The sequence below is a fragment of the Streptomyces niveiscabiei genome, assembly GCF_033794345.1.
GTDB lineage: Bacteria > Actinomycetota > Actinomycetes > Streptomycetales > Streptomycetaceae > Streptomyces > Streptomyces niveiscabiei.
This window is the reverse complement of record NZ_JARAYJ010000030.1, coordinates 1-57,352: the sequence shown is the minus strand read 5'-3', so window position 1 is coordinate 57,352 and position 57,352 is coordinate 1. Positions and strand designations below refer to the sequence as shown.

General features: G+C 72.1%; 48 protein-coding genes (1 of these 48 cut by a window edge). 22 read left to right on the top strand and 26 right to left on the bottom strand.

Going from position 1 to position 57,352, the window contains the following annotated elements:
* The 3 genes in view from ehuD to ehuB are tightly spaced (at most 15 nt apart) and all read right to left on the bottom strand, a layout consistent with a single transcriptional unit that may run on beyond the window.
* Positions 1 to 440 carry the 5' portion of an ectoine/hydroxyectoine ABC transporter permease subunit EhuD gene (gene ehuD, locus PV682_RS32120; RefSeq protein WP_319735277.1) on the bottom strand. 205 nt of this gene lie to the left of the window's left edge, so only the first 440 of its 645 coding nucleotides appear in the window; it begins with the start codon at positions 438 to 440; its stop codon lies off the left edge, out of view.
* Entirely contained in the window at positions 437 to 1,132 is a 696-nt protein-coding gene (gene ehuC, locus PV682_RS32115) for an ectoine/hydroxyectoine ABC transporter permease subunit EhuC (RefSeq protein WP_319735276.1), read from the bottom strand. The genes ehuD and ehuC overlap by 4 nt, the downstream gene beginning before the upstream one ends.
* A gap of 15 nt (positions 1,133 to 1,147) precedes the next feature.
* On the bottom strand, positions 1,148 to 2,035 hold the full coding sequence (ehuB, locus tag PV682_RS32110) for an ectoine/hydroxyectoine ABC transporter substrate-binding protein EhuB (RefSeq protein WP_319735275.1): 888 nt from the start codon (positions 2,033 to 2,035) through the stop codon (positions 1,148 to 1,150).
* 327 nt (positions 2,036 to 2,362) lie between these two features.
* Between ehuB and PV682_RS32105 the strand changes: the two genes are divergently transcribed.
* Positions 2,363 to 2,758: a MerR family transcriptional regulator gene (locus PV682_RS32105; protein WP_055721500.1), complete on the top strand. Its 396-nt coding sequence runs from the start codon at positions 2,363 to 2,365 to the stop codon at positions 2,756 to 2,758.
* Positions 2,759 to 2,846: 88 nt separating this feature from the next.
* Positions 2,847 to 4,301 carry an MFS transporter gene (locus PV682_RS32100; protein WP_319735274.1) on the top strand — a complete coding sequence of 485 codons (1,455 nt, stop codon included), beginning with the start codon at positions 2,847 to 2,849 and terminating at the stop codon, positions 4,299 to 4,301.
* Positions 4,302 to 4,518: 217 nt separating this feature from the next.
* Here PV682_RS32100 and PV682_RS32095 read toward each other — a convergent pair whose 3' ends face one another.
* Positions 4,519 to 6,033: a hypothetical protein gene (locus PV682_RS32095; protein WP_319735273.1), complete on the bottom strand. Its 1,515-nt coding sequence runs from the start codon at positions 6,031 to 6,033 to the stop codon at positions 4,519 to 4,521.
* 84 nt (positions 6,034 to 6,117) lie between these two features.
* Between PV682_RS32095 and PV682_RS32090 the strand changes: the two genes are divergently transcribed.
* Positions 6,118 to 7,398, top strand: coding sequence for an NHL repeat-containing protein (locus PV682_RS32090; RefSeq protein WP_319735272.1), 1,281 nt, complete (start codon positions 6,118 to 6,120; stop codon positions 7,396 to 7,398).
* 111 nt (positions 7,399 to 7,509) lie between these two features.
* On the opposite strand, the gene PV682_RS32085 is transcribed toward PV682_RS32090, so the two are convergent.
* Positions 7,510 to 10,314: a helix-turn-helix transcriptional regulator gene (locus PV682_RS32085; protein ID WP_319735271.1), complete on the bottom strand. Its 2,805-nt coding sequence runs from the start codon at positions 10,312 to 10,314 to the stop codon at positions 7,510 to 7,512.
* Positions 10,315 to 11,327: 1,013 nt separating this feature from the next.
* Positions 11,328 to 11,915, bottom strand: a complete 588-nt coding sequence (locus tag PV682_RS32080; RefSeq protein ID WP_319735270.1) for a peptidase inhibitor family I36 protein — start codon at positions 11,913 to 11,915, stop codon at positions 11,328 to 11,330.
* Positions 11,916 to 12,216: 301 nt separating this feature from the next.
* Between PV682_RS32080 and PV682_RS32075 the strand changes: the two genes are divergently transcribed.
* Positions 12,217 to 12,414: a helix-turn-helix domain-containing protein gene (locus PV682_RS32075; RefSeq protein WP_319735269.1), complete on the top strand. Its 198-nt coding sequence runs from the start codon at positions 12,217 to 12,219 to the stop codon at positions 12,412 to 12,414.
* An 84-nt stretch (positions 12,415 to 12,498) separates the two neighbouring features.
* Positions 12,499 to 15,888: a WD40 repeat domain-containing protein gene (locus PV682_RS32070; RefSeq protein WP_319735268.1), complete on the top strand. Its 3,390-nt coding sequence runs from the start codon at positions 12,499 to 12,501 to the stop codon at positions 15,886 to 15,888.
* Here PV682_RS32070 and PV682_RS44410 read toward each other — a convergent pair.
* The 3 genes from PV682_RS44410 to PV682_RS32060 all read right to left on the bottom strand — a co-directional run bounded on the left by PV682_RS44410 (position 15,877) and on the right by PV682_RS32060 (position 17,539).
* Entirely contained in the window at positions 15,877 to 16,233 is a 357-nt protein-coding gene (locus PV682_RS44410; protein WP_407705777.1) for an IS3 family transposase, read from the bottom strand. The two genes, PV682_RS32070 and PV682_RS44410, sit on opposite strands and share 12 nt — an antisense overlap.
* Positions 16,234 to 16,707: 474 nt before the next feature.
* Positions 16,708 to 16,935: a hypothetical protein gene (locus tag PV682_RS32065; RefSeq protein ID WP_319735267.1), complete on the bottom strand. Its 228-nt coding sequence runs from the start codon at positions 16,933 to 16,935 to the stop codon at positions 16,708 to 16,710.
* A 211-nt stretch (positions 16,936 to 17,146) separates the two neighbouring features.
* Positions 17,147 to 17,539: a hypothetical protein gene (locus PV682_RS32060; RefSeq protein ID WP_319735266.1), complete on the bottom strand. Its 393-nt coding sequence runs from the start codon at positions 17,537 to 17,539 to the stop codon at positions 17,147 to 17,149.
* An 814-nt stretch (positions 17,540 to 18,353) separates the two neighbouring features.
* On the opposite strand from PV682_RS32060, the gene PV682_RS32055 reads away from it, so the two are divergent.
* From PV682_RS32055 to PV682_RS32035, 5 genes are all read left to right on the top strand, one after another.
* Positions 18,354 to 18,902, top strand: a complete 549-nt coding sequence (locus tag PV682_RS32055; protein WP_319735265.1) for a L,D-transpeptidase — start codon at positions 18,354 to 18,356, stop codon at positions 18,900 to 18,902.
* Between the two features lie 290 nt (positions 18,903 to 19,192).
* Positions 19,193 to 19,375 (top strand): hypothetical protein, encoded by a 183-nt coding sequence (locus PV682_RS32050; RefSeq protein ID WP_319735264.1) that lies wholly within the window; start codon positions 19,193 to 19,195, stop codon positions 19,373 to 19,375.
* 844 nt (positions 19,376 to 20,219) lie between these two features.
* Positions 20,220 to 21,890, top strand: coding sequence for a glutaminase A (gene glsA / locus PV682_RS32045; protein WP_319735263.1), 1,671 nt, complete (start codon positions 20,220 to 20,222; stop codon positions 21,888 to 21,890).
* 41 nt (positions 21,891 to 21,931) lie between these two features.
* The gene (locus PV682_RS32040; protein WP_319735262.1) at positions 21,932 to 22,273 is read left to right on the top strand and encodes a hypothetical protein; all 342 of its coding nucleotides are present in this window, start codon (positions 21,932 to 21,934) and stop codon (positions 22,271 to 22,273) included.
* 196 nt (positions 22,274 to 22,469) lie between these two features.
* Positions 22,470 to 23,408, top strand: a complete 939-nt coding sequence (locus tag PV682_RS32035) for a WS/DGAT/MGAT family O-acyltransferase (RefSeq protein WP_319735261.1) — start codon at positions 22,470 to 22,472, stop codon at positions 23,406 to 23,408.
* 170 nt (positions 23,409 to 23,578) lie between these two features.
* On the opposite strand, the gene PV682_RS32030 is transcribed toward PV682_RS32035, so the two are convergent.
* From PV682_RS32030 to PV682_RS32010, 5 genes are read right to left on the bottom strand one after another with little or no spacing between them, the layout of a single operon-like run.
* The gene (locus tag PV682_RS32030; protein ID WP_319735260.1) at positions 23,579 to 24,739 is read right to left on the bottom strand and encodes a cytochrome P450; all 1,161 of its coding nucleotides are present in this window, start codon (positions 24,737 to 24,739) and stop codon (positions 23,579 to 23,581) included.
* Positions 24,740 to 24,744: 5 nt separating this feature from the next.
* On the bottom strand, positions 24,745 to 25,833 hold the full coding sequence (locus PV682_RS32025; protein ID WP_319735259.1) for an alpha/beta hydrolase family protein: 1,089 nt from the start codon (positions 25,831 to 25,833) through the stop codon (positions 24,745 to 24,747).
* Positions 25,830 to 26,462, bottom strand: coding sequence for a hypothetical protein (locus PV682_RS32020; protein WP_319735258.1), 633 nt, complete (start codon positions 26,460 to 26,462; stop codon positions 25,830 to 25,832). Before PV682_RS32020 ends, PV682_RS32025 begins: the two co-directional genes overlap by 4 nt.
* Positions 26,459 to 26,725, bottom strand: a complete 267-nt coding sequence (locus PV682_RS32015; RefSeq protein ID WP_319735257.1) for a phosphopantetheine-binding protein — start codon at positions 26,723 to 26,725, stop codon at positions 26,459 to 26,461. The genes PV682_RS32020 and PV682_RS32015 overlap by 4 nt, the downstream gene beginning before the upstream one ends.
* Entirely contained in the window at positions 26,722 to 28,416 is a 1,695-nt protein-coding gene (locus tag PV682_RS32010) for an AMP-binding protein (protein WP_319735256.1), read from the bottom strand. The genes PV682_RS32015 and PV682_RS32010 overlap by 4 nt, the downstream gene beginning before the upstream one ends.
* Positions 28,417 to 28,545: 129 nt before the next feature.
* Here PV682_RS32010 and PV682_RS32005 point away from each other — a divergent pair, with 129 nt between their 5' ends.
* From PV682_RS32005 to PV682_RS31995, 3 genes are all read left to right on the top strand, one after another.
* A complete protein-coding gene (locus PV682_RS32005; RefSeq protein ID WP_319735255.1) occupies positions 28,546 to 28,677 on the top strand; it encodes a hypothetical protein in 132 nt (43 codons plus the stop codon).
* A gap of 61 nt (positions 28,678 to 28,738) precedes the next feature.
* The gene (locus tag PV682_RS32000; RefSeq protein WP_319735254.1) at positions 28,739 to 29,854 is read left to right on the top strand and encodes an oxygenase MpaB family protein; all 1,116 of its coding nucleotides are present in this window, start codon (positions 28,739 to 28,741) and stop codon (positions 29,852 to 29,854) included.
* Positions 29,851 to 31,137 carry a cyclopropane-fatty-acyl-phospholipid synthase family protein gene (locus PV682_RS31995; RefSeq protein ID WP_319735253.1) on the top strand — a complete coding sequence of 429 codons (1,287 nt, stop codon included), beginning with the start codon at positions 29,851 to 29,853 and terminating at the stop codon, positions 31,135 to 31,137. Before PV682_RS32000 ends, PV682_RS31995 begins: the two co-directional genes overlap by 4 nt.
* 105 nt (positions 31,138 to 31,242) lie before the next feature.
* Here the strand turns inward: PV682_RS31995 and PV682_RS31990 are convergent, their stop codons facing one another.
* A complete protein-coding gene (locus tag PV682_RS31990) occupies positions 31,243 to 31,929 on the bottom strand; it encodes a lysophospholipid acyltransferase family protein (protein ID WP_319735252.1) in 687 nt (228 codons plus the stop codon).
* 189 nt (positions 31,930 to 32,118) lie between these two features.
* Here PV682_RS31990 and PV682_RS31985 point away from each other — a divergent pair, with 189 nt between their 5' ends.
* Positions 32,119 to 32,385 (top strand): acyl carrier protein, encoded by a 267-nt coding sequence (locus PV682_RS31985; protein WP_319735251.1) that lies wholly within the window; start codon positions 32,119 to 32,121, stop codon positions 32,383 to 32,385.
* A complete protein-coding gene (locus tag PV682_RS31980) occupies positions 32,382 to 33,614 on the top strand; it encodes a beta-ketoacyl-[acyl-carrier-protein] synthase family protein (protein ID WP_319735250.1) in 1,233 nt (410 codons plus the stop codon). The genes PV682_RS31985 and PV682_RS31980 overlap by 4 nt, the downstream gene beginning before the upstream one ends.
* A gap of 41 nt (positions 33,615 to 33,655) precedes the next feature.
* Here the strand turns inward: PV682_RS31980 and PV682_RS31975 are convergent, their stop codons facing one another.
* Entirely contained in the window at positions 33,656 to 34,909 is a 1,254-nt protein-coding gene (locus tag PV682_RS31975; protein WP_319735249.1) for a wax ester/triacylglycerol synthase domain-containing protein, read from the bottom strand.
* Positions 34,910 to 35,228: 319 nt separating this feature from the next.
* On the opposite strand from PV682_RS31975, the gene PV682_RS31970 reads away from it, so the two are divergent.
* A complete protein-coding gene (locus tag PV682_RS31970; protein WP_319735248.1) occupies positions 35,229 to 36,458 on the top strand; it encodes an alkane 1-monooxygenase in 1,230 nt (409 codons plus the stop codon).
* Positions 36,459 to 36,606: 148 nt separating this feature from the next.
* Positions 36,607 to 37,854, top strand: a complete 1,248-nt coding sequence (locus tag PV682_RS31965; protein WP_319735247.1) for a beta-ketoacyl-[acyl-carrier-protein] synthase family protein — start codon at positions 36,607 to 36,609, stop codon at positions 37,852 to 37,854.
* Positions 37,855 to 38,027: 173 nt separating this feature from the next.
* Here PV682_RS31965 and PV682_RS31960 read toward each other — a convergent pair whose 3' ends face one another.
* From PV682_RS31960 to PV682_RS31950, 3 genes are all read right to left on the bottom strand, one after another.
* Complete coding sequence (locus tag PV682_RS31960; RefSeq protein ID WP_319735245.1) at positions 38,028 to 38,414, bottom strand: hypothetical protein; 387 nt, start codon at positions 38,412 to 38,414, stop codon at positions 38,028 to 38,030.
* A 342-nt stretch (positions 38,415 to 38,756) separates the two neighbouring features.
* Positions 38,757 to 39,353: a hypothetical protein gene (locus PV682_RS31955; RefSeq protein WP_319735244.1), complete on the bottom strand. Its 597-nt coding sequence runs from the start codon at positions 39,351 to 39,353 to the stop codon at positions 38,757 to 38,759.
* Complete coding sequence (locus tag PV682_RS31950) at positions 39,350 to 41,491, bottom strand: MMPL family transporter (protein WP_319735243.1); 2,142 nt, start codon at positions 41,489 to 41,491, stop codon at positions 39,350 to 39,352. The genes PV682_RS31955 and PV682_RS31950 overlap by 4 nt, the downstream gene beginning before the upstream one ends.
* Before the next feature lie 383 nt (positions 41,492 to 41,874).
* Here PV682_RS31950 and PV682_RS31945 point away from each other — a divergent pair, with 383 nt between their 5' ends.
* Positions 41,875 to 43,239, top strand: a complete 1,365-nt coding sequence (locus tag PV682_RS31945; protein ID WP_319735242.1) for a hypothetical protein — start codon at positions 41,875 to 41,877, stop codon at positions 43,237 to 43,239.
* A gap of 15 nt (positions 43,240 to 43,254) precedes the next feature.
* Here PV682_RS31945 and PV682_RS31940 read toward each other — a convergent pair whose 3' ends face one another.
* From PV682_RS31940 to PV682_RS31925, 4 genes are all read right to left on the bottom strand, one after another.
* Positions 43,255 to 45,078 (bottom strand): aminotransferase class I/II-fold pyridoxal phosphate-dependent enzyme, encoded by a 1,824-nt coding sequence (locus tag PV682_RS31940; RefSeq protein ID WP_319735241.1) that lies wholly within the window; start codon positions 45,076 to 45,078, stop codon positions 43,255 to 43,257.
* Positions 45,079 to 45,119: 41 nt separating this feature from the next.
* Positions 45,120 to 45,875 (bottom strand): bestrophin-like domain, encoded by a 756-nt coding sequence (locus PV682_RS31935; RefSeq protein ID WP_319735240.1) that lies wholly within the window; start codon positions 45,873 to 45,875, stop codon positions 45,120 to 45,122.
* 25 nt (positions 45,876 to 45,900) lie between these two features.
* Positions 45,901 to 47,214, bottom strand: coding sequence for a hypothetical protein (locus tag PV682_RS31930; protein WP_319735239.1), 1,314 nt, complete (start codon positions 47,212 to 47,214; stop codon positions 45,901 to 45,903).
* A gap of 64 nt (positions 47,215 to 47,278) precedes the next feature.
* Positions 47,279 to 47,485, bottom strand: a complete 207-nt coding sequence (locus PV682_RS31925) for a hypothetical protein (protein WP_319735238.1) — start codon at positions 47,483 to 47,485, stop codon at positions 47,279 to 47,281.
* A 180-nt stretch (positions 47,486 to 47,665) separates the two neighbouring features.
* On the opposite strand from PV682_RS31925, the gene PV682_RS31920 reads away from it, so the two are divergent.
* A complete protein-coding gene (locus PV682_RS31920) occupies positions 47,666 to 48,781 on the top strand; it encodes an oxygenase MpaB family protein (protein ID WP_319735237.1) in 1,116 nt (371 codons plus the stop codon).
* 159 nt (positions 48,782 to 48,940) lie between these two features.
* On the opposite strand, the gene PV682_RS31915 is transcribed toward PV682_RS31920, so the two are convergent.
* A complete protein-coding gene (locus PV682_RS31915) occupies positions 48,941 to 49,894 on the bottom strand; it encodes a hypothetical protein (protein ID WP_319735236.1) in 954 nt (317 codons plus the stop codon).
* Positions 49,895 to 50,192: 298 nt separating this feature from the next.
* On the opposite strand from PV682_RS31915, the gene PV682_RS31910 reads away from it, so the two are divergent.
* Positions 50,193 to 51,353, top strand: coding sequence for a cytochrome P450 (locus PV682_RS31910; RefSeq protein WP_319735235.1), 1,161 nt, complete (start codon positions 50,193 to 50,195; stop codon positions 51,351 to 51,353).
* Positions 51,354 to 51,398: 45 nt separating this feature from the next.
* Entirely contained in the window at positions 51,399 to 53,714 is a 2,316-nt protein-coding gene (locus tag PV682_RS31905) for an Orn/Lys/Arg family decarboxylase (protein ID WP_319735234.1), read from the top strand.
* A gap of 370 nt (positions 53,715 to 54,084) precedes the next feature.
* Here the strand turns inward: PV682_RS31905 and PV682_RS31900 are convergent, their stop codons facing one another.
* On the bottom strand, positions 54,085 to 55,053 hold the full coding sequence (locus PV682_RS31900; protein WP_319735233.1) for an Lrp/AsnC family transcriptional regulator: 969 nt from the start codon (positions 55,051 to 55,053) through the stop codon (positions 54,085 to 54,087).
* Between the two features lie 145 nt (positions 55,054 to 55,198).
* On the opposite strand from PV682_RS31900, the gene PV682_RS31895 reads away from it, so the two are divergent.
* Positions 55,199 to 56,830: an amidohydrolase gene (locus PV682_RS31895; RefSeq protein ID WP_319735232.1), complete on the top strand. Its 1,632-nt coding sequence runs from the start codon at positions 55,199 to 55,201 to the stop codon at positions 56,828 to 56,830.
* 261 nt (positions 56,831 to 57,091) lie between these two features.
* On the opposite strand, the gene PV682_RS31890 is transcribed toward PV682_RS31895, so the two are convergent.
* A partial coding sequence (locus tag PV682_RS31890; RefSeq protein ID WP_319735231.1) for a YybH family protein occupies positions 57,092 to 57,352 on the bottom strand: 261 nt, incomplete at its 5' end.

Genomic DNA, 57,352 nt, shown 5'->3' with positions numbered 1-57,352 from the left:
AGCGCGGGCAGCACCGTACGGACCGCCTGCGGCAGGACGACGTCCCGCCAGGTCCGCGACGGCGACAGCGACAGGGCGCGCGCGGCCTCCCACTGGCCCTTCGGTACGGCGTCGATGCCGGCGCGGTAGACCTCCGCGAGGTACGCCGAGTAGTGGATGCCGAGCACAGTCACGCCGATCGTCAGCGGTGAGACGGTGGTGAACACCGCGTACGCGCCCACGAGTTGGACCAGCAGCGGGGTGGAGCGCACGAACTCCAGCACCGCCTTGAGGGGGAACGTCACCCAGCGGCTCGGGGCACGCCCGCCGATCGCGAGCGCGAGCCCGAGGACGGCGGCGACCAGGGTGCCGAGCACCGTTGCCAACAGCGTGGTCTTAAAGCCTTCGAGCAGCAGGGGCAGCGCCTCGCGGGCGGCCTCCCAGTCCCATTGGTAGTTCACGAGCGACCCCCGCTCACAGCCATCGAGGTCCGGCCGAGGCGCGCGGCGGCGTGCCGCTCCAGCACCCGCATCCCCGCCGTCAGCAGCCACGCCAGCACGAAGTACAGGACCAGCAGCGTCAGATACGCGGGCACCGTCTCGCCGGTACGGTCACGCAGCGTCTGGACCACCGTCGTCAGATCCGCCACCGAGATCAGCCACAGCAGCGGCGTCGCCTTCAGCATCTGGATGAGGAGGTTCGTGAACGGCGGGATCATCTGCGGCCACGCCTGCGGCAGCACCACGCGGTAAAGGCGTTGCAGGGGAGTGAAGTTGAGCGCCACGGCGGCCTCGCGCTGCGGTGCGGGCACGGCGGCGAGCGCACCCCGCACGACCTCGGAGCCGTACGCCCCGTAGTTCAGGCCGAACGCGAGGACCCCGCAGACCAGCGGGCCGAACTCGTACCCCGTCAGCAGCGGGAACGCGTAGTACAGCCAGAAGAGCTGGATGTACAGGGACGTGCCCCGGAAGAACTCGACGACGATCCGCGACGTCCAGCGCGGGACGCGCGCCCGGGAGGTGGCGGCCAGGCCGCACGCGAACGCGACGGCGACGGCGAGCAGCGCGCCCAGCACGGTCGCCTCGACGGTCACCCACAACCCCGAGCCCACAGAGGGGAGTTCGGAGAAGAAGACGGACAGGAAGTCACCCATGGCCGTGCCTTTGCGTCACGCGGCGCACAGCTGCGCGGTCGTCAGGTTCGCGGGCGGGAGCTCGGCGGCGGTGAATCCGTACGGCGAGAGCAGCTTCACGTACCGGGCGCGGTCCGACGTGACCTTCTTCAGCTCGGTGTTGAAGGCGTCCCGCAGGGAGGTCGCGCTCTTGCGGAAGACGGCGCCGCCCGGGCTGTACTGCTTGACCCCGCCGACCATCGGCACGAACGGCTCGGTCACCAGGAGGCCCTTGTTGGTCTTCGCCAGCCAGCGCAGCGAGATGCCGGTGAGGACGAAGGCGTCGATCCGCCCGTTCTTCACCGCGTCGGCGCCGTCCTGCGGCTTCGTGAGCGTCTTGACCCTGCCGGACGAGATGCCCGCCGCCTCCACGTACCCCTTCTCGGCGGTCCCCGACATCACCCCGAGGGTCACGCCGGCCCGCTTCGCCGACTCCAGGTCGGTGAGCTTCCTGGGGTTGCCCGCCGGGACCATCATCGCGGTCGGCGAGATGAACTCCGGCTCGGAGAAGGCGGCCTTCTCGCAGCGGTCGGGCAGGATCGCCATGCCGGCGCTGATCACCTCGTACTTCCCCGCCAGCAGACCCGGGATCAGCCCGTCCCACTCCGAGAACACCGGCCGCAGCTCCGGCACGCCGAGCGCCTTGAACACCTCGGCGTGCAGCGCGGGCGCCTCCCCCTTGAGGGTGCCGCCCTCCTCGAATCCGTACGGCGCCTCGTTCGCGTAGGCGACCTTGACGTACCCCCGCTTCCTGAGGCTCGCGAGCAGATCCGCGTCGCTCGCGCCCCCGCTCTCGGTCTTGCTGCACGCGGCGACCCCCGCGAGGGCACCGGCCGAGGCAAGGCCGAGGAGCCGGCGGCGGGTCAGGACGGTCTGGCTGAGCATCAAGTGAAGTCCCCTGATCGAACAAACGCTTTCGTCGTGCCGGGGCGCCTGCCCGTACTCAGCGTTGTATGTCCGCCGACCTGCCAGTGTTATGGCCTCGTGTCTCGACCGTTCCGAGATCCTTAGCGGGGATCGGGTTTAGGACGCCGCCGACCCGCCCATGTGTGAATCGGCAGGTCGAAGCGGGGAGATGGGGTGAACCTTTCGGCCAACCGGGAATGCGCGCGGCGGCCGGTGCCCGCGGTGGCGGGAAATGAGCGGGCGGCGACCGCGACGCGCTATGAAAGAGCGCCGTACGGCACCGACACAGAGAAGGGCACACCCCGCGTGAGCAGCGAGCACATGCAGATCGGCGAGGTCGCCGCACGCACCGAACTGTCGCTGCGCACGATCCGCTCCTATGAGGACGCCGGCCTCGTCACCCCCTCCGCCCGCTCCCAGGGCGGCTTCCGCCTCTACACCGAGTCCGACGTGGCCCGCCTCATGGTCATCCGCCGCATGGCGCCCCTCGGCTTCACCCTCGACGAGACGCGGGCCCTCCTGGAGGCCATGGACCGCCTCGACTCCGGCGCCCACCTCCTGCCCCGCGAACGCGCCCGCCTCCTCGACCGCATCCGGGGCGTCGAACGGGCCGCCCAGCACCGCGTCGCCGACCTGCGCAGCCAGCTCGACCGCGCGCAGGAGTTCGCCGACACCCTCGCCGGACGGCTCGCCCGCAGATGAGTGCCGGCCCGTAGGAGCCGGACCCGGTGGGGCACTTCGCGCCGCGTGAGCCCGGGGGATCTGGGCACTCGGGGCGCGGGAGGATGCCATGAGCGTGGTCGAGGAGAGCGGAACGACGATCGTCACGGACATTCCCGCGCGGCTGGACCGGCTGCCCTGGTCGCGGTGGCACTGGACCGTCGTCATCGGCCTCGGGACCGTGTGGGTGCTCGACGGCCTGGAGGTCACCGTCGTCGGGAACATCGCCGGACGGCTCGCCGAGGACGGCAGCGGTCTCGCGATCACCTCCGGGCAGATCACGGGCCTCGCCGCCGCGCTGTACGTCGCCGGGGCGTGCTCCGGCGCGCTGTTCTGGGGGCGGCTCACGGACCGGTTCGGGCGGCGCAGGCTGTTCATGGTCACCCTGGCGGTGTACCTCGCGGCCACCGCGCTGACGGCGGTCGCCTGGGAGGCCTGGTGGTTCTTCCTGTTCCGGTTCCTCACCGGGTTCGGCATCGGGGGCGAGTACGCGGCGATCAACTCCGCGATCGACGAACTGATCCCGGCGGACTACCGGGGCCGGGTCGACCTCATGATCAACGGGAGTTTCTGGCTCGGCGCGGTCGGGGGTTCGCTACTGTCCGTCGTCGCCCTCGACACCGGGCTCCTGCCGAGGGACGTCGGCTGGCGGCTGACGTTCGCACTGGGCGCCGTCCTCGCGCTGGTGATCCTGCTCGTCCGGCGCCACGTCCCCGAGAGCCCCCGGTGGCTGCTGATCCACGGACGGGAGCGGGAGGCCGAGGAGATCGTCGCGGGGATCGAACGCCGGGTGGAGGCCGAGACGGGCACCGAACTACCCCCACCCGACAGCGAGTTGGAGATCCGTCAGCGAGACGCCGTGACATTCCTGGAGATCGCCCGAACCGTCTTCGGCCGCTACCGCAGGCGCGCCGTCCTCGGCTTCTCCCTCTTCATCGGCCAGGCGTTCCTCTACAACGCCATCACCTTCGGCTTCGGGGCCATCCTCACGACGTTCTACGACATCCCGGCCGACCACACCGGCTACTACTTCGCCGTGATCGCGGCCGGCAACTTCTGCGGGCCCCTGCTGCTGGGCCGGCTCTTCGACACCGTCGGCCGCCGGGCGATGATCTCCGGCACCTACCTCCTCTCGGGCGCCCTCCTCTTCGCGACAGCCTGGCTCTTCGGCCAAGGCGCCCTCGGCGCGGGCGAGTTGACCGCCTGCTGGTGCGCCGTCCTCTTCTTCGCCTCCGCCGGAGCCTCCAGCGCCTACCTCACCGTCTCCGAGATCTTCCCCATGGAGACCCGCGCCATGTCGATCGCCTTCTTCTACGCCCTCGGCACAGCGGCCGGCGGCATCAGCGGCCCCCTCCTCTTCGCGGACCTCACCGAGACGGGCCACGTGGCCGACACGGTCCTGGCCTTCTCGATCGGCGCGACCCTGATGTGCGCGGCGGGCCTGGTGGCCGCGGCCCTGGCGATCGCCGCCGAACGCCGGTCCCTGGAGGACGTCGCGCGGCCACTGTCGGCGCTGAAGAAGTGAGGCCGGGAAACCCGCTTGGGCGGAGGTGCGTACGGGATGCCCAGGGCCCTGCACCGCTGCTCGGGTCGGCGTGACACCCGCGCCCACCACCCCGACGTGCTCGCCGCCCGGCACAGGGCACGCGCCCGCGGCTGTGGAGAGAGGAGGCATCCGCCGGGGTGGACGCCCCCTCGCACCGGCAGCCTGATCACCCCCGCGAAGCTACGCGGTCACAGCGCTAGGTGCTCTCGGTGACGAGGAACTGCTGCGCGACGTTGTCCATCTGGCAGTAGGGCAGCTTCGGCCTGGGGTTGTCGGTCCAGCCGAGACACTGGCGATCCCTGACCCCGTCGGCCGGTCTGATCCGGAAGACGAACCCCGGCGAGTCGCCACGCTGATGGTGGGAGAACATCAAGTGCCAGGGCGTCGCCTTGGCGCAGTCGGCGTACTTGACTTCGAGTTCACCGCTCTGAAGGCACTCCGACAGACTGATGCGCCACGTGCCGTTGCCGGCCTTGGCGAGCCGCCACCTATCGGGCTTCTCGCCCTCCTTGAAGGCGGGAACCCAGACCCTGCCGTCCTTGACGTCCCCGAGCCACTGCTTGGGGAAGGCCACGGAACGCACCACGAGACTCTGGTTGCTGCTCCACCGGGGCGGCTCGAATCTCTCCTGCCGGCCCTGCAAGTCGTTGACGTTCGCCCAGAGCTTCGCGTCACAGAGGGCCTGGGGCTCCACCGGGCACTTCCCGTCGACCTTGGGGACGCGCCTCGTCTGCACATAGGCGCTGCCGGTACTGCCGTCCCGCAGGCCGGTGAGCGCGATGCAGGTGCCCCTGGGCGCGGCGGCGGCCTGCCGGAAGCGGGAGGGCTGTCCCGCGGTGCGGGTGTAGAGGTACGCCCCGCTGGTGTTGACGCTCACCGGGCAGGGGGCTTCCGCGGAAGTGGCGCGCTGCCGGCGCTCGGAGAGCAGACCCAGGCCCTTCGCCTTGAGGACGGAGGCGGGCGAGAAGTAGGCGGTCCGGTAGCACCCCTCGGTCTGAACCATGGCGAAGTGGGCGGCCGACTCCTCCGAGTCCCCGAGGTAGATGCGCTCCCCCTGCCGCAGCCACTCGCCGGTCCACGGCCGCTGCTGCACGACGTAGTAGTCCCGGGTGACGCCGTAGGCGTACTTCTGGATCTTGTCGTTCGTGGGGTTGTTGGCCGTGCTGCTCTCGCCTTTGGAGATCGTGATGCTCTGTTCGTACGTGTACCCGTGGGAGGTACCGAGCGAGAAGATGCCCCCGAAGGTCAGATCCGGCGCGAGCTCGTAGCTGTACTGCCAGCTCTCGGTCCGGTCCTCCGACGCGCTCACCTCGACCGAGCCCTTCGGCGGCACCTCGCGCGGGGTGCCGCTCGGGGTGAACTCGTCCACCTCACGCAGATAGGTGCGCCCTCGCAGGCTGTTCGCGTCGGGGTTCAGATAGTCGATCTCCTCCTTCGGCCAGCTCTCGACGATCTCGGTGCACTCCGCGGCCGTCTCCGCGTCGCGCAGGCGGTAGACCATCGCGAACAGGCCGACCTTGCCGACGGTGCCGTCCTCGAAGCCGTCGTAGATCTGGTCTCCGCCGTGCAGGTCCCCGGGAACCGACCAGGCGCCGGTCGCCAGGGAGGGTTCGGCGACTGCGGGCTGGTGGCCGGCGGAGGCGAGGGCGCCGGTGAGGAGCAGCACGCTCAGGGCGGCGCGCAGGGGCGGGCCCGTACGTGGTCGTGACATGGAGGTCCTTCCGGAAAGGCGGTCATGACACACGGAAAGTAACATAAAAATGACATAAAGTGACATTTCGGTCAGGAGTGCTCCATGCCCCCTCGAACGTCCCGTGCCGCTGCCGTGCCGGTCGCGCTGAGCTGCGGGCTTCTCGGCCTCACCACCCCCACGGCCCACTCCCTGGCCGCACCCCCTCCCCCGGGAGTGGTGCACCACCAGTTCCCCTCCGCCGCCTCGGCCGCCGCCGCGGACATCGCGGAGGACGGGTCCACCGTGGTCGCCGTCAACACGGACAACGGCATCACCCTCGTACGGTTCACACCGGCAGGGCGCTTCGACACCGACTTCGGCGAGAACGGATACGCCCGCCTCGCCGAGACTCCCGCGAGCGCCGCCGCCGTCGCCCTGTCCGAGGACGGCACGGTGACGGTCACCGGAACCGGCGGGAAGGGCATCCTGCTCGCCCGCTACGACCGCGATGGCGTCCCGGACGACCGTTTCGGCCTCGCCGGCATCGCGCACGGGACGGGCCTGCTCGCCGGAGCCGGAGCCGAGGCCGCCGCACTCGCCGTCCAGGAGGACGGACAGCCGGTGATCGCCGCCACCGCTCCCGTCCCCGGAGCGTCCGGCACCGGGACGGAGGACAAGCGCCGCCTGGTGGTGGCCCGCTACGGCCTCGACGGCACCCCTGACGCCGGCTTCGGCACCGCCGGTCTGCACGTCTCCCCGGCCGCGGTCCCCGAATCGGCGGCGGCGATCGCCCTCCAGGCGAACGAGAACGTGGTCGTAGCGGGCCAGAGCACCCTGCCCGAGGGGGACCGGCCCACTCTCTGGTCCCTGACCCCGGACGGCGAGCCGGCCCCCGGCTTCGGATCGCGAGGAAAGGTGCTGACCTCGCAGGACCTGGCGCGAGGCGTGAGCCGCAACATGGTGGTGGGCAGCTCCGACGAGATCGTCCTGGTCGGCAGCCTGCGCAACAGCTTCGCCGCCGCGCGCCACCTGCCCGACGGCAGCCCCGACCCCGCCTTCGGCACCACGGGCGTGACCGGCCTCCCCACCCAGGACCCGGCCGACGCCAACGTGGTGGACGTCGCCGAGGACGGCCGCGTGCTCGCTGCCGGCACCCTGGGCAGCCGGCTCGGCGTAGCCGCCTTCACCCCCTCCGGCACCCCCGACCGACACTTCGGCACCCACCAGGACGGCGTGGCCCGCCTGACCTTCGACGCCGGGAACCCACCCCAGAACCTGGCAGCGATCCTGCTCTCCGGCGCCGACGACATCACCCTCGTCGGCTCCTCAGCCAACCGCATCGCCCTGGCCCGCCTCACCGGCCGGGGGACGCCGGAGGAATCCTTCGGAGCCGGCGCACAGTGACCCCAGCGGTCCCCGGCCGCGCACTGGACGCGCGGCCACGGCGCGTACGTCATCGGCACCGGGCGGCGTCCTGCCCCTGTGTCCTCGAAGGTCTCCGGCGTCACGCAGGACTCAGCGGGCGCGCCGCAGTGCGGCGGACAGGGCCAGCCGGGAGGTGACGTCGAGTTTGCGGTAGACGTGGGCGAGGTGGGTCTCGATGGTGCGGGGGGAGAGGAAGAGGCGTTCGGCGATCTCGCGGGTGCGCAGGCCGGAGGCCGCGAGGTCGGCGACTTCGCGTTCGCGGTCGGTGAGGTGGGCCAGCGGGTCGGAGGCGGGGAGCTCGGCGCGCAGGCGGGCCGCCTCTTCGTGGACGAGGCGGGCGCCGTGGACGCGGGCGATGCCCTCCGCGAGTTCGAGGTGCCGTAGCGCCGCCGGGTGGCCCTCGGTCTCGGCCAGGGCGCGGGCCGCGGCCGTGAGCGTCCAGGCGTACTGGACCGGCATGTCCGCGCAGCGGAAGGCGTGGGCCGCGAGGTCGAACAGCTTGGCCGCCGCCTCGTACTCGCCGTCGGCCGCGTGCAGGCGCGCACGGGCCTCCTGGACGTACGCCTCCTGGACCGGCAGCCCGAGCCCGTCGGACGCCGACTCGGCGTGCCGCAGCAGCCGGTGGGCCCCGTCGCGGTCGCCGCACTCCAGGGTGGCGGCGGCGAGCAGCGCGAGGAGGAAGGGGCGCCAGAACGGCCGTACCAGCGGCAGGCGTTCACCGCCGACGCGGTCCAGCAGGGTGCGCCGGCAGCCGGCCGCGTCCCCCGTGAGGAACTGCGCCTGGGCCAGCAGCCCCGTCGCCGACACAGTCCACCAGCTCTGCCCGGGCCGGAGCGCCGCGGTCGTCTCCGCGAGCAGCGCGACCGCCTCGGCGGCCTCGCGCCGGCCCCGCGACCAGACGAGCGCCGTCGCCCGCATCGCCCGCGCGAGCGTGACCGCGTCCTGCGCGCCCAGGGAACGCGCGAGCGTCTCCGCCTCCCGGGCCCGCCGCTCGGACGCGTCGAGCCGGCCCGTCCACTGCTCGGCCATCGTCAGCGCCAGCAGCCGGTGCATCAGGACGGGAACGCGGGTCTCTGCCTCCCGGCCCAGGTGCCGGATCGCGTCCGTGAACCGCTCCAGGTACAGCTCCGCGCAGCCGAGCAGCGCGAGCGTCTCGGGGGTGCGGCCCGCGAACGGGTCCGGCATCGCGTCCAACACCCGCGCGCAGTGGGCGACTTCGGCCGTCGCCTCCGCGACGTCCCCCGCGTGGGTCGCACACAGGGCGGCCAGCACGCGCAGCGCGGTGCGGTCGGCCTCGTCCGCGTCGCCCGTCGCCCGCACGGCTTCCTCCAGCAGGCCGCGGGCCTCGTCGTGGGTGCCCCGTACGGCGTGGACGAGCCCGAACTCGATGGCCAGGCGCACCGCTTCGGGCGGCAGCGGCTCGGGCAGCGGGCGCGGGAGCAGGGCGAGCGCGGCGCCCACGACGGCCATGGCCTCCTGGTAGTGGCCGAGTTGACGCTCCGCGTCGGCGCAGACGGTGTACGCCTGGAGGGTCTCGCGCGGGGAGAGGTGCGCGGAGGGGGCCGCGAGGAGGGCGTGGGCGCGGGTGCGGGCCTCTTCGGGCTGCTCGGCGGCGACGAGGGCTCGGCAGCAGGCGAGTTCGAGGGCGGTCCGGGACGACGGGGCGGACATGTCGGCCATGGTGGCCGGCTCGGCCGCGCCGGGCAGCCTCGCCCCACTGACCGCCCCAGCTCCCGGGTCCGGCTCGGGCAGCCTTGCCCTGCCGACCGCTTCAGCTCCCGGGTCCGGCTCGGGCAGCCTCGTCCTGCCGACCGCTTCAGCTCCCGTGCCCAGTTCGGGCAGCGCCTCCAACGCCAGCCGCAGCCACCGCGCCGCAGTCCCCGGCTCCCGTGCGGCGACCTCGGTGGCCCCCTCGGACAGGGCGCGCACGGCGACGGCCGGGTCCGTCCCCAGCAGATGTTCCGCGTGCCGCGCCCGCTCGACCGCGTTCCCGGCGATGTCCAGCGCACGCCGGTGCGCCCGGAGCCGGAACGACAGCCCCGCGCGCGCGTGCACGACGTCACCGAGCACGGGGTGCCGGAAGCGCAGGCTCCCGCCGTGCGCGCGTATCAGGTCGGCCCGCTCCAGCTCGCCGAGCGCGTCGAGCGTCGCGTCGAGGTCCAGGCCGCAGACCCGGGCGACGTCCTGGGGCCGGAACGGCGAGCCCAGGACGGCCGCCGCCGACAGCGCGGTCGCCGCGTCCCCTGTCACCCCGTCCAGCTCGGCGAACAGTGGCTTGGCCTCCCGCAGGAGACCCTCGGCGTCCCCCGGCCGCCCCGGACGCCGGCCCCGCGCGACCAGCAGCCGCAGATGCCGCGGATTCCCCCCGGCCTCGGCGCCCAGCTCCCGCGCGAGCCCGGCGTCCACCTGCCACGCGTCGAGCAGCGCGGCCACCGCCTCGTCGCCGAGCGGACTGGGTTCGACGCGCTTCACCGTCCCGGCGCGCACCCCGTCGTCCAGTGCCTGGAGCAGTTCGGGCGCCGTCTGCCGGGGGCGGTGGACGAGGGCGAGGACGAACGGGCCGAGCGTCCCGGCCCTGACCTGCCGTACGAGGGCCGCCGTCGAGGCGGGGTCGCACCAGTGGACGTCGTCCAGCACGAGGAGACCGCTGCGCCTGCCGACGGGAACCGCCTCACCCCGGACGACCTGGACGCGGACCGCCGGGAGCCCTCGCCGGGCGGCCATGCGCATGAGGGCCAGCGCGAGGCGCGTCTTGCCGATGCCGGGCTCGCCGGTGATCTCGACGACCGTGCCCCTGCCGTTCGCCAACGCGTCCACGATCCCCGCGAACCGGGCGAGTTCGGCCTCCCGCGCGACAGGGGGCTCGCCCGGTGCCGGTACGGGCACTGTGGTCATGGGCGCTGTTCCCTTCCGCGTCCGGGCGGGTGCCGGGTGGCCACTCATGTCGGCCACCGGGCACCTTTTCGGGCAACCATACAGAAGCAAAAACCCCTGCCCGGATCGTGGACGCGGCACCGACAACACCCGCCGCCGTCACGGACCAACGGCAGGCCCCGGCCCTCGGCGAGGGCCCCGCCGCCCCCTGCGGAACCGGTTCCACGAGCAACGGCACCCCCCGCACCCTCCCCAAAACCCCGACCGGTGCCGCAGCCGCCTCCCGTCCGGCGCAACGCCCTTGCTGTGAGCCGTGCGCTGTCCGCGTGCACGAAAGCGAGATCGTCCGTGGCACGGACCAGGGCCTGATAGCGAGAAGGAGCAGGCTGGTGATCAGACGCCACAACTCGGTGCGCCGGGTGCCGTCTTCAAGGCTGACGGTGACCCATGCTCCGATGATCCGGACCTGTAGTGCCGGGAGCGGATGAAGGTCGGGTAGGAGCCGTCCGGGAGTGCGTGCCGGGTGGTGGGGCGGCGTTTGCGGGTGGAGCGCAGCGGTGCGGGCCCAGCCGGCGTCGTACACGTGACAGCGAGGACGCGCACGGACATGCAGTGATCACCTCGCCGAGGCCGGAGGCGAGTTTTCCCATACGCCCGTGCAGGAGACGTGTTCGAACACGGCGAGCGCGAGCGCGAAGTGCACCATCACCCGCGCGGGCCGTGTCCGCCGCCCGCAGATCGCAGGGGGCTCAGACACCCGGCCCCGCGACGCGCACCGCTTCTGCCCGGTGCCCCAGATGACCGCCGGGGCTTCCGCGTCCTCGCGGGATCTGGTGCCAAGGGACTGACAGCCGTACACGTCGCCGACCGAGCCGACGCCGGCGGCCTGAAGACGCTCGGCAAGCTTGAACGACGTGTCTGGCGGGCCGGTCGATGGCCTTGCGCCATCCCCGCAGGGGGATAGCGGCAAGAAGGCCATCGACCGGCCCGCCCGGACGCGCGGCTACGCGGATGATCTGGCTACGGGCAAGGGCTCAGCAGACCCGGACTCCGTCGATCATGTTGTCCCAGGGGGTGTTCGCGAGGCTGTCCTCCGTGTGGGGGGCCGTGCTGCTGAACTTCTGTACCCAACGGCCGCCTTCCCAGTTGTAGAACTTGGCGACGGTGCCGCGGGTCTGGTTGTTCTTGTACGAGGTGAGGGTGTCGTTGTTGAAGGCGTAGTCGTTCAGGTCGCGGAATGCGCAGACGGACAACGACAGCTTGGTGCCGGTCCAGTTGGCGCCCTGCCACAGGCACAGATACTCGTGGTCACAGCTGGTGTCGGTCACGCCGGGCACGGACATCGTGATGGTCGCGCTGCTGTCCTTCGCCCGGATCTCGTTGTAGCTCAGCTGCTCCGCCGGGACCTTCATGTCCGCCAACTGGGCGTCCACCCGGTCCTGCAACTGGGCTGCCTGCCGGGCCGAGAGGCCCACCGCTTTCGCCTCCGCCGCGTACTTCGACGCGGCCGGCCGCGGGGCCTGGTCCGGGGCGGCTGCGGCGGCGCTGCCGGCTCCGAGTGCCAGCGCCGTGCCACACAGCAGGGCTGATGCGCGCTTCGTGAACTGGGATCGGACGTTCATGGCGTTTCCTCCGTTGGTGGGTTTCGCTTCGTGAGCGGCTTCGTGCGCCGTCGGACAGCCTCCGGCGACTGATGCGGGCGGCCCTGACTCCCCCTGCGCCGAACGGCGAGACGCGCAAGGCCCGCGTGGGAGTGCGGTCAGGGCCGTGTCCGCTGCCCCTCGGGGCGGCACCCGTCGGTACCGCTCACACACCGATTCCAGCGGCCGGCTCATTGATTGGCAGGGCTGTTCCGGCGGCCAATCAATGGCGGGGTGTGACGTTTCAGGCCGGGTTGAGGGGTGAAGGGGTGAGGTGTCCGGTGTGGGACGACTGGTGAGTGGAGGGATATTGGCGGGGCGTCGTGAGGTGCCGGTGGATCCGGGGGCAGGTCCGGTGCAGCGGTTCGCGTTCGAGCTGCGCAAGCTGCGGACGGAGGCGGGCGGGATGACGTACCGGGCGATGGCCGAGCGGGCCGGCTACTCGGGCACGACCCTGTCGCAGGCGGCGGCGGGCGAGTAACTGCCCACGCTGGCGGTGACCTTGGCCTACGTGGCGGCATGCGGAGGCGATGCGGTCGAATGGGAAGCCCGGTGGAAACAGGTCGTGGACGACGCCGCCGCGGTCGGCGCGCAGGAGGAGAGCGGTGAGGGGGCGGATGCGCCCTACCGGGGGCTGGCCCGGTTCGAGCCGGGCGACCGAGGACTTTTCTTCGGCCGGGACCGGCTCACCGCCGACCTCCTGGCTCTGCTGCGGCGCCGGCGGTTCGCCGCGGTGTTCGGCCCGTCCGGCAGCGGCAAGTCCTCCCTGCTGCGCGCGGGCCTGATCCCCGCCCTCCAGCACTCCCGGGAACCCGGCCTGCGGCCGGCCGTGATCCAGATCCTGACGCCCGGTGACCACCCCGTGCGCGCCCACGCCCCTCTCCTCGACGTGAGCGGACCCGGTGACGGCGGGACGGACACGTTCGTGATCGTCGACCAGTTCGAGGAGGTCTACACCCTCTGCCGAGATCCAGCGGAACGCACCCGCTTCATCGACCTCCTGCTCACCGCCCTCCAACCGGCAAGCCGCCTACGGGTGCTGATCGCGGTCCGTGCCGACTTCTACGGCCGCTGCGCCGAACACCGCGCCTTGGCCGAAGCGCTGCGCGACGCCAACCTCCTGGTCACTCCGATGAACCGGGACGAACTGCGCGACGCCATCGTCAAACCGGCCACAGCTGCCGGACTGACCCTGGAACGCGCCCTGACCGCCCGCATCATCCGGGACGTCGCCGATGAGTCCGGCGGCCTGCCCCTGATGTCGCACGCGCTGCTGGAGACCTGGCGAAGGCGCAGAGGAAGAACACTCACCGAAGCCGTGTACGACGCCGCCGGCGGGGTGAGCGGTGCCATCGCCCGAACCGCAGAGCGCCTCTACACCCAGCTCTCTCCCGAACAGGCCGCTGTCGCCCGCGACGTGCTGCTGCGGCTCGTCACCCCCGGCGAAGGAGCCCAGGACACCCGTCGCCCCGCTCTCCGCGCCGAACTGGCCGCAAGCACCCGCGGGGATGCCGCCTCGGTTCTGGAACGACTGGCCCGCGCCCGCCTGGTCACCCTCGACGGCGACACCGTCGACCTCGCCCACGAAGCCCTGATCACCGCGTGGCCGCGACTGCGTACGTGGATCGAGACCGACCGCGAACTCCTGCGCGCACACCGGCGTCTGACCCATACGGCCGGGGAGTGGGCGGAACACGGCAGGGACGACGGGGTGCTCTACCGCGGAGCACGGCTGGCCGAGTGGGACGGCCGGGACACCGGCCGGCTCAACGATCTCGAACGCGCGTTCCTGGCGGCGAGCCGCGAGCGCGCACAGGCCGAGAGGGCGGCGGTGAGGCGCCGTGTGCGGCTGACCGTGAGCGGGCTGACGGCGGTGGTGGTCGCACTGACCGTCCTCGCGGGCATCGCGTTCGTACAGGCCCGGCGGGCGGAGACCGGGCAGGAACTCGCGTTCTCCCGGCAACTCGTGGCGAGCGCGCGCGGCCAGGCCCAACTCGACCCCGAACTGGGCCTGTTGCTGGCCACCACCGCCTACCGGACCAGTGCGACCGACGAGACCGAGGCGGCACTGCGCCAAGCCGTGTCCGAGTCACGGGTGCGGGCCGTGCTCGCCGGCCACGGCGGGCAGGCCCTCGGGGTCTCCTTCAGTCCGGACGGCCGCCACCTCGCCACCAGCGGCGGCGACGGCACGATACGGGTGTGGCGGTACGGCACGACCCTGCGGGACCCCGTGGTGCTGCGCGGTGGCGGCGGCGAGGTGTGGACGCCGGTGTTCAGCCCGGACGGCACCCGGATCACGGCAGCCGGCGAGGACGGCACCGTCTCGGTGTGGAAGTGGGCGAGCGGCGCCGAGCCGGTGATCCTGCGAGGACACACGGCACAGGTGTGGAGCGCCACGTTCAGCCCGGACGGCCGCAGCGTCGCCAGCGCCGCCGACGACGGCACCGTACGGATCTGGAACGCCACGGGCAGAGGCGGACCGGTCGTGCTGCGCGGCCACGACGGGCGGGCGCTCGGCGTCTCGTTCAGCCCCGACGGGCGCCGCCTCGCCAGCAGCGGCGGCGACGGAACGGTACGCGTCTGGGATGTCGGGAGCCGGCGGACGACCGTGGTGCTGCGCGGGCACAGCAACTCCGTGGAGGCCCTCGCCTTCAGCCCCGACGGACAGCGCATCGCCACCGCGAGCACCGACGGCACCGCGCGCCTGTGGAACCCCGACGCCCCCGCCGAGTCGGTCGTGCTCGGCAGCCACGACGGCACGGCGGAGGGCATCGGCTTCAGCCGGGACGGCGCCCGGGTCGCCAGCACAGGCAACGACGGCACCGTGCGGATCTGGAACGTGCGTCACCGCGCCGCGCCGCTGATCCTGCGCGGGCATCGCGGCACCGTGACCGCGGTCGCGTTCGCCGCCGACGGACGGCGCCTGGCGAGCGCCAGCCAGGACGGCACCGTACGGATCTGGGAGGCGGCCCCGACGGGCAGCGACCGCGTCCTGACCGGTCACGACGGGCCGGTGTGGGCGACGGCGCCCAGCCGGGACGGCCGTCGGCTCGCCAGCGCCGGCGCCGACGGGACCGTGCGCGTCTGGCGGACCGGGAGCACCGCCCCGCCGACCGTGCTGCGCGGGCATCACGGCGAGGTCCTCGGGGTGGCATTCAGCCCGGACGGCCGCCGGGTGGCCGCAACCGGCGACGACGGAACCACACGGATCTGGCCGGTCGACAGCACGACGAAACCCGTCGTGCTGCGCGGCCACCACGGGCCGGTGTGGACCGCGGCGTTCAGCCCCGACGGGCGCCGGCTGGTCACCGGCGGCAGCGACGGCACCGTACGGATCTGGCACACCACTTCGGGCGCGGACCCCTTGGTGGTCGACACCGGCCAGGACAAAGTGCGGTACGTCGCCTACAGCCCCGACGGGCGACGCGTGGCCGCGGCCGGCCTGGACGGCACCATCCACGTCCTGGACCCCGGCACCGGCAAGGACCTGAAGGTCCTCCGTGGTCACAACGGCCTGGTGTGGACGGTGGCGTTCAGCCCCGACGGACGGCACCTCGTCAGCGGCGGCAACGACGGATCGGCCAGGCTGTGGAATCTCACCGGGCCCGGCAGACCACGGGTCTTGAACGGACATCAAGGAGTGGTGTGGAGCGTGTCGTTCGGCCCCGACGGCCGTCGAGTGGTGACCAGCGGCAACGACGCGACCACCCGGATCTGGAGCACCACCGACAACAGCCCGCCCCTGATCCTGCACGGCTTCGGCGCCTCCGTGGAGAACACGAACTTCCTGCCCGGCAACCGGTTCGTCAGCTCGCACGACGACGGCACCGTACGCGTCTGGACCTGCCGCCCCTGCGAACCGATCGACGAGCTCCTGCGGCGTTCCCGGCACGGCGTCACCCGGGAACTGACCCCGGAGGAACGGGCCCGTTACCTCAACGAGTCAGCCGGATGAGGCCGCGCCGGGCATCACACGCTGATGTGATCCTGGTGTCGTCCGGGTCGAGATCTGGCGATGCCGTCCGGCGCACGGAAGCGGCCTGTGGAGGCGGGGGCAGTGCGTGAGCAGGGCGTGCCGGACGTCGAGCCGAGCCGCTCGAAGAACGACCGGGGCAGCCGCCCGGCCTTCTCCCACTCGGCGTAAGTGTTTCTCCTCGAACTCGATCGGGCTGAGGAAGCCGAGCCGTTCCTGGATGCGGCGGGAGTCAGAGAAACCGTCGATGTACTCGAAGAGTGCGAGGTTCGCCCCGGCCCTCGTGGGGAAAGTGCGCCCGCGGATGCACTCGGTCTCGATGAGCATCCACGGATTCTCCGCGAGGGTGTTGTCGCAGGAGTCCCCGACCGAGCCCACGGACGCCTGAACTCCCGCTCGTAGCAAGCGGGTTGTCAGCTTCACGGACCTGTGCCGACAGCCGTGGCCGGCATGATGAATGAGCTGTCCGGGCTCGGACTGGAGGGCGGTGAGGACCAGGTCGGCGTCCGCGCGGGCGGGACTCCCAGGCCACCACCCGGCGCGAGAACGCATCCCGGATCGCGGACAGCCACAACGGCCCCTCGCCGGTCGCGATCATCGTCAGGCCGGTGGTGACCCACAGCAGGTTCGGCGTGGGCGTCGCGTTCGACCAGGTCCGGGGCTGGGGTGGCCTTCGGGTCGCGGCGTGTGAAGCCCTTGCGGCGGGGGCTGATGCCCGCGATGTCGGCCTCGCGCATCAGGCGTTCTGCCCTCCCGCAAGCGGGGGGACCCCCAGGTGCGGGTGCTCGTCAAGAAGCGCGGTCACCTGGGCCAGGTCCGTTCGAGTTGGGCCGCGGAAAGAGCCGGGGCCGTTCGCAGCACCTCGTTGGCCCGCTTGAGCTGGGTATTCTCCTTGCGCAGTGCCGTAAGTTCGGCGCGTTCGTCGGTGGTGAGCCGCTCGTCGCGCTCGCTGGCGTCGGCCTCGGCGTGCACCCCGAGGCCGACGGCCAACTTCTTGATCTGGGGCTTCGGCTCGGTGGTGCGGTACATCCGAACCGCACGGTCACGCAACTCGAGCGAACATTTCCGGGGTGCAGCCATGGTCACTGGTCCTCTCAAGAGTCCCATCTGACCCGCTGTCAGCGTCCTCCGCATCTCGGGAGAACCTCACTGTCGCGGCGGGAGAACCTGAACCGGCGGCGGAGGACACGGGGGACGTGTTCTCCGCCGCCGGTGGGTAGGGGGCCGGGTCGGTGTGCGGTCAGATGATGCGGCGGGGTGCGTCGAACTGGTCGACGGGTGCGACCGGGCAGGCCGCCGAGGGGCCGCCGAGCACGTTGCCGCCGACGCCCTCGGCGTTGGGGACCGCGCAGCGCAGGTCGACGTTGACGAGCGGGGCGCCGTACGTGTTGAGGATGCCGCTCGCGTCGCCGCCGATGGCCGTGTCGCCGTTGCGGGTGGCGAAGTCGGAGGCGCTGCCGGTGCCGTCGGCGGTCGGGCCGTAGGCGACGCGGGCGGCGCTGTTCATCTCGCCCGCGCGGGTGGCGGTCATGTTCTCGGCGCCGGGACCGCTGGTGTGCGCCGAGGCGGCGCCGGAGGCGGCGAGGGTGGCGGCGGAGGCCAGGGCCGCGCCGGCCAGAACCTTCTTGATCATGGGGTGTTCTCCAGAGTGGGTAAGGGGAGAAGGGTTGTTCCGGGGCCGGCACGGGGGACATGACGGCCTCGGCACCGGCTCAAACAGATCCAGCCGGAGGTGCGTCACGGGCCGTCAGTCGTACGGCGTATCCGGTTACCGCCGAGGAGGGGTGCAGGGCGCGGTGGGTGACGCCACGTCACCTGGGCGGCGCCCGGTCACGCTGTCGGGCGGGGGATCACCGGATGATCGGTACTTCGGGAACCCGCGCGGCTCTGTTCCGGTAGTTCGTGGTCGGCTGAGTGCGGGCCGGCCCGCAGGCGACGTCGACGCCACGTCCGCCGAACGACACAGGCCAGGCCGGAGCGGAGCTGCGCGGGACACGGCCGGAGTGGCGTCGCCTGGCCGTGACCGTGCGTCCGGTGCCGGGCGGATCGTGGTGGGTGCCGTCCCGCCGAGTGGTGCGGCCGGTCGAGCTGACGGAACTCCCGCGTCGCGGCCCGTACCGCCCTCGCCGCAGCTCCCGCCGAGGCTCGCTGGACCGTGACCGGCCGCGCCCACGCCTCCGCCTGTACATCACCCCTGCTCACGCTTCCCTTCACGGCCGTACCCCTGCCATGCGGTGGAATCCGCTCCCCGCCCGGGTGAAACACCGTCAACGATCCGACGCGCAGAGGGAAACCGTCGAGATATGCGAACCCGTCACAGACCGCGTCCCCTTCCTCGCTGGGCCGCGGTGTTCCTGAGCACGACCGCTGTGCTCGTGCCCCTCGCAGCGCCCGCCGCCGCTGCTCCCACCACGTGCTCGGCGCCTGCCGGGCCGTATCAGCGGGAGGTGGAGAGGTTTCTGCGGCTCAAGGTGGACGGACGGCAGTCGGCGGTGGACTGCCGGGCGATCCGGGCGTACCAGCGGAGCCAGATCATCGAGCCGGCGAACGGCTATGCGGGACCCATCACCAGGAACGCCCTGTACTGGGAGTGGGCGATCTATCACACCAAGGAGTTGAGGGGCTGTCCGAAGCGGAAGGGGCGGGTGGTGTGTGTCGAACTCACCCATCAGATCCTGTGGGTGAGGCAGGGCGGGAAGGTCGTCGCGGGGCCGTTTCCGGTGCGCAGCGGGCGCGCGGGGTACCCGACGCGGACGGGGTGGTTCAGGATCGGTACGCGGAACAAGGACCACTGGTCGACGCTCTACGACTCGCCCATGCCGTTCGCCCAGTTCTTCAGCGGGGGACAGGCGCTGCACGGCATCTACGGCAACCTCTACAAGGAGCCCGCGTCCTACGGCTGTGTCAACCTCCGGTACGAGACCGCCGAGTTCCTGTGGAAGAAGCTCCGCAAGGGTGACCGGGTGTACGTCTGGGGGCGCAGGCCCGGTACCTGAGACGGACGTCGGGTCAGATCCGTAGATATGACGGCCTGTCTGATCAGGTGAGTCGTTCCGGTTTCCTCTCGTGCGTAGCGGATACGGGACCAAGAGTGATCGTACGAGCGGATTATCCGCTTGCCGGCCGCAGGGGAGACAGGCATCGTGCGTACGATCACGGCTCGTACCAGCCGCCACGCGCCCCTCACCCTCGATGCCGCCCCCGTGGACGCAAGGCGAAGGGGGCCACTGGCGCTCAGGGGCCGAAGGGGGACACGGGTGCGACCGGGCCCGCCGGCTGGCGTGTGGTGGGTGGCGGCGTATGGGTTAAGACGTCCACGCCGAGCGAGGCGGCGATCACCAACTCGCTGCCGGACGTCGGTAACAACCGCTGGTTCGCGGGTGTCACCACCACGGCCGGCCTGGCACCCGGCAGTCAGTACCAGGCGTTCACCGTCTGCGCCCTGGCCGGCACATACTCCACGAGCTGACGTCAGGCGCTCCCGCCCACCTGCGAAAGCCCAGGGCACCGCGTGTGCCCGGGGTGCTCGGGAGGCAGTCCAGGTTCAATGCCGGACACGGGTGGTGATCTTGTGAGGGCCGGCTGGGGGCGGAAACTGGCTGGGTGCCCGCCGGACGCGGGACGGTTCGGCGATCCGGCCGGCTGAGGGTGCGCACCGCCGCGAGCACGCGGGCCGCGCCGGTGCGCTGCCGTCCGCCGGAGGTGAGCAGTCCGGGCCCGACGCGTATGGCCGGTCGACCGTGGTGCGGACCGCGTTCGAGGCCGCATGGCCAGGACAGGTCCTCCGCGAACCGCAGCACCGAGACCAGCGCCAACTGCCCCGGCGACAGCCCGGCCGCCTGCGACGCCCGCCCTGCCCACGACCGCCGCGGCCACGCCCCGACCCGGGCCCACCTCACCCCCACCGGCAGCGCGGCCGAGGCGTGCCGGCACTGGGGCGTCTTCCTCGGCCTCAGCCCTGGCCGTGGCTCGGCTCGGGTGGGGGAGTCCCTGGGCCTCCGAGGGCTCCGCTTCTTCCCCGGTGCCCGCGGGGCGTTCGCCGTGCGGGCGCGAGCCCCGCACCCGCACAGGTCGACAAGGATGACCGCGGTCAGCAGCCCGATCTGCGCGGTGGAAGCGGTGAACCGCCGGACGAACACCCCGCCCGGCCCGTATGCCGGCCCCGGCCGTCTCCGCCCGCACCCCCGCGCGATTCGTCGCGTCGGCCCGGAAGCATGGTGCGCCCGGCCGCGCCGCACGAGTGGCGGAAAGCCCGGCACCGCCCGATGCTGGGGAGTGCTGTCGCAGGGGGGCCGTTCCCAGGAGTGAAACCCATGTCGCGGACCACACCGCACGACCCCGAGGCAAGCACGGCCGAGAGCGCTCTGCGCGCCCTGTTCGACGCCTTCGACGACGACGGCAACGGCACCCTTTCCTACGGCGAACTGACCGACAGGATGCGGGCCGCGGGCATTCTCGACGACGACCCCAGAGTCATGGACCTGCTGTCCGCTACGGACGACCGGACCCACGAACTCGGCTTCGAGGAGTTCGCCACCCTCGTCCGGCGCACCAGCGGGCTGATCCGCCGGGTGGTCCAGGACGACCTTGCGGTCCCCGGGTTCGCGGGACTCGCGGCGGACATCGACGTCCTGCACAAGGAGCTGACCGCGGAACGCGGCGGCGCCGTCGCCGACTACATTCCCCAACTCGCCCAGGTCGATCCGGAGCTGTTCGCCATCGCGGTGTGCTCGGTCGACGGACAGCGGCATCTGGCAGGCGACGCGCGGGAACCGTTCTGCATACAGTCGGTGTCCAAGACCGTCAACTACTGCCTCGCGCTCGACGAGAACGGGCTCGGCGAGACCCACACGCATGTCGGCCGCGAACCCAGCGGGCTCAGCTTCAACGAGCTCACCCTCAATCCGCAGGGGCGACCGCACAACCCGATGATCAACGCCGGCGCCATCATGAGCGCCTCGCTCATCCGGCCCCAGGCCGACGCGGCCGGCCGGTTCGAGCACGTGGCCCGGACCTGGCAACGGCTCGCGGCGGGCCGCCGGACCGGCTTCAGCAACAGCACGTACCTCTCCGAACGGGACACCGCGGACCGGAACTTCGCGCTCGCCTACTCGATGCGCGAGCACGAGGCGTTCCCCGAGGGCACGGACCTGCAAAAGACACTGGAGTTCTACTTCCAGTGCTGCTCCATCGAACTCGACGCCGACATGCTGGCGACGGTCGCCGCCACCTTCGCCAACGGCGGGGTGTGCCCCCTGACCGGGGACCGGGTCTTCTCCGCCGACACGGTGCGCCACTGCCTGTCGCTGATGACGTCGTGCGGGATGTACGACTACTCCGGCGAGTTCGCCTTCTCCATCGGACTGCCCGCAAAGAGCGGCGTGTCGGGAGCGCTGATGATCGTGGTGCCGCAGGTCATGGGCGTCTGCGTGTGGTCCCCGCGCCTGGATCAGCACGGCAACTCGGTGCGGGGAGTGGAGTTCTGCCGCCGCCTCGTCGAGCGCTACAACGTGCACCCGCACGACGCCGCCGAGGGCCAGTCCGGACGCAAGGATCTGCGGCGTGGGAAGAACCGTACGGCGATGGAGACGGTCACCGCCCTGTGCTGGGCGGCCGGACAGGGCGACCTCGACGAGATCCGCAGGCTCACGGCCGAGGGCGCCGACCTCGACGCCGCCGACTACGACGGCCGCACAGCGCTCCACCTGGCCGCGGGCGAGGGCCGTACCGAGGTGGTCGAGTACCTTCTCGCGCACGGAGTACGGCCGGAGCCGCGGGACCGCTGGGGCGGCACTCCGCTCACCGACGCCGAACGCGCCGGGCACCCGGACATCGTCCAACTGCTGCGCGTCAACGGACAACAGCCCAGGACCGCCGCAGCGCGTCCTTCACCGCGTACCCGGAGCCGGGTGCCGTCCCGGCCGCGCGGCGCCGCCGTACGCGACGGGGCCAAGACGCCCGCGTCCACGGCGGGAGTCCGCTGACCAGTGCCCTCCCGCCCCGCACGGAAACGAGAACCTCACCCATGTACGACAACGGCACCCACTCGCTGCGCGCCGACGGAGCCCGTCTCCTCGACTCCGAGGGCCGCACCGAACACGAGGCGCTGTGCCGGCTCGTCCGGGACGCGCTGGAGGTCCTGACCGGACGCAAGGAGGCCGACCCCTTCGTCGGCAGGGAGGAGGCGACCGCCGTCGGCACCATCGGAGCCCTGATGTGCGTGGCGGAGAACACCCGCCGCCTCACCGTCGCCGTGGAGGCGGCGGTGAGCGCCCTGCGCGTCGCACCGGTGGACGGGCACGCGGACGGCCGGCGCCCGCACTCCTCCCGCAGGAAGACGAACGGGCAGCGGATCGGCGACCGGTGACTCGAAGAACTCCGCATGCCGTCTTGGCGGTCTCGCGTCATACCGGCGGGTTGGTCATGTGTCGCACAATAGGAGTGGTTTTGGGCCCTGCGTCTCTGGTGCCTGATGCGAATTCTCTGGATCTGGCATTCCTCTCGCTCGACGGGCCCGAGCAGCCGGTGGGCACCCTGGTCATGGTGTTTCCGATATCGCCGAAATGGACCAGGAGACGGACCGTATCTCGGGCCTGCCGTTCGATCTCACTGGAGCATCGCTCCCCTGGGACGTGACATTGATCGCGAGCACCGAGGGCCGCGGCATCTTCCGTATCTGTCTGAGGGTGCATCACGGCTTCCTCGACGGTGTCGGCGCCATCGAGGCCGCGGCTGTCCTGTTCCCCGACGAGCCGGGATGCGGCGCCCGTCTGCCCCCGCCCCAGGCGCCGTCGCTGCGGGCGTTGACGCGTGTGCTCAAGGAGGCGGCGCTCGCCCTGGTGTACCGGTCCGCCTGGAAGCCGGGCGTTGCGGCCGGTTCGTCCCGCGCCGGCCGGCGTACGCACTGGCGGGATGTCCCTCTGACCGCTCTGCGCTGCCTCGCCGATTCCCACGGCGTCACCGTCAACGACGTCAGCCTCGCCGCGCTCGGTGTAGCGCTCGCCGACCGGACATCGCACGCGGTCACGGCAGGCGTCGTGATCTCGACCAGAACACCGGCCGAGCGATATCACATCGGTAACCGGCTAGGGTTTCACCGCCTGCGCCTCCCGGATCAACCGGCGTCGTTCGATGAATCTCTCGCCGCGGTCACGTCGCAGACAGGAAAGGTTCGGGCCGTCCGGCAGCGTGACGCGATCCGCACCATGATGGAACTTCGGCAGGCACCGCAGACCCGCGTTCGTCCCTTCCGCGCCATGTTCGACGAACGGAAAGTCCCGCTCGTCATCAGCAGTGTGACTCTGCCGGACGGTTACAGCGTCTTCGGCGCGGAAATCTGTGCGGCGTCCGCGATGCTCAATGTCTCTGAAGGATTTCCCGCGTACGTCTCATTCGGCCGGACAGCAGGAAATGTTCGCTGCACGACGGTGGCCGACGAAACTCGAGGTTCGCTTCTGACCGTGCCGGATGACTGGGCGAACGTGATCCGTCACAGCAGCTGACTCGCCTCGACGAGATCGCCGCCCCGTCCGTCACCTGCCTCGCGCACTGTTCGCTCCAGGGCCCGGTTCTCCGACACCGCCGCCAGGACCGCCGGCCGCGAGGCGAAGGACGTCCGTCCGCTCCTGGAAGCGTCTCCCCGCCCCGACGGTTCCCCCACCCGGCATCAGCTTCAGCCGGTTCCGAACAGCAGCGGCACCGCCCGGTGCCCGCCGCGTACGGCGCTGCCCGAGCCGGTGGGAGGGCCGGCCGGGCGCAGGCGGGGGAAGCGGGTGGCCAGGGCGGTGAAGAGGGTGGTGGCGGTCTGGCGGGCCAGGGGCGCACCGAGGCAGTAGTGCGGGCCGGCGCCGAAGGCGAGGAGTGCGGGGGAGGGGCGGCGGCCGGGGAGGAAGCGGTCGGGGTGCGGGACATGCAGGGCGTCGTACTGGCCCGCTTCGAGCATGATCAGGACCAGCGCGCCGTCCGGCACCGTGACCGTGCCGAGGTCCACGGGGCCCCGGGCGTAGCGCGAGGTGACGCGGGCGGGCGGGGTGGTGCGCAGGATCTCCGTGACGTAGGCGTCGGGGTGGTGGGCCAGCCGTGACCACAGGTCCGGGCGGCCGGCGAGGGTGGCGAGGCCGGAGGCGATGAGGTTCGTGGTCGTGTAGGCGCCGGCGATGAGCAGGAAGGCCAGGTGCAGCGGGAGTTCGCTCACCCGGCCGGCCGGGTGGGAACGGTCGGCCGCCAACTGCCTCATGTAGTCGTGCAGTCGGTCCGTCGCGCGGTCGGCGGCAGGGGTGGCGACGCCGGGCCAGTCCACGGCGGGGAGGAACTCCGCGACCCACCGGGCGAGCATCGGGCGGTCGGGGGACGGGATCGCGAGGATCTCGCCGAGGACGTCCACCGGCAGGGGCTGCGCGAGGACCGGTACGGCGTCGACCGCACGCCGGCCGTGGTCGCCGGCTTCCGCCACGGCGTCCACGTAGCGGTCGACGAGCCGCTCCAGGCGGGACTGCCGGGCGCGGCACGCCCGGACGGTGAAGTCAGGGGTGAACGCCTGCCGAAGGCGGCGGTGACGGGCGCCGTCCGCGTGCATGACCGACGTGATCATCAGCTGCTGGGCGGCGCCGGGCACGGCCGCGGCGTGGTGGCGCTGCCAGTACGCGTCGCGCTGCGCCAGCGCCGGATGGGCGAGCGCTCGGCGGCAGTCCGTGTAGCGGCTGAGCACCACCAGGTTGTCGCCGAGCAGGAGGGGGCCCGCCTCGTGCAACGCCCGGTAGAGGGGGTAGGGGTCGGTGTCCGGCGGTGGTCCGGTGTCGAGGAGGACGGCGGCGGCCTGCCGCGCCGTACGCACGCCGCTCACCTGCCCCGCGCGGCCAGTACGGCCGGGGTGTCGTCGTGGACGCCGAAGACCCGGTCGATCCAGCGCGCGGTCGTGGGCAGGGAGGCGGCGAGGACACCGGTGTGGTCGGTGCCGGGGAAGCCTTCCCAGGTCGCGTCCGTCCCGGCGGCGCTGAGGTCCGACGCGAGCCGCGCGCTGGCCGCCGGGTCGGCGATCGTGTCGGCGAGGCCGTGGGCGATGAGGACGGGCTGGGGGAAGCGGCCGACCGGCGCGTCCAGGCCGGCCAGCATCGACTGGAACTCCACGTCGTCGTTCAGATCGCGGGCCAGGACCTCGGCGGGGCTGTGGACGATGGCGTCCCGCAGCAGCGCGTAGTACGTCGCCTCGTCGGCGACCCGGGTGAGTGCCCGCCCGCGCGGGGTGAGGTGGATGTCGGAGTCGAAGCCCCGGTGTACGGATTCGAGGCCCTCCAGGATCAGCAGGAGCAGCGGGGACAGCGGGGCGTCCGGGTCGGCGGTGAGGCGGGCCCACAGGTCCTGGAACCGGTGCGGGGGTGCCAGGGCGAGCGTGCCCCGGAAGTCCAGCTCGGGGGCGTAACCGGGGGCGACGGCGGCGGTGTTGAGGGCGGCGTGGCCGCCCTGGGAGAAGCCGCAGACCAGCCAGTGCCGGCCGAACGGCAGGTCCAGCTGGCGGGCGGCACGCACGGCGTCCGTGACGGCCCATGCCTCGGACTCGCCGTGCAGGTAGGGGTGCCGGCCGCCGCCGCCCACGCCCTGGTAGTCGGTGACGGTCACCGCGTAGCCGAGGCTCAGCCAGTGGGCGAGGTAGTCCCGCTCGAAGGGGAACAGGCCCTTGCGGGAGGGTGCGCAGGCGTCGTCCAGGCCGGTGGTGCCGTGGGCGTAGCTGAGCACCGGCCAGCCCTGGCGCAGCGGGTCGGCGGCGGGGATCAGGACCATGCCGGTGACGGTGCGGATGCGGTGGTCGTGGCCGGTCGAGTGGTAGGAGATCCGCCAGCCGCCGGCCGCCCCGTCCGGGAGGAGCGCCGCCGGCAGGGGAGTGGCACGGCGCAGAGCGCCCGGCGGGAGGTTGGCGGCGGTCCGGCTCACGGGAGGGCTCCTTCCAGGGCGGTCACCTGATGTGGCTCCAGCGGACGGTGCTCGGGGCGGGAGCCGGGAGGGGCGGCGATCACCACGAAGTGCCCGGCGAACAGGTGCGGCCACACCCGCAGTACGCCGTCCTCGTGCAGCACGTGCAGGCGCCCGCGCGACGGCCGGACCCGGTATTGCTCCAGCCGCCAGACACTGTCGTGGTACGCCTTGACCGCGGCCTCCTGGCAGGCGAACTCCAGCATCGGATCGAGGCAGCGGGCTTCCGGGGCCCGGCAGCGGGGCAGCGGGTGCGGGCCGCTCCCCGCCCGCTCGACGTCGATGCCGAGCGGCCCGGCCGTACCCGCCACCGCCGTCACGACGTCCCCGCAGTGCGCGATGGAGACGACGGCCCGCGCGCCCACCACCCGGGGAGCCCCCGACGGGGCGCGCAGCACGGTCCACGCGCCCGTCCGGTGAGGTCCGTGCAGCAGGCGCAGCGCCGCGTGCGCGGTGATCCGGCCCAGGGCGGTCTCCCGTCGCCGCCACGCGGGCAGCCCCTGGAGCAGGGCGCGTTCGCCGGGGGCGAGGAGTTCCCCCGGCGGGTCGGGGTACCCCGTCCAGCAGGCGGTCACGGCGACGGATCTCACCGGCCCGCCGTCGCCTCCGACACCGCGTCGACGGCGTCCTTGACGGTGTGCCAGGGCGCCGCGCTCTCGCTGACGAGCGTCACGCCCATGCTGTCTTCGAGGCGCGTGGCGACCCGGACGACCTTGGCCGATGTCATGCCGTCCAGGTCGAGCAGCCTGGTGTCCTCGCCCAGGTCGGCGGCGGACAGCGGCACCACGGCGGCGACGGCCTCACGGACGGCGGCGAGGATGCCGTCACGGGACAGCGAAGGGGAAACGGTCATGACGAGTACTCCTTGTTCGAGTCGGCCGCCGGCGGTTGCCCGGCGGAGTTCTGGGCCCCGGTCATCAGGTCACGCGCCCGCAGCCGCTGCCACTTCCCGCTGGTCGTACGCGGCAGCGCACCCGGCGGCAGGACACGGACATCGAGGCACCCCACCCCGAGCGCATCGCCGATCCGCCCGCGCAGCAGGTCCTCCAGCGCGGCGGCGTCCCCGGCGTCCGAAGGCCCCTCGGCGAGCAGCGCGATCCGCTCCTCGCCGTCGGCCCCGACGGCCGCGACCGCCACACAGCGCCGCCGGAACACCCCGGGTACCTCACGGGCGAGGGCCTCGACGTCCTCGGGAAAGAGGTTGCGCCCCTCGCAGACGATCATCTCCTTGTGCCGGGCGGCCCAGTACAGCTCCCCGTCCACCCGGAACCCCAGGTCACCGGTGCGCAGCCAGGGCCCGTCGAAAGCGGCGGCGGTCGCCTCCGGGGCGTGGAGATAGCCGGCCGTCATGCCCGGCGCCCGCGCCTGGATCTCACCGAGCGTCCCGTCGGGAACGACGGCACCGCCCTGATCCACCAGCCGCAGCTCCACCCCCGGCCCGGCGACGCCCACGGACGTCAGCGGCTTGGCCCGGGGATCGCCCGCGGCCCGGGGCAGGACGATCCGCCCGTCGCCCAGCAGCGCCCGGTCGACGTACCGCACCCGTGGCACGGCGGACACCGGCGTCGCTGTCAGGAGCAACGTCACCTCGGCCATCCCGTACGCCGGGCACAGGGCGGCCGGTGACAGCCCGTACCGGGCGAAGGCGCGGGTGAAGCGTTCCATCGTCCCGGCCCGCGCCTCCTCGGCGGCATTGAGGGCGAACCGCAGCCGGCTCAGCTCCAGACCGTCGTACGGCTCGGTCGCCGCGTCGGCCATCAGCGCGTACCCGAAGTCCGGCGACGACATCGACGTGCAGCCCGTCCCGGAGAGGTAGCGGACGAACCCGCCGGGGTCGCGGACGAAGGAGAGCGGGGCCAGCACATGGGTCTCGGCGCCGGCCAGGAGGTGGGCCAGCGTCATCACGAGGCCCAGATCGTGGTGCAGGGGCGGCCAGTTGACGTGGACGTCGGCCGCGTCGATCTCCAGCAGACCGGTCAGGGTCCGGACACCGGCGAGGAAGGCCCGGTGCGTGAGCGCCACGCCCTTGGGGGCCGAGAGGCTGCCCGAGCTGAACTGCACCACCGCCAGGTCGTCGGGTCCCGGCGTCGGCAGGTTCACCGGCCGGGCCTCGCCCCGGACACCGTGCAGCCGCAGGCCGGCGCAGCGTCGGCGCAGGGCGTCGCCGAGTTCGGAGTACGGGGGAGTGTCGTCCACGACGACATGGCGTGCGCGGGCGGTGGCGACGATCCGGGCGAGGTGCTCGCTCTGCGCCGGGAGTTCGCGTCCCATCGGCCGGACCGGCAGGACGGTGACGGCCGCGCCCGCCCTGACCGCCGCCAGCAGGGAGATCAGGGCGGGCGCGGTGGGGGAGGCCAGCACGGCCACCACGTCGCCCGGGCGCACCCCGGACGCGAGGAGGTGAGCGGCCCGCCGGCGCACCGCCGTGCACAGGTCGGCGGCGGTCAGCCGGGTGCGCGATCCGGGGTGCACGAGGACGGCCTTGTGCCGCTCCCGGCGGCCCATGGCCTCCAGCGCGTCACCGAGGGTGCCTGCGTCGATCACCCTGCCCAGCCTGGGACGCCACGGGCCCGGGACAACTCCGGCAGGGCCGGACGGGTGAACGCCGCCCCGGGCCACCCGGACAACCGTCCCCGAAACGCCGTCCGCCTCCGCTCCCGTACACAGGACGGCATGACGACCACCGTCCGCCTCGCCACCATGAACGACGAGGTCACCCTGCACGTCGCCGTCACCGCCGTGTCGGCCGGGACCTCCTTGCCGCCCACCCGGCAGAGGAACGGCCGTCCACGGAAACCCTGTTGAAGCGCTCCGGAAGGAACCCGCTCGACATGCCGGACATATCCGCTTCCTCCATCGTGGACGCATGAACGACGACCCCCTCCTCGACCGGCTGAGGCAGACCGGCGACCCGACGGCGGACGCGGTGGTCCGGGACCTGATGGACAGCGGCCGGATCACCGGCGTCAACCAGATCCTGCGGGCCTTCGACGACAACGGCCAGCAAGTCCCCGACGGCCTGCCCGAGCAGCTCGCCGACTACCTGCGCACCACCGGCGCCGTCCCCGACTGGGCCGACCCGCGGCGGATCTCCGGCGCGTACGCGTTCTTCGAGGACGACGGCATGCAACTGGCCGTCAGCCTCTGTCTGAGCGGCATGGTCGGCTCCTACGCCTCCCCGCACGCCGCACGCGTGATGACCGAGACCCAGCGGCTCAACCAGCCCGCCCGCAGGATGGCGGAGACCTTCCAGTTCATCCTCTACCTCATGGCCGAGGACCCCCTCGGCGAGAACGGCCGGCTGATCCGGGCCTGCCAGAAGGTCCGGCTGGTCCACGCGACCGTCCGGAACATGGTCCTGCGGAAGGGGAACTGGGACCACGACCGGTTCGGCACCCCCATCAACCAGGAGCAGATGCTCACCGCCGTCCTGATGTTCTCCGTCGGCGCCGTGGCCGGGGCCAGGGCACTCGGGGTCCACGTCACCCCGAAGGAGTCGGCCGACTACTACCACCTGTGGTGCGTGACCGCCGCCCTGCTCGGCATGGACCGCGCCGCTCTGCCCGCGTCCCCCGAGGCGGCCGAGACCCTGTGGCGCGAGCGGCTCAGGCCGCGCGTGTGGGGCCCCTCACCCGAAGGCGTGGCGCTGACCGGGGCGTTCATCGCCTACGAGCAGAAGAGCCTGCCCACGCCCGTACGGGGCCTGGTCCCGGCGGTGATCCGACGGGTGACCGACCCGCGGGCCGCCGACTGGATGCGGGTCCCCGCCTCGCCCTGGAGCGCGGCCGTCTCCCTCGGCGTCGGCGTCAGCCGGGTCCTGGAGAACGCCGAGGACCGCTTCCCCGCTGCCGAACGCGTCCTGGACCGGCTCGGCCAGAAGGCGTTCACCCGGCAGGCCGTGCGCGTACTCGGGGGCCAGGAGCAGGAGTTCGACCTCCCGGAGTCACTGCGCGCCGCCTGGCTGGACCGGGGGCCCGCATGACCGACACCCTGCCCCTCGGGCCGGCTGCGGTGGACGCCGTCCGCTGGCCCGACGTGGCCGCGCTCCCCGCCCGCACGCCGGCCAACCGGCTGCGCGCGGCGGCGGCACGCGCGCTGGCGCTGCGGGCCGTCGCCGGGTACCCGATGCGGCTGCTCCTCGCCGACGGCACGGTGGCCGGAGCCGGCGGACCGGACGCTCCGGCCCTGGCCGTCCACCGGCCCGAAGCGTTCTTCCGCCGGATCGGCACGGGAGCCCTGGTCGGGTTCGGCGAGTCGTACATGGCGGGCGAGTGGGACACCGACGACCTGGTCGGCGTCCTGACCGTCCTCGCCGCCCACACCGCCGACTTCGTGCCGGCCCCGCTGCAACGGCTGCGCCGGCTGTGCGTGCCCCGGCTCCCGGCCGAGTGGCACAACACCCTGGAGAACGCGCCCGCCAACATACGCCACCACTACGACCTCCCCAGCGAGCTGTTCGCCCTCTTCATGGACGAGACCATGGCGTACTCATCCGCGCTGTTCCCCACCGAACCCGCCCCCGGATCCACCACCCAGGCGCAGCTCCCCGCCGCCCAGCACCGCAAGATCGACCGCCTCCTCGACCTCGCCCGCGTCGGCCCCGGCACCCGCCTCCTGGAGACCGGCGTCGGCTGGGGCGAACTCTCCCTGCGCGCCGCCCGCCGAGGCGCCCACGTCACCGCTATCACCCTCTCCCCCGAGCAGGTGACCCACGTACGCCGCCGCGTCGCGGGCGCCGGCCTCACCGGCCGCGTCCACGTCGAGCTGCGCGACTACCGGCACGTCCAGGGCGAGTACGACGCCGTCGTCAGCGTCGAGATGATCGAGGCCGTCGGACTGCCCCGGCTGCCCCTCTACTTCGCCGTACTGGAACGGGTCCTGGCACCCGGCGGCAGGATCGCCCTCCAGACCTCGTCCGTCGCCCACGACCGGATGCTCGCCACCCGCGACTCGCACTCCTTCATGCGCAAGTACATCTTCCCCGGCGGAGCGCTCCCGTCCCCCACCGCCCTCCAACAGGCCGCCGCCCGCAGCGGATTGCGCATCACCGGCTGGACCCGCCTCGACGCCCACTACGCCGAGACCCTCCGCCTGTGGCGCGAACGCTTCACCGAACACCGCCCCCAGATCCACGCCCTCGGCCTCGACGAGACCTTCTGCCGGCTGTGGACCCTCTACCTCGCCTACAGCGAGGCCGGATTCCGCGCCGGATACCTCCACTCCCTCCAGATGCTGATCACCCGGAACGAACCCCGCCCGCGATGAGAACCACCCGGGACGGCACGGCCGGCACCACGCGACCAGCGCCGGCCACTCCGGCCGCGAGCACGTCACCACCGGCACCCGCACCCACGGATTCCCCGCTCGACGTCACGCACCGTGCTCCACAGGGAACACAGCCGCCCGGCCGGAGGTCCCCTGCCGGGCGAATTCGTCGACGTACTCCTGACCGGACAGGGCGGAGATCCGCCGCATGACGGTCTCCGTGGCCTGCCGCAGCGCGGCGTGGCCGGGGTGCCCCGGGCCGGTGCGCGGGAACGTCATGGGAGCGCCGACGCGGACGACAGGGCGGTCGGACCACACCCGCCACAGCGACCGGAGGCGGATACGGTCCGTTCCGGTCAGACCGACGGGTACGACGGGCACGCCCGTGGTGAGCGCGTTGACGCCCAGCGCGCCGACCCGGCCGCGGTGCAGCCGGCCCGTGGCCGAGTGGGTGCCTTCGGGGAAGACCCCCAGGAGCCGTCCCTCGCGCAGGACCCGCGCCGACGCGTCCAGGGCCCTGGCCGCGCCCTGGAGAGTCGTACGGTCCACGGGCAGCTGCTCGCAGCCGCGCAGGATGTTCCCCATCAGCTTTCCCCTGACACCGGGCCGGTGGAAGCACTCCTCCTTGACCGCGAAGGAAATGGGACGCCGGGTGGCGACCGACAGGGCGAGCCAGTCGTAGAAGGCGAGATGGTTCGCCGCGATGATGGCGGGCCCTTCGGCGGGGATGTGCTGGGCTCCCTCGATACGAGGTCTCAACAGCAGGCGGCACACGGGGCGGCAGAAATTCACCAGCGCTTGATAACGGAGACGCATTTTCCGTCCAGGGGAGCGGTTGTAGGATTTTTCGACCTTTATTCCCTTGGAATCTTCCGTGTCCTCGGGAGTTTTCGAATTCTCTGCCTGTCAGCATAGGGAGGCGAATGGAAAGAGTCGATGACGCGTTCCGCGGCATACGGCTGACCGAGACAGGAGAAATTCGTGGAAGTGATCTATGACTACGTGGCGGGTCAGCTGGCGGACATGCTGCACACCGACAGTTCCGACCTGTCCGCCGACATGACGCTCGAAGGCATCGGAGTGGACTCCCTGATCCTTCTTGAGCTGTCGGTCCGGATCGACGGGGACTTCGGGACGGACATCCTCAACGGGCCACCGATCCAGCTCGACGGGATCGGCACCCTCGGCGACCTGGTCCGGACGCTCCGCCCCCTGCTGCCGGAGCCCTCGGCCGAGGTGCCGGCGTGACCCGTCCCGGCGCCCCCTGCGCCGCCGTCACCGGCCTGGGGATGATCACCCCGGCCGGCGTCGGCTGGGAGGAGACCTGGCGGGGCGTGCTGGCGGGGCGGTCCATGGCGGCCACCGATCCCGCGCTGGCCGGCCTGCCGGTCGACTTCTGCTGCCGGGTACCGGACTTCGATGCCCACGCTCTGGTCGGCAAGGGCGCCGGACGGCTGGACCGCTTCAGCCAACTGGCCGTCGCAGCCGCCCGGTTGGCGGTCGTGGACGCCGGACTCGATCCCACCGCGTGGGCGGCGGACCGGGTCGGCGTGGTGGTCGGCGTGGGGCTGCCGAGCCTGGAGACCTTCCAGAACGAGTGGGTCAAACTCCACGCCGGGCAGTACCACACCGTCTCCCCCCTGACCCTGCCGCGCAGCCTGCCCAACATGGCCGCGGGAGAGATCGGGATCCGCGTCGGAGCCCGCGGCCCCAACCTCACCGTCTCCACCGCGTGCGCCTCGGGCGCGACCGCCCTGGGCGTCGCGCTCGACCTGCTGCGAGCCGGCCGGTGCGACATCGTGCTGGCCGGCGGCACGGAAGCGGGTCTGACGGCACGCCTGCTCGTGCTGGCCGGGAGCCAGATGAGAGCCCTGTCGAGCCGACGCGACGACCCGGCGGCGGCCTCCCGCCCCTTCGACACCGACCGGGACGGGTTCGTCATGGCGGAGGGCGCCGCGGTCCTCGTACTGGAACGCCCCGAGCACGCTCTGGCCCGCCGCGCGGCTCGCGTCCGGGCCAGAGTCCTGGGCTACGGCGCCTCCGCCGACGCGCACCATCCGACGGCCCCCGATCCGTCGGGAGAGGGCGTCGCTCTGGCGCTGCGCGCGGCCCTCGCGGACGCGGACCTGCGCCCCGGGCACATCGACCACGTCAACGCCCACGGAACGTCCACACGCCTCAACGACCTCGTCGAGTCCCGCGTCCTGAACCAGGTCTTCCCGCACGCCCCGCCCGTCACCTCGAACAAGGGCGTCCTGGGGCACGCCCTGGGCGCCGCCGGCGCCATCGAAGCGGCCTGCTCGGTGCTGAGCCTGGAACAGCAGGTGATCCCGCCCGTGGCCAACCTGGACAGCCTGGACCCCGAGATCGCGCTGGACGTCGTCAGCAAGGTCCCCCGGCCGGTGCGGATGGACCACGTCATCAGCACGTCGTACGGGTTCGGCGGCCAGAACGCCGTACTCGCGCTGGGACGTTGAGCAGGGCGGTGGCCTCCGGACGACCTGACGCCGGAGAAGGGTCACCGCCCGGCGAAACTGGCTGACAGGGCCCGGAGTTCGTCGAACTCCTCGGTGAGGCAGGCGCGGAACCTGGCCTCGTCCGTGATGGCCGCCGGGTCCAGGGACACGGCGAGGTGACAGGTTCCCCGGTAACTGAGCAGGCAGATCATGAAGGCCACGCCGACCAGCGGCGCGAAACCGTACGCGGCGTCGACGCGGGCCCCGAAGAGAGAGAAGGAGTGTTCCATGCCGCGCGTGTTGCTGGTGACGAAGTCCGCGCCGGCCACGCAGCGCAGGATGTAGGGGGCCGTGGCGGGGGCGATCACGGCTGCGGTCGTCCCCCTGAACCGGCCGGGCAGGCGGCCCGTCGACGAGGCGTCGCGCGCGTTGTCCCTGACCTTGCCGACCCGGGCCAGGACATCCGGCTCGTCGGCGGGCGCGAGGAAGTGGACCGTGTCGAAGTGGTTGCCGAGCCCGTCGCCCCCTCCCAGCCTCCGGTACGCCGGGTGCGCGAGGGGGAAGCCGGTGCGCACCGTCCGATGCCGTACCCCGAACCCTTCGTGGTAACGCCGCACCCCGCCCAGCACGGCGGCGATGAAGGCGTCGTTGACGCTTCCACCGCCGGCCCGGCCGACAGCTCTGAGGGTGTCCAGCGGCACGTCCAGGGTGAAGAGCCGGCGCTCCAGGCTCCTGGACCGCCACAGCGGGGGCCTGGGCGCGGCGAAGAAGACCGGCAGCCGGGCGAGGGTCAGTGCCAGGGAAGCGAGCCGCCGCGCCAGCGGGACCCTGGATTCCTGGGGAACGGCCTGGGCCGACGGTGACGGTGTGCCGACGTCGGCCAGCAGCCAGGCCAGAAGAAGCCGGAGACCGTACGCGTCGCTCACACAGTGGTGGACGGCCATGATGTGCGCCGCCCGGGAGCCGTCGAAGTTCTCCACCACCGTGGCTTCCCACAGGGGGCGGCGGGGATCCCACTCCTTCGCCTGCGCACGGCGGCACAGCTCCAGGACGCCGTCCATGCCGTCTGCCGTGTCCCTGACCAGATGGGCGTCGACGTCGAAGTCCGGATCGTCGCACCACTCGGGCCGGCCCCACGGGTGCCGGGGCGGGCGGACCTTCTGCCGCAGCCTGCGGAACGAACCGCTCATCGCGGCATGGGCGGCCCGTACCGTCTCCCACTCTGGTGTGCGGTCGAGGATGTGCAGGAGAACGATGGTGGACCGGGTCCTGGGGTCGTGCCCCAGACGCCACATCAGCGAGTCCGCGACAGTCATCGGCTGAGCGTTCGTATCGCGCCCCTGAGACGGACGGGGGGCGTCCGGAGCGGTTTTCCGGAAGACGGTGAGGACAGACACGTACACGGCTCCTGACGTCGGGCACAGCGGGCTCACGGGGACCGGGGGAGAGGGCGGACGGAATGTTCGCACCTCGGCCCTGGCGACGCGGGGTCCCGGTCCGCTCGCTGGTCCGACCGGGGGACGGTTTCGTCCTCGTGGAGCAGCGGGCCACTGCCGCAGCGTCATGCCCCGAACAGCCGGTGATAGGCACAGGTGCGTTCGTCCGTCATGCCCCCGGCCACGAAGAAGGTCCCCCGTGTCAGTACGTCCCCAGGCCGGCCGAGACTGGCAGGACAGCCTGCGTCACGTGCGCGCGGTGGGCGCGCTGACCCCCCTGGTCGTCTTCCAGTCAGGAGCGTTGGCCGCCTGGACCGGGCTGCCGGTGTTCTGGTGGTGGGGAATGTGCACGTTCTTTGTCGTCGCTCCCCTCCTGGAACGTGTCCTCGGCTCCAGCGATGCCAACCCGCCCGAACCGGTCGCCGACAGCCTGGAGCGCTCTCTCTACTACCGGTGCTGCCTCTGGCTGTACGTGCCGCTGGAGTACGCCGCGCTGGTCTGGGCGTGCGCGCAGTGGGGGCGGCAGGACCTGGCGGTGCTGGACGCGGTCGGTCTGGCCATGACCGTCGGTGTCACGGCCGGCATGGGCATCAACGTCGCTCATGAACTGGGCCACAAGAAGGAGAGACGGGAACGCCTGCTGGGCCGGATCACGCTCGCGCCCGCCTGCTACGGCCACTTCTGCGTGGAGCACAACCAGGGCCACCACGTCCGGGTGGCCACCCCCGAGGACCCGGCCAGCTCACGCATGGGGGAGAGCTTGTGGGCCTTTGTCCTGCGCAGCACCTCCCAGGGCGTGCGCTCCGCGTGGCGCCTGGAGCGCAGGCGGCTGACGCGGCGCGGCCGGCGGGTGATGGGCCGTCACAACGACGTCCTCACCTCCTGGGCGATGTCGGCCACGCTCTTCACCGGGCTGGTGGTCTGCTTCGGCGTCCGGGTGCTGCCGTACCTGCTGATCCAGGCCGTCGCCGGTGCCGTCCTGCTGGAGAGCGTCAACTACCTCCAGCACTACGGCCTGCTGAGGGAAGAGCGCCGTCCGGGCCGCTACGAACGGGTCGGCCCGCGCCACAGCTGGAACAGCGGGGACACGCTGAGCGGCATCCTGCTCTTCCAGATGCCCCGCCACTCCGACCACCACGCTCGCCCCCTGACGCGCTACCAGGCACTTCATCACCGTGAGGAGGCACCACAACTGCCGTACGGCTACTCGACCATGATCCTGCTCGCCTGGTTCCCTCCGCTGTGGCGCCGGGTCATGGACCCGCGCCTGCTGGAACACTGCCGAGGCGACCTGAGCCGGATCAACATCCACCCGCCTGCCCGGCGCCTCCTGACAGAGCGTCATGGCATGCAAGGGAGGGGTGTCCCCGCCCGACGGGGTGAGCCGGGAGCCGTCTCCGGGCAGCCGGATTCCACCCTCTTCACCTGATGAACCAGGCCGCCCGGTATTTCCTGCCGGCGGGAGAATTCGGTACCGGGAAATCAGGAGAGAGCCCGGTACGGTTCTGCGCGTCGAACGAGTTGGATGAATCAGATCGACGGCGAATGCCGACCATCACATATCTGGCCGGAGAACGATGTCTGACAATTATTCCGCGTTGGCTCGCCGGAAGGATGTCGTCGTCACCGGGCTCGGGCTGGTCACCCCCGCCGGAATCGGCGTCGAAGCCACCTGGCAGGGTCTCCTGGCGGGGCGGCCCACCGCGGCGCCTGACCCCGTTCTCGCCGGCATGCCGGTGGACTTCAGCTGCCGTGTCCCGGAGTTCGACGGACGGGAACTGCTCGGCCACCGGCTGGCACGGCGGCTGGACCGCGGCGCCCAGCTCACGATCGTCGCCGTACGCGAAGCGCTCGCTGACGCCGGTCTCACCACGGCCGACTGGGATCCCGCGCGGGTGGCGGTGGTCCTCGGAGTCGGCAGCAACAGCCTCCAGCACTATCCGGAGGCGTTCCGCAGACTGGACGCCGGACACCCCGACCGGATCTCACCGCTGATGATCACCCGTAGCGTGCCCGGCATGGTCGCCGGAGAGGTGGCGCTCGCGATCGGCTCCCACGGCCCCAGCATGACGATCTCCACCGCCTGTGCCTCGGGCAGCAGCGCCCTCGCCGTCGCGCGTGACCTGCTGCGCGGCGGGAGCTGCGACATCGCGGTCGCCGGAGGAGGCGAATCCACCTACGGCGCGATCTACGCCGCGACGTTCGGCCAGATGCGGGCGCTGTCCACCCGTACCCACGACCCGGCGGGCGCGTCCCGCCCGTTCGACCGGGACCGGGACGGGTTCGTGCTGGCGGAGGGCGCCGGCATCCTCGTCCTGGAGCGCGCCGAGCACGCGGCGGCCCGGCGTGCCAGGCCACGGGCCCGGCTGGCCGGTGTAGGCAGCTCGTCCGACGCCTACCACTTCACCGCACCGCATCCACAGGGGCGCGGCGCGGCCGATGCGATGGACGCCGCCCTGCGGGACGCGGGACTGAGCCCTTCGGAGATCGGCCACGTCAACGCCCACGGCACCTCGACGCCGCTCAACGACATCGCCGAGAGCCGGGCGCTGCGCCAGGTCTTCGGCACCCCGCCGCCCGTGACCGCCCCCAAGGGAACCCTGGGCCACGCCATCGGCGGTTCCGGGGGGATCGAGGCGGCCTGCTGCGTCCTCAGCCTGGAGCGGCAGGTCGTGCCGCCGACCGCCAACCTCGACGTCCAGGATCCCGGCATCGACCTGGACATCGTGACGAAGACGCCCCGCGATCTCCGCCTCACCAGCGTCATGACCAACTCGTTCGGCTTCGGCGGCCAGAACGCCGTGGCGGTTTTCCTCCGGCCCTGAGGGAGAACCGCCGGGAACCGGGGGACGCGCAGGGAGGGAGCTGGAACACGTGATCCAGGGGATCACGTCGAGGATCGGCGAGCCGCCGGGCAGTGCGACCTCGCGGGCCCTGTTTCCGGCGCTGTGGACGAACGCGGTCAGTGGGGCGGGGCGACGAAGCCGTACGGCTGGCGTCAGTTGAAGCGCCTGCTGAACGCGGCCCAGTTGTTCTCGTTCCGGACGAGGCCCTCAGGCATGTTGAAGGCGGCGCTGCCCATGGCGACGAACTGGGTCATCATCAGCACCCCGCGGGCCATGTCACCCCGGTTGTCGGTGTGTGCGCTTCCAGTTTGGTGTAGCTCTCGCCGAACGGCGTCCGCGTGGAACGTGGGGTTGTTGTCCTCGGCCAGCGCGGGCTGCGCCAGTCCGATCGGGCCCAGCAGGGCGACCAGGACCGCCAGGACGAGTTCGACGACGGTCGAGGTGATGATGCGCCTGCCGCTGCGGTGTCCGGCCTGACCCCACAGAGGCTGGCAACCGGATCGTTGACCGGCACGTCCCCCTCCGCAGCCTCCGGTCAACCCGGGCGTCGCCGGACAACTTGTACGGCTGTTCCGACCGTGCTTGTCCCGCCGGTCGTGTACGAGCTGCGCCGCGCCGCCGACGGGCCGGGGCGTTCACCGTCTCGGCGCTCCGTTGTCGGCGATGCGGGAGGCGGAACCGGCCACCGAGGACAGGTTCCGCGTCCCGTGGCCCGTACCCCGACGGCCTCTTCCTCGGTGGGCTCGCGGCCGTGTTCGGCGCGGAACGCCGGTTGGCGGGATGCGGGGCGCCCTCCTCCTGTGCACTGCGCGGGCTGCGGGCCGCCGGGGTGTGGCCGTGCGCGCGACAGGTGCCGTCACGGCCGGGGCCGTGTACTCGGCTCAGAACGAGAAAGCCATCTTTCCGGCCCCGTGCAGGGTGCGCAGGCCGGACGAGACGCAGCTGGTGACGTCGCTGGTGGGCACCGCGCGTCCCGAGACGCGGGCCCCGGTCAGCACCCCGGCGGTGACGGTCCCGTCGAACAGGGCGTCCGAGGGGTTGAAGCTGCTGGTCCGCCGGCCGGCGGGGCGCACGGTCGAGGTGCCGACCCGGTGCCCGGCCCGGTCGTACCACGTCACGGTCGCCTTTCCGCTGATGCCGGAGGCGCTGGTGCAGCCGGCGTGGCCCGTGCCGCGGAAGGTGAAGACCCCGCTGGCCGGACCGCGCCGCGTGCGATTCGGCGAGGAGCAGTCCGTCAGCCGGAAGGACCCGGTCACGGTCACCTGCCGGTTGGCCATGGTCAGGGGCGGAGAGAAGGAGACGGGACGGCCCGCGACGGTGCGGGCGGTACAGCTCAGGGCCGTGCCGGACGCGACGGCGCGGCCCGGGACGCCCGTGCCGGGAGCCGCCGAGGCGGTGGAGGCGGTCACGGAGACGAGGACGGCGACGGTGGCACGGCTGAGCCACCGGGCGAAGGATGCCGGAGCGGGGCGGATCATCGGACGGTCTCCTTGTGGTGAGGCGGTTCGGCCGGGTCGGTGCTCGCCCGGAGCGCTTGGGGCGGTACGTCGGCACGCTCGGCGGAGCGGTGCGGGGGAAGGAGGGCGGCCAGCCACGAGGGCAGCCACCAGTTGAGACGGCCCATCAGGTGCATGAGCGCCGGTACCACCATCAGCCGGATGAGGGTGGCGTCCAGGACGACGGCCGCGGCCACCGCGAATCCGAGCTGCTGGAAGTCCAGCCGGCCGGTTCCGGTCAGCGACGCGAACACGATGGTCAGGGCGGCGGCGCCGAGGGTGATCGGCCGCGCCACCTGACGCAGCCCCTGGACGACGGCGTCACGGCAGTCACCGCTCTCCACGTACCGTTCGGTGATGGCGTGGACCAGGAAGATCTCGTAGTCCAGGGACAGCCCGAACACGATGGTGAAGGTCAGCACGGGGATGACGGCGCTGACCCCGGTGTCGGGCCACACGAGGGTGAGCAGGCCGAAGGCGGCGGCGGTGGAGAGCAGGTTCACCGCGATGGCCTTCAAAGGGATCAGCACACTGCGGAAGAAGAACGTCAGCAGGAGGAGGGAAGCGCCCAGGACGAGTGCGGCGACCTGCCACAGCGCGGCGACCAGGGCGGCCCGCAGATCGTCGAGCGCGGCGGTGGGTCCTGCGACGAGCACCTGTTGCCCCGGCTCCAGGGTGCGCCGAGCCGTGTCACGAACCGTGCCGATCACAGCGGTCGCGGCAGGGCTGTCGACGGGAACGCGTTGGGCGACGAGGAGGACGGTCAGATCCCGTCCGTTGTCCACCACGCTGGTGAAGGCGACGCGGGAGTCGGTTCGCAGGGCCCTCTCCAGCTCCGTGGTGTCCACCGGCCCGCTCCGGGGCGTGTGCGGCAGGGCGACGCCCAGGGCGCCCGAGAAGTGGTCGGACTCCATGCGCGCCAGACCGCGGCCCGCGTCGGAGTGCGCGATGGCCGCGCGGTCGACCGGCAGCACCAGACGCAGCCCGACGACCGGTGTGGCCGCCGCCAGCAGGAGAGCCAGCGCCCCGAGCAGCCAGAGCCAGGGCCGCCGGGCCAGACGTTCACTCCACCGGGACCCCACGGCGAAGCCCCGGCCGAGGCGCGGGAGCGTGGCCCAGCTCAGCAGACGGTCGAGCCGGGGCAGGACCGCCGGGAGGAGCGTGGTCGCCACCGCGTACGTCACCACGGTGCTGAGGAGCACCGCGAGGCCGAGGGACCGCACATATCCCAGCGGTACCGCGAGCAGGGCGGCGCTGCTGCCGATGACCGCCAGAGCGCACCAGGTGACGGCCTTGCCGGCGGACCGCGAGGCATGAGCGACCGCCGAGCGCGGGTCGTTTCCGTCGGCCCGGGACCGGCGATAGCGGATCAGGACGAGCAGCCCGTAGTCCAGCCCCAGCCCGTACCCGACCACAGTGGCCCCCATGAGCATCAAGGTGCTGACGTCGGTGACCCAGTCGAGGACGGCAAGGCAGCCGAGGCCGACCGCGACGCTGACTCCGGCCACGAGCAGAGGGACGAGCGCCGCGCCGAGCGACCCCAGACCGATCGTCAGGGTCAGGAGCACCAACGGGATCGCCATCGTCTCCACGCGGTGCAGGTCCGCTTCGTCCGCCTGCACCAACGCGCGGTTCACCGTGGTCAGACCGGTCAGGGACACACTGATCCGGTGGCCGGACGCCTCCTGGGCCACCCGCTGGGCCTCGGTCTGCACCGAGGACGCGAGACGCTGCCGCTGCCACGCGTCACCCTTCAGCCCGACGATCACGTACGCGTGACGCGGATCGCGCTCCGGCTGGTCCGGGACCGGCAGCAGCGTGCCGACCCCGGGCCGTGGGACCAGGGTCCGGGCGACCGCCGCCACCGTGTCCTGGTACACGGGTTCCCGGGTGGTGAGAGACGGTGACGTGAAGGCCAGAATCAGCTGTTCGTCGCCCAGGCGGGGCAGTTTCCGGGCGATGAGTGAGGCGGCCCGGTCGGACGGCGAGTTCGCCGCACGGGCGGGGGCCGCGTAGAGGCTGTCGAGCCGCGTCAGCGCGAGGGCGCAGGAGATGACCGTCAGCGCCGCCCACACCCAGACCGTGATGCGGCTACGTGATGCACGGATCGTGGGCGCCACGGTGATCTTCTCCCTCGAAGAACTGGTGCTGTGCGTTCCGGTCTCCCGGCGGGCGGCGGGGAACTGTCTATCGGATCTCGTCGTGCCGGGAGACGTACGACGTGGGCGGTTCGCTGATAAGGCGTAACGCGGCAACGGCCGGCCCGGCCGGCCGGCTCCTTGATTCACCCACTTGCCTTTCCCCGGTTGGCGGTTCGGCTGCACTGCCGGGAGGTTTGAGCTGGCCGGCGAGACACCGAGAGGCGCAGGATGATCTCCGTACGTTGTGGGACAGACGCTCTGACAGCCGCGTCACTCGGCAGGGGGGACGTCCGGCGCCTCGATGCCCCGCTTCGCAGGACGGCCGGAGACGACTGCCCCATGAACCCCAGAGCCTCTTCGTCGTGACCGGCCCGCGCGTCGACCTTCGCAAGCGTCCGGACGGGCCGCCCCCGTACCGCGGGAAGTGCGTCGTCACGACAGCCGCGTGCGCGGTCCTCGCGCTCGCCCTGGGGACAGCCGCCGGGATCTCCTGGTGGACGGGCGGTTCGGCCGCGCTCGGTGACGGGCGGTTCGGTACGGCCGTGGTGTGCGGGGCCGTCGTCCTGCTGTGCGCGGTGCTCCTGGCCGTACGCCCCTGGCATTTCACCGCCCGCAGCGTCTGGGCGACCAGCGCGGCGTTCACCCTCGTCTGCCTGCTGGGGACGGCGGTGTGCTGGGTGGCGATCCTGCACGACGACGGACAGCGCCTGGTCGCCGGGCGGATGCTGCATGACGAGCGGGACGCCGGCGCGTACCTGGCGCGGAACATGCCCGAGGGGCGCAGCCCGGTCGTCGTGCCGACGGGGCTGTACGTGGAGTCGATAGAGTTCACGAACTCCAACAACGTGGCCGTCTCGGGCTACGTCTGGCAGCGGTACCCGGCGAACACGCCGAAGGACATCACCCGGGGCGTCGTCTTCCCCGAGGCCGACAGCTCGTACCTGGAGGACGACGACATCGCCTACCGGCGTACTGCCGCTGACGGCACGGAGACCGTCGGCTGGTACTTCAGCACCGCCTTCCGTCAGCGCTTCGACTACCGCACCTACCCGATGGACCGGCAGAACGTGTGGCTGCGCATGTGGCAGCCGGACTTCGACAAGGACGTTGTCCTGACCCCCGACTTCTCCGCCTACCCGCCGTGGCAGAAGAAGGAGATGCTCGGGACCGACCCGCAGATGGTCTCGGGGGAGTGGCGGCCGATGTACACGGGGTTCAGCTACGCCCGCTACCAGTACCCGACGAGTTTCGGCCTGAAGACCTACGACCGGCCGGTGAGCTACCCGGACCTGTACTTCAACATGGTCTACCAGCGCAACTACACGGGTGCCGTCATCGGCAACCTGGTGCCCGTCGCCCTGATCGCCCTCGTCGTCTTCGCCTCGCTCTTCGTCACCAGCCGCGACCAGAAGATCGAGCTGTTCGGCTCCAACACCTTCGCCGTCATGGCGTTCCTGGTGACGATGCTGCTGGTCGTGGTCGTCGACCACAACGAACTGCGCTCCGTCTCCGGCGACGGGTCGGTGATGTACATGGAGTACGTGTACTTCGCGGTGTACGTGCTGCTGCTCCTGGTCACCGCCAACGGCGTCCTCATCGCGCTGGACCGGCCGGGCGAGATCCTCACGAAGCAGGCCAACCTGCCGGCGAAGGCGCTGTACTGGCCGATCCTCGCGGTCATCGTGCTGACCGCCACCGTCGGCGTGTTCTTCGGGGTCGGCTGGTGACGTACTCCGGAGGGTTCACGCCGGCCGCGAGGCCACCTTCCGCAGCGCCGTGACCAGATCCGCGCAGTCGGCCGGTGTGACGTTCGGCGACAGCGGGATGTCGACGGCCTCGGCGAGATGGCGGGCGGTCGCCGGAGCCAGCGCCTTGGCCCGCTCGGGGTCGTCCCCGACCAGGTACCGCCAGTTCCAGAAGGCCCGCGCGTTGGGCCGCGCCGGGTCGGTGAAGCGCCGCGCGGTGATGCCCTCCGCGCCCAGCGCCCGCGTCACCCACGCCACCCGCTCGGCGTCGGCGCCGGGCAGCCGCAGGATCAACTGGGCGCCCAGCAGGGCACCGGGCGCACCGGGCTGCCGTACGGCGAAGCCCGGCAGATCACCGAGCCGGTCCGTGACGTACCGGTAGTTGCGGTGCTGTGCGGCCAGGCGCAGCCCGACCCGGTCGAACTGGGACAGCGCCAGGGCCGCGCGCACCTCGTCCAGCCGCCAGGCGAACACCGGGTACGACATCTCGTCCACGCCGGGCGCGGCGGACCCGTCGGCGAAGTGCCGGCCCATGCGGCCCTCGTAGGACCCCGCGTACACGATCGCCCGCGCGTATCTCTCCGGGTCCCGGGTGACGAGGAACCCGCCCTCCCCGGTGTTCACCGTCTTGTCCGACTGCATGCTGAACGCGCCTACGTCACCGAACGTCCCCGCCCGCCGCCCGTCGATCTCGACGCCCACGGCGGCACAGGCGTCCTCGACGACCGGCACCCCGAACTCCCCGGCCACCGCGCACACTTCGCGGATGTCGCAGGCCATCCCGCGCATGTGGACGGCGACCACCGCCACCGCGCCGTCGGCCAGCACCTCGCGCAGCCGGTCCGGGTCGAGGTGCAGGTTCTCGTCCGAGTCGACCAGGACGGGCCGGTGCCCGGCGAGGAGGATCGCGCTCGGGGTCGCCGAGAAGGTGAACGACGAGCACGCCACGGGCGAGCCGGGCGGCAGATCGAGGGAGAGCAGGGCGAGGGCGATCGCGGTGGTGCCGCTGGTGCAGGTCAGCGCGTACGGGACGGCGAAGAACTCCCGCAGCCGCGCCTCCAGTCGGCCGTTGCAGGTGTCGGTGACGGCGCGGGAGTCGTAGCGGTAGTAGCGCCGGGTCCTTGCCGCCGCCTCGGCCGCCGCCACGTCCCGGGTGCTGAGGAAGGTGTCCCCGATGTCGTACGTCGGCCACGGCGTCGTCCGTACCGGTGTCCCGCCGTCGATCGCGAGCGCGGCGGTGACGGGCGGCGCGGGCTCGGGGGCGGGGAGGGAGACGCTGGTGCCGAAGAGGTGGTTGCCGGGGGCGTCGGGGTCCTCGCTGAGGTGGAAGTCCAGGAAGGCGGCGCTCAGTTCGTCGACCGATACCTGTCCGTCGCCGTCGAGGTCGAGGCGGTGGAAGGCGTCCAGGGCCTGGCGTTCGGTGCGGCCGTGCCGCATGAGGGCCCAGGTGAGTTCGGCGGGGGAGACCGTGCCGTCGTCGTCGACGTCCAGGACCGCCGCGAAGGCGCGGCCGGCCCGGGACAGGGCGGCCTCGAAGCCGGCGGGGCGGTCCCGGGCGAGTCGCCGCAGGGCCTGGTGGGCGTCCTCGCGGGAGAGGGAGTCGGCGCGGTCGATGCCCGCGAGGCCGGCGAGCTGGTTCCAGACCTCCTCGTACGCCGCGAGCAGCGCGCCGGCCTTCTCGCCGTCGGGCCGTTCGCCGATCACGTCGAGGACGCAGTGGGCCAGGGCCGTGTAGTCCGCGAGAGAGACGACTCCGTCGCCGTTCGCGTCGAGCCGGGTCAGGACGGTGTCGTACTTCTCGTCCCGAAGAGTTTTTGTCATGAAAACTGATATTTACGTTCCTTGGGTGATCGCGCGACCGGTCAGGGCGAGGAGAGCGGGAAGTACCGGGTGAACGGGGTCGCGTCCACCGCGAGGATGCCGTTGAAGGGCTGGTCGAGCTGGTGGATGAGCAGCACCAGGAACGTGATGAGCGCGGCAAGACCCATGGCCATGGCGACGTGGGTGAAGCTCCGCTCCACCCCGAACATGAACATGAACGCCACCGTGAGCACCCCGCCGATGATCAGCCCCAGCCACAGGATGGGCGACAGTCCGCCGCCGGTGTCCCCTTCGCGCCCGCGCCGCGCGTCGTCGAGCGTGCTGAGCTGGGCCAGCACCTCCTGGGACACCGCCTGCCCGGAGGCCGGGGCGCTGTCGGGGAGCCGATTGGCGGCCCGGAGCGAGTCCAGCAGCCGCCAGCCCTCCGCGCCGAGCGGCTGCCCCTCCTTCATCGCGGGCCACTCGACTCGCGTCACGTGCCGGACGTACGTGTCCGCCCCCGAGCGGACGTCGCTCGCCTGCGGCTCGGGCAGGGACTCGGCCAGCAGCCGCACCTGGTGCACGGCGCTCGCCTCGGTCGCCACATGGTCCGAGGCCCCGGAGTGGGTGTCCCACACGGACACCAGGGACAGCCCCAGGATCAGCGCGTACAGGACACCGACCATCATCGCGATGTACTCGGCCACGTCCTCGCGCGGCTCCTCGTCCGGGTCGGGCGGCCAGAAGCGGTCCTTGAGCAGGACCACGGCCGCGGCGAGCAGCGCGACCCCGAAGCAGATGACGAGTGTCTGGGTCATGGGCGTGGGACTTTCTGCGCAGATGTCACTGGCGCCGCGAGCCGAGCAGCACGGCGGCGACGACCCCGGGGATCAGCAGGAGGAAGAGGATCACGAGCAGGCCCAGTCCGGTCGGCCCCCCGCCGGGACGCCTGAGCCGGCTCAACAGGGAGCGTTTCGGGGCCTGTTGCCGAGGTTGCGCCTGCTGGGGCGGCTGCCCCGTCGTGCGCTGCGCGGCCGGGGGCGGGGGTGGGGCCACGGCGGCGCCGCCGGGTTCGGCGGCCGGGGCGATGCCGGGGGCGGCGATGGCCGGGGGTGGCGGGGGCGGGAACGGGAAGAGGGCGCCGGCGGGGACAGGGGGGACGAAGGGCACCAGGGGGACGAGGGGAGTGCCAGGTACGGCGGGAACGGCGGGTACGGCGGGAACCACAGGCACTGCGGGTTCGGCGGCGGGCGGAGGGCCTTGCGGCGGTGGGGGAGTGCGTGGCGCCTGGACCGGCGGGGTGGGCTGGGGAGGAGCCGGGGGTGCGGTCAGGACGAAGGGTGCCGACGCTCGCGCGGTGAGCGTCGGCGGCGGCACCAGATCGCCCGACCGGTCCAGCGTACGGACGCGGTCGGAGCCCTCGGCGGCCCCCTGGCTGACGTACGTGCCGGGGCCCCGTCGCACCACCGCACGGCAGACGGCGGCGCCTCCCGCGATCAGCCGGGGCACGACGGGATGGCCGCCCCCGCAGTCGATGCCGAGCCCTCCGCCGAGCCTCCGGTCGCCGAGGAGCCGGTCGGTGAGCCGGATGGCGAAGACGGTCCGGTTGCCCCCGTTGGTGACTCGGTAGCGGATCGTCGCCGTCCGGCCGTCCACCCGCACGGTCTCCGAGAGGCCGAGGCCCCCGCCGACGCCCGCCCAGCCGGATCGCGCCGTGGCCGTGACCTTCGCGCGCAGCGAGGGGATCCGGCCGACGGCCCGTACCTCCCCCGTCCAGGTGCCGGGCCGGGAGACCGTCGTCGCGGTGCACGTCGTCGAGGTCAGCGCCCGCAGCATCGGCACCCGGTCCTTGCCGCCCGCGCAGCGGAGCCGGACGCCGGGCAGGCGCGGATCGCTCACCCGTACGTCGTGGAGGTCGGCGCCACCCCGGTTGACCAGCCGGTACGTCATGACCACCGGGTCACCCACCCGGATGCCGGGCCGCACCGCGCCGAGCCCGGGGCGGGTGTTGACGCTCACCCGCAGTACCAGCCCCCGGGTGTTCGCGCCGTCCGCCGCCACCGGAACGGCGCCGCAGACCACCGCGGACAGGGAGAGGAGCAGAAGGGGCAGGACGGACCACCGGGTGGCCCGATGCGAGCGGCATACGAAAATCACACCGGAATGATTGATGTGCCCCTTTCATTCGGCGGCCCCTACCGCGCCGCCGCCGGTGAATCGGTCACCGGATTTCACCCGCATGGCCCCGGCCGATCATCGAGATCTGCGGCGGCCAGAGCACACCGTCCGTCAGGAGCAGGGACGGGCCCAGATGCACGGGGCACACGTACCGGGACGGCAACCGGTACCGGACGACGGCGAACCGCGCGTCGTCCGGACAGTCCTGCTCGCCGTACGGACCCTCGCAGGTCGGCTTGTGGTCGTTCATGGCGCGGACCTCACAGTTCGGGCACGGCTCCGACATCACCAAAAGAACAGGCGCGCGGACTGTCCGCAACGTCCGTTGGGCCCTTCGTGGAGGGAACGGATGAGCGGCGTGCGGGCTGACCCACGAGAGTCCAGAGGGGACGATTCGCGACCGGACCGCGACGAACCTACGGTTGCCCTCATGGCATGGGACCGCGCGGAACTCGATGCTCTGCGCCGCACTGGTGATCTCGAAGCCGACCCTGTGGTGGCGGAACTTCTCGCGTCGGGTGAGCTGTCCGGCGTGAACCAGATCCTGCGGGCCTTCGACGACAACAGCGAGGCCGTACCTCAAGAGCTGCCCCCGGTGCTCCGCGACTTCCTTCACCGAACCGCGAGCATCCCGGAGTGGGCCGATCCGGAACGGATCGCGGGGGCGTACGAGTTCTTCAGGGACGACGGCCCGCAACTGGCGTCGGTGCTCGCCACGGGCACCATGGTGTGCTGTTTCGGGTCCGTGCACGGCGCGAAGGTGATGACTCTCACCCACAGGCTCGACGAGCCGTCCCGCCGCATCGCGGAAACGCTCCAGTTCCTGCTGTACATGATGGCGCGCGAACCTCTGGGCCCGGACGGCCGCCTGGTCCGGGCCTGTCAGAAGGTGCGACTGGTGCACGCCGCTGTGCGGCATTTCGTCGCCGCCTCGGGGCAGTGGGACCACACGGCCATGGGCACTCCCGTGAACCAGGAGGAGATGCTGGGCGGAGTGGTCCTGTTCTCGGTCTGCGCGGCCGAGGGAGCGAAACGGCTGGGCGTTCACGTGACGCCGAAAGAGCTACGGGACTACTACCACTTGTGGCGTGTCACGGGAGCGCTGCTCGGAGTCGACGCCGCCATCATGCCGGACACGCCGGAGGCGGCCATGGCGTTGTGGCCCCGGCTCAAAGCCCGGGTGCGCGGACCGTCGCCGGAAGGCATCAGACTCACCCGCACCCTGATCGAACACGACTCGGCTTCTTTGCCGACGGGGTTCAAAGGTCTGCTGCCGGCCCTGATCCGGCGGACGACCGATCCCGATATCGCCGATTGGATGGCTGTCCCCCACTCCGTCAGCGGGACCGCGGGCGTCAGAGCGGCAGTCGGCCTGAGCAAGGTCCTGGAGCGACTGGAGGACCGGGTTCCGGCGGCCGAGCGCGTCCTCGACCGGCTGGGGCAGAACCTGCTGACGGACCGGGTGCGCGCGATCCTGTCCGGTGAGGAGCAGGAGTTCGACATCCCGGAGTCCTTGCGGGCCGACTGGGGGAACGGGGCCCCGTAGCCGGTCCAGGAAGCGGCGCGTCACGCCGGCGCCGACGGTAAGGATCAACGACCCCGAACACCTACCGCTTCGGATCGGCAGCCAGGACGGCACCGCCCGGTGAGCCGGCGATCAGGCGAAGAGCCGGACCCCGGGCGATGCCATGGCCGGTCCTTCCTGTCAGGCGTCGCGATTCGGGGCCATCACGGTGAGGGTCGCGATGTTGTCGGTCTGGTCGGGGTCGACGTCGTCGGGGCTCAAGGGGGCGATCAGCGCGGGGCCGAGGAGCAGGCCCACCGCGTGCGCGCCCTCCGCTCTGCGCAGCGGGATCGTGAGCGTCCGCTGCTCCTCCACGGCCAGAGCGGGCACCTGGCACACGACGATCTCCGGCGTGCCGATGAAGGAGTCCTTGAGGACCAGGGAGCAGCCCTCCGGGAGCGGCTTGGTCTCATCGACGTTGAAGGTGAACGGGGTGACCGCGCTGATCTGCACCTGACCGCTGCTCTGGGCCGGACCGACGTTGCCGTGGACGAGGGTCGGGTCCGCCGTTCCCTCCTTCGTGAGAACAGAAAGAGGACCAGCCAGGTAGAGGCCGGTTCTGTTGCCTTCGGGCGTGGCCGGTGTGGGGCGGGTCAAGGAGAGGTAAGCAGGCATCCAGTTGTCGTTGATGGCGGCCTCGACGTCGGGGGAGTCCGCCGCGGGGACGACGGTGACCAGGCCGCGCACCATGCCGGTGATCCGGGCCCGCTGGGTCACGGAGAGCGGAATGGCCAACTGCCGCTCTCCCGCACCGAGCCCTTCGGACACGACACAGGTGACCACCTCGGGGACGGTCGGGTCGGGGTTCTCGTACCGCATCGAGCAGCCCGCCGGCAGTTCGGCGGAGCGGTCGACGTTGGTGTACGGCGGTGTGACGTAGGTGAGGAGCGCCTTGCCGGTGGTCGCGCTCCCCTGGTTGGTCACGGTCAGGAACTGCTTCCCGGTCGTGCCGGGTGCCTGCTGGACCATGTCGGCCCTGACGGACAGGTCGACGGATTCGGCGGGGCTCGCGTACGAGGACGGCGTCAGCATCGCGGCCGAGAGGGCGGCGAGGGCACAGGCGAGGAGACGGGGCCGGGGGGAGTGATGGCGCATGGCGCTCCTTTGATCGACGAGGGAATGCAACGGACAGTAGTTGCTCCCTCGCTTCCCGGAGTCGATGTGGCGTCCGTACGCATGCCGTCCGCCGCCCCCGTCACCCGACCGGCGCGCCGAGGGACCGGTCGCCTTCCCGCCCGCCGCCGGGGACCAGGCCCCCGGTACAGCGGGCCGAAGTCCGACACCCCGCGCCCCGCCCAACCCGAACGGAGTAGCCAGGTCCGCCCCGGGAGGCACTCGGGGTGCCGTGTGGTGAGTCTGGAACCCCCGGCCTCTCCACGAGAAGGTGCGCCCCATGGTCGCCGTACTGGACGACATCACAGAGGACACGCTGCGGGCCGACCCCTTCCCGGTCTACGCGAGGCTGCGCCGTGAGGCGCCGGTGGCGTGGGTGCGGTCGGTGGGGGCGTGGCTGGTCACGGACTGGGCCGGGGTGCGGCAGGTGATCGAGAGCCCTGAGACGTTCGCCTCGGTGGACCCCTTCGTCTCGGAGTACTGCGGGCCCGTCACCATCCTGACGCTGGAGGGCGACGCGCACGCCGGTATCCGGGCGAGCGTGGACGACCGGTTCACCCCGGAGACGGCCCTCGCGCTGGACGGGGTGACCGCGGTCACCGCCGCGTACGCCCTCGCCGGGCTCGGCACCGGCGAGGTCGACCTGATCGAGGCGTACTTCAAACCGGTCTCGGCCGTGGTCCTGGCCCACGCCCTCGGCCTGGACATGGTGGCCCCGGAGGAGCTGATGCGCTGGTCGGACGGGCTGACGCCGAGCCCGGAGGGTCCCGTCCGGCCCGAGGAGGACGCCCGTATCCGGGCCGCCGCCGCGGCCATCGACGCCGCGCTCACGCCCACGGTCTCCCGGCTCACCACCACCCCGGACGGCTCGGTCCTGTCCCGGCTGATCCACGGCGGACGCCCGCCCGGCCGGCCCCGGGGCGCCGACGAGGTCCTGGCCACGCTGAAGATGCTCATGGTCTCGTTCCGCGAGCCCGCCATGGCCGCCGCGAACACCCTGCACGCCCTCCTGGCCCACCCCGGACAGCTCGCCGCCGTACGGTCGGACCCCGCTCTGCTGGACGGCGCGGTCCGTGAAGGGCTCCGCTGGAACCCCCCGGTCGGCACGACGGACCGCATGACGTCCGCGCCGGTCCGGCTCGGCGAGTACGTCCTGCCCGCGGGCGAGCGGATCGTGGTGGTCACCGCGTCGGCCAACCGGGACGAGAGCGTCTTCCCCGACCCGGAGACCTTCGACGTCCGGCGCCCGCCCGCCCCGCTCCTCACCTTCGGCTACGGCCGCCACCGGTGCCTGGTCCGCGCGCTGGTGCCGCGCATCGTCCGCATGAGCCTCGGCGTCCTGCTGGACGGCCGTCCGCGGATCGTTCCGGGCAGCGGTGGACCGGCGGTGATGCGCGGCTGGCGCACCCGGATGCCGGACCGCCTTGTCGTCGAGTTCTGACCACCCCGCTCCCGCCCCGGCAACCCGACACCCTACGGAGCACGCATGTCCCACCCCCTCGTCCTGATCGCCGTCACCGAACGCTCCGGCGACGACTCCGCCCACGCCGAACAGATCCGCCGGATCGCCGACGAGATCACCGCGCGGGGCTTCACCCCCCGGTGGGTGACGACCGCCAAGGACGCGCTCTCGGTGATCCGCGCCGAGGCGGGCCTGACCGCCGTACTCCTGGACTGGCGGCTGCCCGGCACCGGCGGTGGCGAGCCGGCAGCCCAGGAGGTGCTGGAGGGGCTGCGGCGGCGGGCGACGGGGCTGCCGGTGTTCCTGGTCCTGGAGGAGGACGGCCTCCAGGACCTGCCGCTGTGGGTAGCCGAAGTGGTGATCGGCTACGTCTGGCTCGACGAGGACACCCCCACCTTCCTCGCCGGCCGCATCACCCGGGCCGCCCGGGACTACCAGGAAGGGCTCCTGCCGCCGTTCTTCCGGGAACTGGTCCGCTTCGACGACAGCCACGAGTACTCCTGGCACACCCCCGCCCACGCCGGCGGCGTCGCGTTCCTGCGCTCACCCGTGGGTCGCGCCTTCTACGACTACTACGGCGAGCAGCTCTTCCGCTCCGACCTGACCTGTTCCATCGAGCAGCTCGGCTCAACCTGGGAGCACACCGGCCCGATCGGCGACTCGGAGCGCAACGCGGCCCGCATCTTCGGCGCCGAGCGCACCTACTACGTCCTCCAGGGCACCTCCAACGCCAACCGCATGGTCGGCCACCACTGCGTCGTCCGCGACCAGCTCGCCGTCCTGGACCGCAACTGCCACAAGTCGGTCCACCACGCCATGATCATGGCCGGGGCCCGCCCCGTGTACGTCACCGGCAGCCGCAACGGCTACGGCCTGATGGGCCCCGTCCCGCCCGCCCAGTTGACCGGCGAGGCCGTCGCCGCCGCCCTGGACGGCAGCCTCCTCACCCCCGGCGCCCTGTCCCCCGACCCGGTGTACGCGGCCCTGACCAGCAGCACCTACGACGGACTGCTGTACGACGCCCAGCGCGTCGCGGAACTGCTCGGCGCCAGCGTGCCCCGGCTGCACTTCGACGAGGCGTGGTCCGCGTACACCCTCTTCCACCCGCTGTACGACAGGCGCAGCGCGATGTCCGTCCGGGAGCGCGACGGCGAGGCGGCCCTGCCCTCGCTCTTCGCCACCCAGTCCACGCACAAACTGCTGGCCGCGCTCTCCCAGAGCTCGATGGTCCACGTCCGCTCGTCGCCCCGGGCACCCGTGGACCACGAGCGCTTCAACCAGACGTTCATGATGCACGGCACCACCTCGCCCCTGTACCCCATGCTGGCCTCCCTGGACGTCGCCGCCGGGATGATGGACGGCGCCGCCGGACCGTTCCTGATCCACGAGACGGTCGTCGAGGCGATCCGCTTCCGCCAGGCCATCCCGAGGCTGGCCCGCGCGATCCGGGACAGCGGCGACCGCCCCGACTGGTTCTTCGGCGTCTGGCAGCCCCCCACGGTCACCGACCCCGCCACCGGCGCCGAACTCCCCTTCGAGGACGCCCCCGTGGACCTCCTCGCCGCCACCCCGGCCGCCTGGCACCTGGCGCCGGACCAGGACTGGCACGGCTACCCCGGCCTCGAACCCGGCTACTGCCTCCTCGACCCCGTCAAGGTGACCGTGACCTGCCCCGGCGTCCGGCCCGACGGCACCGCCGAGGCCTGGGGCATCCCCGGAAAGATCATCAACGCCTACCTGTACGACCGCCGCGTCATCGTCGACAAGTACGACCCCTACAGCTTCATCCTCTTCTTCTCCATGGGCATCACCAAGGGCAAGTGGGGCACCCTGATCGACGTCCTCACCGACTTCAAGGCCCTCTACGACGCGAACGCCCCGCTCGCCGACGTCCTCCCCGACGTCGTCGCCGCCCACCCGGACCGCTACGGCTCGCTCACCCTGCCCCAGTTCTGCGCGGAGATGCACGAGGACACCGTGACCCTCACCAGCCTCCTGCGCGCGGTCTCCGAGGATCTCCCCGGCCCCGTCATGCCCCCCGTCGACGCCTACGAACACCTCGTCCAGGGCCGCACCGAACGCGTCCCCCTGCGCGACCTGCCCGGACGCGTCCCGGCCGTCATGGTCGCCACCACCCCGCCCGGCAGCCCCCTCCTCGTCCCCGGCGAACGCGTCGGCCCCGCGACCAGCCCCCTCATGCGCTACCTCACCGCCCTGGAGGACTTCGACCGCCGCTTCCCCGGCTTCGCCAGCGAGACCCACGGCGTCAGCTACGGCCCGGACGGCGGCTACTGGTTCGACTGCGTGGCACCGGACACCGCGGAATCCGGCGGCGCCTGACCTCGGGGGCGTCGTCGGGGAACTCCGCACGGCTTTCGGTGAGACTCTGAGCGGAGGCCTGACGGGCGTCGAACAACCGGTGCCCCATTCCCGAGCCCGTCCACGCCGGGACGCCCACCGGCGTCTTCCCTCTGGTCTGGTCGGTTTTCCCGACGCCGCCGCGCGTCGAGCCGCCATCCCGGTCCGGAGCGGAAGAGCCATACGGCGCAGGTCCGCTGAGGGAGACGGAACGCCTCACGGACGGAGAGCACGGTCCAACACGGCGGTGCCCCTCCGCGCCCGCTCCCCAGCATCTGGGCCGGAGCCGGGAAGCGGCCGGTCGGGAGGTGACATCGCGCCCATGCCCTGTATGTGGCCGTCGTTGCTCTCGTCAGTGTCGTATCAGGCCCGTGCGTTTGACGGTCGCCAGCAGCGGGGTGGTGTCGATGGCGGTGACCGCTTCCAAGGGGCCGACGGCGTCGGTGAGGAAGGTGTACAGGGCGTCGAGATTCGCGGCGGCGACGGCGACGACCAGGTTGGCGGGCCCGGTGGTCGCGGCGCAGAACCGGACGTGCGGGTGGGCGCTCAGGGACCGCGCGGTCTCCTGCGACGCGCCCGGCCGCACCGAGATCCACAGCAGCGCCTCGGTCTGCGCGCCGAGCAGTGCGAGATCGAGTTCGGTGGCCAGGCGCAGCGCCTGGCTCTCCAGGAGGGCTTCGAGCCGGCGGCGGGCCGTGAGCGCGGTGGTACCGGCGCGACGGGCCAGGTCCGTGTAGGTGGCCCGGCCGTCCTCGGTCAGCCCGGCGATCAGCGCGGTGTCGACGTCGGCAGGCGCGTACGACGGTGCCGGGGCCGTCGGTTGCGCGGGGTCGGGGACGAGTTCGGCCAGTTCCGCGGGGGAGAGGAGGCCGGCGGTCCAGCGGAAGGCGGTGGGGAAGACACGCAGCAAGGTGTGGGCGGTCCAGGAGCCGACGGCGTCGGTGGCGGGCAGGTCGCGCAACAGCAGGTTGTTGCGGGCTTGCGGACCGTCCAGGAAGAAGATCGTGGAGATCTCGTCGCCGCCGCCGAGGATGTCCACCCAGACGGTGTCGGGGCGGCGGGCCAGCGCCTGGGCGACCTGCCGGATCTTGTTGGGGCGGCAGCGGATGCGCAGGGCGACGGGGATCAGGTGCGAGAAGCGGGCCGGGTTGCGTACCGCGGTCGCGCGCAGGGTGCCGTCGGCGTACAGCGGGGCGACCCGGCGTACGACGGTGCGCTCGGACAGCCCCAGGCAGCGGGCCACCTCCCGCCAGGAGGCACGCGGCGCGGCGACCAGGGCCGCCGCGATCCGCCGATCGGTTTCATCGAGCACCTGTCGCATGATCCGTATGGTAGGCGCGGACGCTGGCGTACTTTTCGCGCGGCAGCCATCCGCTTGGCGGTGAAATCCCCCAGCCCTCCTACAACGGTCTCGTCGCCGAACGACGCGTTCGGGATCCGGCGCCTGCGGGATGAGGGAGAAGATGATGACCGATCACGGAGCCGACCTGTTGATCCGCGCCGGGGCGGTGCACACCCTGGTGCCCGGTCAGGCGGTGCAGCGGGCAGTGGCCGTGCGCGGCGACCGTATCGCGGCCGTGTCCGCCGAACCGAACGGCCTCGATCACCTGGTGAGCGCGCGGACACAGTTCCATGACCTGAACGGTGCCACCGTGCTGCCTGCCTTCGACGACACCCACACCCACCTGATCTTCGCAGCGCTCGGTGCCCATGACGTCCCCGTGCACCGGGCCCGGAACATCCCCGAGTTCCTCGGCCTGATCCGGCAGCGGGCCGCCGTCATCCCCGAGGGCGATTGGATCCGCACCACCACCAACTGGCAGGAACTCAACCTGGCCGAGCGCCGCATGCCCACCGCGACCGAACTCGACCGAGCCACCGACCGGCACCCGGTCCTCGTCAAGCGCGGCGGCCACAACGACGTCGTCAACCACTACGCGCTGCGGCTGGCGGGCATCACCGAGGACACCCCCGCGCCGCCGGGCGGCACCATCGGCCGCGGCACCGACGGCGAGCTCGACGGCCGGCTGACCGACAACGCCCTGCATCTGGTGGAACACCTGGTCCCGGCCCCGGACCGGGCCGAGCGCATCGACGGACTGCGCCTGGCCACCCGCGACTACGCCGCCACCGGCATCGGGACCGTACGCGACTGCGCGGTCACCCCCGAGGACTACGCGGTGCTGCTGGCCGCTCGCGAGGCGGGGGCGCTCAGCATCCGGGTGCGGGCGCTGATCTCGGCGCTCGGGCTGACCAGCGCCGCCCAGGTGGAGGATCTGCTCGACGTGATGGAGGAGTGGCGTGACACATTCGACCCGTGGCTGTCGGTGTGGGGTGTGAAGTTCGGCCTCGACGGCGGTCTGGAGGCGGGGGCCACCGAGGAGCCGTACGCCTGCGACCACGCCTTCTCCGGGATGCTGGTCTGGGAGCCGGACGCGCTGGTCGAGGCCGTCGAGGCTGTGGTCCGGCGCGGCCGGCGAGTCGGCACCCACGCCTACGGCGACCGCGCGGTGCGCACCCTCCTGGACGTCTACGAGCGCGTCCTTGAGCGCAACCCCGGGCTGCCCGCCGGCACGCTGGTCATGGAGCACGGCGGCCTGGCCGGACCCGAACAGCAGGCCCGCGCCGTCGCGTTGGGCATCCCGGTCACCATCCAGCAGCCGCTGCTGCACGACACCGCCGAGGTCGAGGAAGGCTTCTGGGGACCCGAACGCGTCGCCCGGCTGTTCCCCGCCCGTGGCTGGATCGACCTGGGCGCCGAGGTCAGCGCCGGATCCGACTTCCCCGTCGGCCGGTTCGGCGCGATGCGCTCCATCTGGGGCATGACCACCCGGCAGACCGTCATCGGGGTCAAGGGCCCCGAGCACGCCATTACCTACGACGAAGCCCTCACCCTGCATACCGTGGGCGCCGCCCGCCTGACCGGCGAGGCGCACCTGCGCGGCACCCTCGCTCCGGGCCGCCTCGCCGACCTCACCGTCTGGGACGAGGACCCCGCCCACTGCACGGGCGACGCGCTGCGTGATCTCCGCCCCACGCACACCTTCGTCGGCGGCCTCCTGGTCCCCCCGAGCGGCACCCGGTCATCAGCCCACTGAGCCGTGACCGGCTCCGTCCCGGTGGCATCAGCGGCCGTTGAGACGGACCTCTTGACGGCGGGGCTTGGTGAAAACCTCGCGGTGCCCGCGTGGACGCCCCGTCGAATACCTGCGCAACCACCCCAGCCGACCGCGCCCGGACCGCACCGGATCACCGTCGCCGGACAGCAGGCGGCGGCCGTATCGAGAAAGCCGATACGGCCGCCGCTGCCGTGAGGAGGTCCCGTCGCCCGACGGTGATGCCGGGAGGGATGACGAGAATCAGACGGCGTAGGGGTTTTCGATGATGTAGACCCAGTCCCCCTCGCTCGTCCTCCTCATCACCTCGACCGACTTTCCTTCCATGACGCCGCTCTCGCTGGTGATCCGCCAAGGCACCTGGACCATCGCGAGATCGCCGTTCTGATGGACCGACGCGGCCCCCATCTCAAAGGTGCCGGGCGAGGCGATGTAGGGCTTCAGTGCTTCCTTGATGTCTTCTCTGCCGTAGACGGGTTCTTGTCCCGGTCCTGGTACGAACAG

What these genes read in the sequence shown, in the direction of transcription:
- ehuC (WP_319735276.1), bottom strand. Translation starts at nt 1,132, where the DNA reads ATGGGTGACTTCCTGTCCGTCTTCTTCTCCGAACTCCCCTCTGTGGGC.
- ehuB (WP_319735275.1), bottom strand. Translation starts at nt 2,035, where the DNA reads ATGCTCAGCCAGACCGTCCTGACCCGCCGCCGGCTCCTCGGCCTTGCC.
- PV682_RS32100 (WP_319735274.1), top strand. Translation starts at nt 2,847, where the DNA reads ATGAGCGTGGTCGAGGAGAGCGGAACGACGATCGTCACGGACATTCCC.
- PV682_RS32095 (WP_319735273.1), bottom strand. Translation starts at nt 6,033, where the DNA reads ATGTCACGACCACGTACGGGCCCGCCCCTGCGCGCCGCCCTGAGCGTG.
- PV682_RS32090 (WP_319735272.1), top strand. Translation starts at nt 6,118, where the DNA reads ATGCCCCCTCGAACGTCCCGTGCCGCTGCCGTGCCGGTCGCGCTGAGC.
- PV682_RS32085 (WP_319735271.1), bottom strand. Translation starts at nt 10,314, where the DNA reads ATGACCACAGTGCCCGTACCGGCACCGGGCGAGCCCCCTGTCGCGCGG.
- PV682_RS32080 (WP_319735270.1), bottom strand. Translation starts at nt 11,915, where the DNA reads ATGAACGTCCGATCCCAGTTCACGAAGCGCGCATCAGCCCTGCTGTGT.
- PV682_RS44410 (WP_407705777.1), bottom strand. Translation starts at nt 16,233, where the DNA reads ATGCTCATCGAGACCGAGTGCATCCGCGGGCGCACTTTCCCCACGAGG.
- PV682_RS32065 (WP_319735267.1), bottom strand. Translation starts at nt 16,935, where the DNA reads ATGTACCGCACCACCGAGCCGAAGCCCCAGATCAAGAAGTTGGCCGTC.
- PV682_RS32060 (WP_319735266.1), bottom strand. Translation starts at nt 17,539, where the DNA reads ATGATCAAGAAGGTTCTGGCCGGCGCGGCCCTGGCCTCCGCCGCCACC.
- glsA (WP_319735263.1), top strand. Translation starts at nt 20,220, where the DNA reads ATGTCGCGGACCACACCGCACGACCCCGAGGCAAGCACGGCCGAGAGC.
- PV682_RS32040 (WP_319735262.1), top strand. Translation starts at nt 21,932, where the DNA reads ATGTACGACAACGGCACCCACTCGCTGCGCGCCGACGGAGCCCGTCTC.
- PV682_RS32035 (WP_319735261.1), top strand. Translation starts at nt 22,470, where the DNA reads ATGGACCAGGAGACGGACCGTATCTCGGGCCTGCCGTTCGATCTCACT.
- PV682_RS32015 (WP_319735257.1), bottom strand. Translation starts at nt 26,725, where the DNA reads ATGACCGTTTCCCCTTCGCTGTCCCGTGACGGCATCCTCGCCGCCGTC.
- PV682_RS32005 (WP_319735255.1), top strand. Translation starts at nt 28,546, where the DNA reads ATGACGACCACCGTCCGCCTCGCCACCATGAACGACGAGGTCACCCTG.
- PV682_RS32000 (WP_319735254.1), top strand. Translation starts at nt 28,739, where the DNA reads ATGAACGACGACCCCCTCCTCGACCGGCTGAGGCAGACCGGCGACCCG.
- PV682_RS31995 (WP_319735253.1), top strand. Translation starts at nt 29,851, where the DNA reads ATGACCGACACCCTGCCCCTCGGGCCGGCTGCGGTGGACGCCGTCCGC.
- PV682_RS31975 (WP_319735249.1), bottom strand. Translation starts at nt 34,909, where the DNA reads ATGACTGTCGCGGACTCGCTGATGTGGCGTCTGGGGCACGACCCCAGG.
- PV682_RS31965 (WP_319735247.1), top strand. Translation starts at nt 36,607, where the DNA reads ATGTCTGACAATTATTCCGCGTTGGCTCGCCGGAAGGATGTCGTCGTC.
- PV682_RS31955 (WP_319735244.1), bottom strand. Translation starts at nt 39,353, where the DNA reads ATGATCCGCCCCGCTCCGGCATCCTTCGCCCGGTGGCTCAGCCGTGCC.
- PV682_RS31940 (WP_319735241.1), bottom strand. Translation starts at nt 45,078, where the DNA reads ATGACAAAAACTCTTCGGGACGAGAAGTACGACACCGTCCTGACCCGG.
- PV682_RS31935 (WP_319735240.1), bottom strand. Translation starts at nt 45,875, where the DNA reads ATGACCCAGACACTCGTCATCTGCTTCGGGGTCGCGCTGCTCGCCGCG.
- PV682_RS31925 (WP_319735238.1), bottom strand. Translation starts at nt 47,485, where the DNA reads ATGAACGACCACAAGCCGACCTGCGAGGGTCCGTACGGCGAGCAGGAC.
- PV682_RS31920 (WP_319735237.1), top strand. Translation starts at nt 47,666, where the DNA reads ATGGCATGGGACCGCGCGGAACTCGATGCTCTGCGCCGCACTGGTGAT.
- PV682_RS31915 (WP_319735236.1), bottom strand. Translation starts at nt 49,894, where the DNA reads ATGCGCCATCACTCCCCCCGGCCCCGTCTCCTCGCCTGTGCCCTCGCC.
- PV682_RS31910 (WP_319735235.1), top strand. Translation starts at nt 50,193, where the DNA reads ATGGTCGCCGTACTGGACGACATCACAGAGGACACGCTGCGGGCCGAC.
- PV682_RS31905 (WP_319735234.1), top strand. Translation starts at nt 51,399, where the DNA reads ATGTCCCACCCCCTCGTCCTGATCGCCGTCACCGAACGCTCCGGCGAC.
- PV682_RS31900 (WP_319735233.1), bottom strand. Translation starts at nt 55,053, where the DNA reads ATGCGACAGGTGCTCGATGAAACCGATCGGCGGATCGCGGCGGCCCTG.
- PV682_RS31895 (WP_319735232.1), top strand. Translation starts at nt 55,199, where the DNA reads ATGACCGATCACGGAGCCGACCTGTTGATCCGCGCCGGGGCGGTGCAC.